This is a genomic window from Neobacillus cucumis (assembly GCF_002860255.1).
Lineage (GTDB): Bacteria > Bacillota > Bacilli > Bacillales > Cytobacillaceae > Neobacillus > Neobacillus cucumis_A.
Genome location: NZ_PGVE01000107.1, coordinates 57,672 through 115,342, shown reverse-complemented (window position 1 = coordinate 115,342; position 57,671 = coordinate 57,672). Strand labels below are relative to the sequence as shown.

General features: G+C 38.8%; 44 protein-coding genes (2 of these 44 cut by a window edge). 42 read left to right on the top strand and 2 right to left on the bottom strand.

Annotation, left to right across the window (positions count from 1 at the left end):
* The 10 genes from CVD27_RS27170 to CVD27_RS27125 form a co-directional block, all read left to right on the top strand.
* A protein-coding gene (locus CVD27_RS27170; RefSeq protein ID WP_101652446.1) for an alpha-glucuronidase family glycosyl hydrolase crosses the window boundary here: on the top strand, window positions 1–2,028 show its 3' portion. The gene continues 81 nt to the left of window position 1, outside the view; 2,028 of the gene's 2,109 nt are visible here — the last part of the coding sequence; its start codon lies beyond the left edge, outside the window; its stop codon occupies window positions 2,026–2,028.
* A gap of 47 nt (window positions 2,029–2,075) precedes the next feature.
* Window positions 2,076–3,449, top strand: coding sequence for an MATE family efflux transporter (locus CVD27_RS27165; RefSeq protein ID WP_101652335.1), 1,374 nt, complete (start codon window positions 2,076–2,078; stop codon window positions 3,447–3,449).
* Window positions 3,450–3,718: 269 nt separating this feature from the next.
* Window positions 3,719–5,020 (top strand): ABC transporter substrate-binding protein, encoded by a 1,302-nt coding sequence (locus CVD27_RS27160; RefSeq protein ID WP_101652333.1) that lies wholly within the window; start codon window positions 3,719–3,721, stop codon window positions 5,018–5,020.
* Between the two features lie 72 nt (window positions 5,021–5,092).
* Entirely contained in the window at window positions 5,093–6,043 is a 951-nt protein-coding gene (locus tag CVD27_RS27155) for a carbohydrate ABC transporter permease (RefSeq protein WP_101652331.1), read from the top strand.
* A 12-nt stretch (window positions 6,044–6,055) separates the two neighbouring features.
* A complete protein-coding gene (locus CVD27_RS27150; protein ID WP_101652329.1) occupies window positions 6,056–6,895 on the top strand; it encodes a carbohydrate ABC transporter permease in 840 nt (279 codons plus the stop codon).
* Window positions 6,896–6,931: 36 nt separating this feature from the next.
* A complete protein-coding gene (locus CVD27_RS27145) occupies window positions 6,932–7,690 on the top strand; it encodes a sugar phosphate isomerase/epimerase family protein (protein ID WP_101652327.1) in 759 nt (252 codons plus the stop codon).
* A 97-nt stretch (window positions 7,691–7,787) separates the two neighbouring features.
* Window positions 7,788–8,489 (top strand): ABC transporter ATP-binding protein, encoded by a 702-nt coding sequence (locus CVD27_RS27140; RefSeq protein WP_101652325.1) that lies wholly within the window; start codon window positions 7,788–7,790, stop codon window positions 8,487–8,489.
* Complete coding sequence (locus tag CVD27_RS27135; RefSeq protein ID WP_180960471.1) at window positions 8,458–9,480, top strand: efflux RND transporter periplasmic adaptor subunit; 1,023 nt, start codon at window positions 8,458–8,460, stop codon at window positions 9,478–9,480. Before CVD27_RS27140 ends, CVD27_RS27135 begins: the two co-directional genes overlap by 32 nt.
* Before the next feature lie 13 nt (window positions 9,481–9,493).
* The gene (locus CVD27_RS27130; protein WP_101652321.1) at window positions 9,494–12,337 is read left to right on the top strand and encodes an ABC transporter permease; all 2,844 of its coding nucleotides are present in this window, start codon (window positions 9,494–9,496) and stop codon (window positions 12,335–12,337) included.
* A 2-nt stretch (window positions 12,338–12,339) separates the two neighbouring features.
* Complete coding sequence (locus tag CVD27_RS27125; RefSeq protein WP_101652319.1) at window positions 12,340–13,242, top strand: ABC transporter ATP-binding protein; 903 nt, start codon at window positions 12,340–12,342, stop codon at window positions 13,240–13,242.
* Here CVD27_RS27125 and CVD27_RS27120 read toward each other — a convergent pair whose 3' ends face one another.
* The gene (locus CVD27_RS27120) at window positions 13,243–13,863 is read right to left on the bottom strand and encodes a YesL family protein (protein ID WP_101652317.1); all 621 of its coding nucleotides are present in this window, start codon (window positions 13,861–13,863) and stop codon (window positions 13,243–13,245) included.
* A 136-nt stretch (window positions 13,864–13,999) separates the two neighbouring features.
* Here CVD27_RS27120 and CVD27_RS27115 point away from each other — a divergent pair, with 136 nt between their 5' ends.
* The 32 genes from CVD27_RS27115 (at window position 14,000) to CVD27_RS26960 (ending at window position 56,739) form a co-directional block, all read left to right on the top strand.
* Window positions 14,000–15,244 (top strand): MFS transporter, encoded by a 1,245-nt coding sequence (locus tag CVD27_RS27115; protein ID WP_257984512.1) that lies wholly within the window; start codon window positions 14,000–14,002, stop codon window positions 15,242–15,244.
* A gap of 179 nt (window positions 15,245–15,423) precedes the next feature.
* The gene (locus CVD27_RS27110; RefSeq protein ID WP_257984511.1) at window positions 15,424–17,469 is read left to right on the top strand and encodes a beta-galactosidase; all 2,046 of its coding nucleotides are present in this window, start codon (window positions 15,424–15,426) and stop codon (window positions 17,467–17,469) included.
* Between the two features lie 37 nt (window positions 17,470–17,506).
* Window positions 17,507–18,487, top strand: coding sequence for an aldo/keto reductase (locus tag CVD27_RS27105; protein ID WP_101652315.1), 981 nt, complete (start codon window positions 17,507–17,509; stop codon window positions 18,485–18,487).
* A gap of 220 nt (window positions 18,488–18,707) precedes the next feature.
* Complete coding sequence (locus CVD27_RS27100; RefSeq protein ID WP_101652313.1) at window positions 18,708–20,312, top strand: glycoside hydrolase family 43 protein; 1,605 nt, start codon at window positions 18,708–18,710, stop codon at window positions 20,310–20,312.
* Between the two features lie 99 nt (window positions 20,313–20,411).
* Entirely contained in the window at window positions 20,412–20,888 is a 477-nt protein-coding gene (locus tag CVD27_RS27095) for a VOC family protein (RefSeq protein WP_257984510.1), read from the top strand.
* Between the two features lie 62 nt (window positions 20,889–20,950).
* Complete coding sequence (locus tag CVD27_RS27090) at window positions 20,951–21,646, top strand: SDR family NAD(P)-dependent oxidoreductase (RefSeq protein ID WP_101652311.1); 696 nt, start codon at window positions 20,951–20,953, stop codon at window positions 21,644–21,646.
* 22 nt (window positions 21,647–21,668) lie between these two features.
* Window positions 21,669–22,319, top strand: coding sequence for a ThuA domain-containing protein (locus CVD27_RS27085; RefSeq protein WP_101652310.1), 651 nt, complete (start codon window positions 21,669–21,671; stop codon window positions 22,317–22,319).
* Window positions 22,320–22,367: 48 nt separating this feature from the next.
* Window positions 22,368–23,024: an SGNH/GDSL hydrolase family protein gene (locus tag CVD27_RS27080; protein ID WP_101652308.1), complete on the top strand. Its 657-nt coding sequence runs from the start codon at window positions 22,368–22,370 to the stop codon at window positions 23,022–23,024.
* A gap of 37 nt (window positions 23,025–23,061) precedes the next feature.
* Entirely contained in the window at window positions 23,062–24,045 is a 984-nt protein-coding gene (locus CVD27_RS27075) for an aldo/keto reductase (protein WP_101652306.1), read from the top strand.
* Window positions 24,046–24,127: 82 nt separating this feature from the next.
* On the top strand, window positions 24,128–24,727 hold the full coding sequence (locus tag CVD27_RS27070; RefSeq protein ID WP_101652438.1) for a polysaccharide deacetylase family protein: 600 nt from the start codon (window positions 24,128–24,130) through the stop codon (window positions 24,725–24,727).
* A gap of 148 nt (window positions 24,728–24,875) precedes the next feature.
* Window positions 24,876–26,627: a sensor histidine kinase gene (locus CVD27_RS27065; protein WP_101652303.1), complete on the top strand. Its 1,752-nt coding sequence runs from the start codon at window positions 24,876–24,878 to the stop codon at window positions 26,625–26,627.
* The gene (locus CVD27_RS27060) at window positions 26,620–27,396 is read left to right on the top strand and encodes a response regulator transcription factor (RefSeq protein ID WP_101652301.1); all 777 of its coding nucleotides are present in this window, start codon (window positions 26,620–26,622) and stop codon (window positions 27,394–27,396) included. The genes CVD27_RS27065 and CVD27_RS27060 overlap by 8 nt, the downstream gene beginning before the upstream one ends.
* A gap of 110 nt (window positions 27,397–27,506) precedes the next feature.
* Window positions 27,507–28,838, top strand: coding sequence for an extracellular solute-binding protein (locus tag CVD27_RS27055; RefSeq protein WP_180960470.1), 1,332 nt, complete (start codon window positions 27,507–27,509; stop codon window positions 28,836–28,838).
* Between the two features lie 284 nt (window positions 28,839–29,122).
* Window positions 29,123–30,421 (top strand): extracellular solute-binding protein, encoded by a 1,299-nt coding sequence (locus CVD27_RS27050; protein ID WP_101652434.1) that lies wholly within the window; start codon window positions 29,123–29,125, stop codon window positions 30,419–30,421.
* A gap of 120 nt (window positions 30,422–30,541) precedes the next feature.
* The gene (locus CVD27_RS27045; RefSeq protein ID WP_101652299.1) at window positions 30,542–31,417 is read left to right on the top strand and encodes a carbohydrate ABC transporter permease; all 876 of its coding nucleotides are present in this window, start codon (window positions 30,542–30,544) and stop codon (window positions 31,415–31,417) included.
* Between the two features lie 18 nt (window positions 31,418–31,435).
* Window positions 31,436–32,332, top strand: coding sequence for a carbohydrate ABC transporter permease (locus CVD27_RS27040; protein ID WP_101652297.1), 897 nt, complete (start codon window positions 31,436–31,438; stop codon window positions 32,330–32,332).
* Between the two features lie 414 nt (window positions 32,333–32,746).
* Window positions 32,747–34,000: an endo-1,4-beta-xylanase gene (locus tag CVD27_RS27035; RefSeq protein WP_101652294.1), complete on the top strand. Its 1,254-nt coding sequence runs from the start codon at window positions 32,747–32,749 to the stop codon at window positions 33,998–34,000.
* 174 nt (window positions 34,001–34,174) lie between these two features.
* Window positions 34,175–35,014 carry an aldo/keto reductase gene (locus CVD27_RS27030; RefSeq protein WP_101652292.1) on the top strand — a complete coding sequence of 280 codons (840 nt, stop codon included), beginning with the start codon at window positions 34,175–34,177 and terminating at the stop codon, window positions 35,012–35,014.
* Between the two features lie 772 nt (window positions 35,015–35,786).
* Complete coding sequence (locus tag CVD27_RS27025; RefSeq protein ID WP_101652290.1) at window positions 35,787–36,743, top strand: NAD-dependent epimerase/dehydratase family protein; 957 nt, start codon at window positions 35,787–35,789, stop codon at window positions 36,741–36,743.
* 59 nt (window positions 36,744–36,802) lie between these two features.
* Entirely contained in the window at window positions 36,803–37,774 is a 972-nt protein-coding gene (locus CVD27_RS27020) for an aldo/keto reductase (RefSeq protein WP_101652288.1), read from the top strand.
* Window positions 37,775–37,917: 143 nt separating this feature from the next.
* A complete protein-coding gene (locus CVD27_RS27015; RefSeq protein WP_101652286.1) occupies window positions 37,918–39,666 on the top strand; it encodes a sensor histidine kinase in 1,749 nt (582 codons plus the stop codon).
* Window positions 39,666–40,766, top strand: coding sequence for a response regulator transcription factor (locus tag CVD27_RS27010; RefSeq protein WP_101652284.1), 1,101 nt, complete (start codon window positions 39,666–39,668; stop codon window positions 40,764–40,766). The genes CVD27_RS27015 and CVD27_RS27010 overlap by 1 nt, the downstream gene beginning before the upstream one ends.
* Before the next feature lie 160 nt (window positions 40,767–40,926).
* The gene (locus CVD27_RS27005) at window positions 40,927–42,282 is read left to right on the top strand and encodes an ABC transporter substrate-binding protein (protein ID WP_257984509.1); all 1,356 of its coding nucleotides are present in this window, start codon (window positions 40,927–40,929) and stop codon (window positions 42,280–42,282) included.
* Window positions 42,283–42,343: 61 nt separating this feature from the next.
* Complete coding sequence (locus CVD27_RS27000) at window positions 42,344–43,258, top strand: carbohydrate ABC transporter permease (RefSeq protein WP_101652282.1); 915 nt, start codon at window positions 42,344–42,346, stop codon at window positions 43,256–43,258.
* A 56-nt stretch (window positions 43,259–43,314) separates the two neighbouring features.
* On the top strand, window positions 43,315–44,148 hold the full coding sequence (locus tag CVD27_RS26995) for a carbohydrate ABC transporter permease (RefSeq protein WP_101652429.1): 834 nt from the start codon (window positions 43,315–43,317) through the stop codon (window positions 44,146–44,148).
* A gap of 38 nt (window positions 44,149–44,186) precedes the next feature.
* A complete protein-coding gene (locus tag CVD27_RS26990) occupies window positions 44,187–46,103 on the top strand; it encodes a glycoside hydrolase family 127 protein (RefSeq protein WP_101652280.1) in 1,917 nt (638 codons plus the stop codon).
* 15 nt (window positions 46,104–46,118) lie between these two features.
* Window positions 46,119–48,011, top strand: a complete 1,893-nt coding sequence (locus CVD27_RS26985) for a glycoside hydrolase family 127 protein (RefSeq protein ID WP_257984508.1) — start codon at window positions 46,119–46,121, stop codon at window positions 48,009–48,011.
* A 43-nt stretch (window positions 48,012–48,054) separates the two neighbouring features.
* The gene (locus CVD27_RS26980; RefSeq protein WP_101652278.1) at window positions 48,055–49,671 is read left to right on the top strand and encodes a DUF6259 domain-containing protein; all 1,617 of its coding nucleotides are present in this window, start codon (window positions 48,055–48,057) and stop codon (window positions 49,669–49,671) included.
* A gap of 32 nt (window positions 49,672–49,703) precedes the next feature.
* Window positions 49,704–51,380 (top strand): DUF6259 domain-containing protein, encoded by a 1,677-nt coding sequence (locus CVD27_RS26975; RefSeq protein ID WP_101652275.1) that lies wholly within the window; start codon window positions 49,704–49,706, stop codon window positions 51,378–51,380.
* A gap of 92 nt (window positions 51,381–51,472) precedes the next feature.
* Window positions 51,473–52,423 carry a U32 family peptidase gene (locus tag CVD27_RS26970; protein ID WP_101652273.1) on the top strand — a complete coding sequence of 317 codons (951 nt, stop codon included), beginning with the start codon at window positions 51,473–51,475 and terminating at the stop codon, window positions 52,421–52,423.
* A gap of 31 nt (window positions 52,424–52,454) precedes the next feature.
* The gene (locus CVD27_RS26965; RefSeq protein ID WP_257984507.1) at window positions 52,455–54,644 is read left to right on the top strand and encodes a dihydroxy-acid dehydratase domain-containing protein; all 2,190 of its coding nucleotides are present in this window, start codon (window positions 52,455–52,457) and stop codon (window positions 54,642–54,644) included.
* 121 nt (window positions 54,645–54,765) lie between these two features.
* The gene (locus tag CVD27_RS26960) at window positions 54,766–56,739 is read left to right on the top strand and encodes a glycoside hydrolase family 127 protein (protein ID WP_101652271.1); all 1,974 of its coding nucleotides are present in this window, start codon (window positions 54,766–54,768) and stop codon (window positions 56,737–56,739) included.
* Window positions 56,740–56,829: 90 nt separating this feature from the next.
* Here the strand turns inward: CVD27_RS26960 and CVD27_RS26955 are convergent, their stop codons facing one another.
* Window positions 56,830–57,671: the 3' portion of an ArsR/SmtB family transcription factor gene (locus CVD27_RS26955; RefSeq protein WP_101652269.1), read on the bottom strand. Its footprint extends 76 nt past the window's final position; 842 of the gene's 918 nt are visible here — the last part of the coding sequence; the start codon falls outside the window, past its right edge; its stop codon occupies window positions 56,830–56,832.

Sequence of the window (57,671 nt, the reverse complement as noted above, 5' to 3'; positions counted from 1 at the left end):
CAGTATAAAAAAATAGATGATGCCGCTTTGTTGAAAGAGTATCAGACATGGACCGAAAATATTGTAAGTCTTTCCGATTCAATTGTGATAGAATCAGCACAAAATGAGCTTAGTAAGGCTCTTTCTTCTATGCTGGATATCCATCCAGAAGTTTCTTCGGGGCTTAAACCTAAAAATCGTATTGTGTTAGCTACTATGAAAGAATTCAATTTGCTAGACAATGAGATAGACATTGATTTTAAACAAATCAATGAGGATGGCTATATGATCAAGTCGGTATCCACAAAGGGTAATAAAACTATTTATTTATTAGGAAAAAGGGATGCAGGGGTATTATATGCCACTTTTCATCTGTTAAGATTGATGCAAAATAGAGAAAGTTTAAAAGATGTAAACATTATTGAGAGCCCGAAAAATCAATTAAGAATGATTAATCAATGGGATAACATGGATGGCAGTATCGAGCGTGGCTATGCAGGGAAATCCATTTTCTACAAGGATCATTCCTTTTCAGAGGATTTTAACCGGATTCAAGATTATGCAAGATTACTGTCCTCTGTGGGGATCAATGCTATTGCCATTAATAATGTGAATGTCCACGAAGTAGAAACCCATTTAATTACTGCAAGCTTCCTTCCAAAAGCAGCGGAAGTTGCCAGTATATTTAGAGCTTACGGAATCAAAACATTTCTTAGTATCAATTATGCAAGTGCGATTCAACTGGGCGATTTGGAAACCGCAGATCCATTGGATTCTAAGGTGAAAGAATGGTGGAAAAATAAGGCGAAAGAAATTTACCGCTTTATTCCTGATTTTGGGGGATTCCTAGTCAAAGCAGACTCAGAGCACCGTCCTGGACCATTTACATACAACCGTAATCATGCAGACGGAGCAAATATGCTTGCCGAAGCATTGGAGCCGTTTAACGGGTTAGTGATTTGGAGATGTTTCGTCTATAACTGTTTGCAGGACTGGCGTGATCGCTCAACCGACCGGGCAAGGGCGGCCTATGACCACTTCAAGCCGCTAGATGGAAAGTTCCATGAGAATGTTATCTTGCAGATTAAAAATGGTCCAATGGATTTCCAAGTCCGGGAGGCGGTTTCTCCATTATTTGGCGCCATGCCGCAAACAAACCAAATGATGGAGTTTCAAATAACACAAGAATACACAGGGCAGCAAAAACATCTTTGTTATTTAGTTCCCCAATGGAAAGAAGTCCTTGATTTTGACACATTTGCAAATGGGGAAAGTTCACCGGTAAAACATGTGGTCGATGGTTCGATGTTTCCGTACCGCTATTCAGGGATTGCGGCTGTTTCAAATATTGGTAATGACTATAATTGGTCCGGACATACATTAGCGCAAGCGAACCTATACGGCTTTGGCCGGTTAACCTGGAATCCAGACCTTCAAGCAGAAACGATTACAAATGAATGGATTGGCCAAACGTTTGGTCAAGATGAATTGGTTAATGAACATGTCAGCCATATGCTCCTGAAATCATGGGAAATTTATGAGCAGTATACCTCCCCGCTTGGGGTTGGCTGGATGGTGAATCCGGGTCGTCACTATGGACCGAATGTGGATGGTTATGAATATTCGGTTTGGGGGACGTATCATTTTGCAGACCGCGATGGCATAGGAGTTGATCGAACAATCAAAACTGGGACAGGTTACACCGAACAGTATTTTAGAGAGAATACGAAAATGTATGATTCACTTGAAACCTGTCCAGATGAATTGTTGCTGTTCTTCCACCACGTACCATATAAACATAAATTAAAATCGGGTGTAACAGTCATTCAACATATTTATAATACCCATTTTGAGGGTGTTCAAGAAGCAGAGGAATTAAAGGAAAGATGGGCAGCATTAAAGGGTCGCATAAATTCTGAGCGATATGAAGATATATTAAATAGATTGGAAGAACAAGTAGAACATTCAAAAGAGTGGCGGGATACCATTAACACCTATTTTTATAGAAAATCAGGGATTGCGGATGAGCAAAAGAGAAAAATCTATTAAATCAATGTGTTCATGTTTTCTGCCTTCTTGCAAAAGGTGGATAGGTAATGGGTAATTTAAAAAGCCAAGGAACAGCACCACAAATGAGTTTGCTTAAATTAACCTGGCCAATTTTTATCGAATTATTTCTGCAAATCATAATGGGCAGTACTGATACCATCATGCTGTCCCATATTTCTGATGATGCAGTTGCCGCAGTGGGAGTATCGAATCAACTCGTTGTCTTTACCATTCTAATCTTTAATTGTGTTTCGATGGGGACAGTGGTCGTTCTCTCCCAATATTTAGGGGCGGGTTTACATGAACTGGTTAAAACAATAACCACCATTTCGATCAGCCTCAATTTCATCGTTGGTTTAGTGATAAGTTTGATTATGGTCGTTTTTAAAAGTGAATTTTTGGCATTCTTTCATCTCCCGGAACATCTTGCCGGCCTAGGAAACCAATATCTTTCTATAGTTGGAGGAACTCTTTTTATACAGGCATTATTGCAAACTGTTTCCTCTATACTTAGGGCTAATGGCTACACGAGAGATGCAATGTTTGTTTCCATGTTCATGAACGTCATTCATTTAGCTATAAATAGTATATTGATTTTTGGTTTATTAGGATTCCCTGAAATGGGTGTGAAGGGTACGGCAATCTCCACTGGAATAAGCCGGACCATAGCACTCTCAGTCATTATCATGATTATGTATAAACGGATACCTTTGAATATAAAATTAAAGGATTATCTAACGATTGATGTTACACAAATAAAGAAAATCTTAAAAGTTGGAATTCCAGCTGCTAGTGAGCAGATCTGCTACAACGCTAGTCAGTTGGTCATAACCTCGATTATTGCCATCCTTGGTGCAGCTTCTTTAACCACCCGTGTTTATACACAGAATGTCATGTCGTATATTCTTCTATTTGGCATGGCCATGGGGCAGGGAACACAGATTTTAATAGGATACAAGGCTGGGGCAGGGGATTTTGATGGTGCCTATCGCCAATTATTAAAAAGCTTAAAGTACAGCTTTACTATTACCATTGTGGTAGCGATAGTGATTACCTTCTTCCGCGAATCACTTTTAGGGGTTTTTACAGACGATAAAGAGATTATTTCCTTGGGGAGTAAACTATTAATGTTTTGTTTAATTCTTGAACCAGGCAGAACGTTTAACCTAGTTGTGATAAGTTCACTGAGGGCGACTGGTGATACAACCATTTCTGTTAAAATGGCGGTTATCTCGATGTGGGGAATTTGTGTTCCACTAGCATACTTTTTGGGTATCCATCTCGGAATCGGGCTGCCTGGTATTTGGATCGCCTTTATTGTAGATGAGTGGTTTAGAGGGATTACAATGTTCTTAAGATGGAAAAGCAGGGCATGGGAGAAAAAAGTTTTGGTCCAAAATCAAGTATCTACAACTGCCTAGAAAATGAAAAATGGTAGAATTTAACCTCGTCTTAAAAAGGCGGGGTTTTTATGTGAAATCTTGTAAAAAAGGTTAGAAGAATAGGTCAAAGTAATAGGGATTTTAGAAGTAGGTTAACGGGATCAATCGATAGATGAATAGTGTCGAAAATTAGTTGTAAACGCTTGCACAAAATGTATTGACAAGACTGAATTATCAGAATATACTCGAAACATAGTTTGATGGAAAAACTATGTTAGAAGAATTCTAAAAAAGGGGGAATCTATTAAATGGTTAAAGCGTTCCGTTTTAGAAAGTTTCTAGTTTTAGCCTTGAGTTTGCTGCTGCTAATAGCAATGGCAGGCTGTCAAGCAAAGGACACATCAGGGGGAGCAGAAAAAGACGGCGGCAGCGGAGGAAAGACAAAACTCACTATCTGGATATGGCCGGGTATGGGTATTGAAAAACAGATTAAACAGTATGCAAAAGAAAACAATATTGACGTAGATATCCAAACTTCAAGTTTCGATGATGTTCACAATAACCTAACAACAGCTTTGGCAGCTGGCAGTGGCGCACCTGATATCTCTGCTGTAGAGGTAAAAGGGATCGATAAAATGAAAGCGAATCCAGAACATTTCTATAATCTGTATGATTTAGGAGCAGAGGATATCAAAGGGGATTACTTTGATTGGAAATGGAAGCAGTCAGAAACCCAGAACGGGAAATATTTATTAGGTATCCCGACTGATATTGGGCCGCAGGCAATGGCTTATCGAACAGATGTGTTTCAGCAGGCGGGTTTACCGACAAACCGCGACGAAGTGGCAAAGTTAATGACAACTTGGGATGATTACATAAAAATCGGAGAACAAATCAAAGCAAAAACAGGCAAGGCCCTGATTGATACGCCTAATGGAATGTATTCCGTAATTGAAGGTCAAGGCGATCAAAAGTATTTTGATAAAGATGGCAAGGTAATTGTAAAAGACAATCCGCAAATCCAAAAGGCCTATAAATATGCAGCAGAGATCATTGATAAAGGATTGGCAACAAATGTCGATCAATTTTCGGCGGAGTGGGGCACAGCCATGACAAAGGGTGATTTCGCTACTTTATTGGCACCTGCTTGGATGATGACTTCCATGAAGCAAAATGCTCCTGATGCAGCAGGTAAATGGGACATGACGTTACTTCCTGAGGGATCCGGGAACTGGGGAGGATCATTCCTGACGATTCCAAAAGAATCCAAGCATCCGAAAGAAGCTTATAAATTAATCAAATGGCTGTTATCTCCTGAGCAGCAATTAGTTACATTTAAAGAAGCTGGTAACTTCCCTTCAACTCCAAAAGTTTACGAGTCTGAGGAGTTACAGAATTTCACAAGCGATTATTTTAGTGGTGCTCCTGTAGGAAAGATTTATGCAGAAGCGGCAAAGGCAGTAAAACCAATTGTTGAAGGACCGCAATCTATTCAAATCGAACAAATTATTGGGGATGCAATCAAACGCGTACGTGACAAAAAGGCCACTCCTGAGAAGAGCTGGAAAGAGGCAATGAACCAACTTGATCGTGAGTTAAGCCGAAACTAGGGCAGGATGGAAAATTAGAGACTGATAGATTTATCAGTCTCTAATTTTTAGATTGAGAGAGGAGGAGAACGAATGGCGGTAAATACAGGTGTGGATACAAAGCAATCGTCTGTGAAACTTCAAAAAGAAAAAAGGTACTTAAAACAAAATATCAGGGACAATATCTCCGGTTATTTATATATTTCTCCGTTTTTTATCCTATTTGCAATATTTGGGTTGTTTCCGATTATCTATACAGCTTATATCTCCTTTTTTAAATGGAACATATTGGGTACAAAAGAATTCATTGGCTTAAAAAACTATACATTACTTCTTACTGATCCAATGTTCTGGCAAGCTCTAGGTAATACTTTCAGTATATGGATTATTTCTACCATCCCTCAATTGTTTATGGCGCTTGTACTGGCATTTATTTTGAATCAGTCCTTCTTAAAAGGAAGAGAATTTTTCCGCCTGGCTGTATTTTTGCCAAATATCACATCCCTTGTAGCAGTTTCGATTATTTTTGGTGCTATATTTGGCGAGAATTACGGAATCCTCAACTATATACTTTCCTTTTTTGGTATTGATCCGATTAACTGGAAAGCATCTTATCTTGGAACACATGTTGCAATTTCTGCGATGGTTATGTGGAGATGGACAGGCTATAATGCAATTATTTATTTAGCTGCACTTCAAAGTATTCCAAAGGATTTATATGAGGCAGCAACGATTGATGGAGCAAGCAAAGCACAGCAATTCTTTAAAATTACAATTCCGATGATTCGTCCAATGATTATGTTTACGGTTATCCTCTCTACCATTGGTGGAATGCAGATTTTTACCGAACCATTAATGTTTTCGGGTGCTGGGGGAGGACCAATAAAGCAGGGCCTAACATTGACACTTTACTTATATGAAGAGGCGTTTGTCCGTAACTCATTTGGATATGCATCTGCCATTGCATGGGTGTTATTCATAATTATTGTTCTATTCTCAGTTGTTAACCAATTTCTTACAAATCGTATCAAATCTGCAGATTAAGGAAGTGAGAATATGAAAGAAGTAGGAGTAAAGTGGTATAGCCCAGGAAGAATTATTGTGTATGCTGTGGTAATTTTTATAACCTTTTTATCTATTTTCCCTTTTTATTGGATGCTTGTCATTGGCTCAAATAACACTGCAGCTATAAACAAATTCCCGCCAGCGATGCTGCCGGGTGCAAACTTTATGGTCAATGTTCACAAGGTGTTTAGTAATATTGATTTCTTTGCAGCGATCGGGAACTCTGTTATTTCCTCCACTGTTGTTATGATTACAGTTCTATTTTTTTGTTCCCTAGCAGGTTTTGCCTTTGCAAAGCTCCAATTTAAGGGTAAAAAATACTGGTTTCTTTTTGTCCTGGGGACAATGATGGTTCCTTCCCAATTAGGTTTAATTCCTTCTTATATGATTATGAGTAAGTTGGGCTGGATTAACAGCCTCAACGCTGTTATTGTTCCCGGAATGGTAAATGCGTTTGGAGTTTTCTGGATGAGGCAGTATATATCGGCGACGATCCCGGACGAATTAATGGACGCAGGAAGAATGGACGGATGTTCAAACTTCCGATTGTATTGGAATATAACACTCCCATCGATTCGCCCGGCATTGGCAACGTTAGGACTACTTACCTTTATGGGCGTTTGGAATGACTTCCTGTGGCCGCTTGTCGTCCTTAAAGACCGTAGTGTGCAAACGATCCAAATTGCCTTAAGAACACTTAACGGCGCCTATTATCAAGATTTCGCCATGATTTTAAATGGAACATTTTTGGCCACTTTGCCTATTCTCATTGTATTCTTACTGTTTAGTAAACAATTTATTGCAGGTTTAACAGAAGGTTCTATTAAATAAACTTGTTTTAAAAATTACGAAAAAAGGAGAGGGACAATGGGGAAAATCGGATTGCAACTCTACTCAGTTAGAGATGCGGCAGGAAAAGATTTTTTGGGAACAGTAAGACGGATCGCGGATATGGGATATGATGGGATTCAATTTGCCGGTTTTTTTAATACCCCTGCTGAAGAACTCAAAAAAGTGCTGGATGAAAAGGGAATCACTGCTGCAGGAAGTCATATGGGCCTTGACACACTACGTGGTGAAAATCTTAAACAAACACTTGAATATAACCAAAAAATTGGCAATGGATTAATTATTTGTCCTTATTTACCTGAAGAAATAAGAAAAACAAGTGATGATTATAAAAAAATTGCTGAAGTTCTAAATGAAGTTGGACGTACTTGCAGGGAAAATGGTTTTACTTTTGCCTATCATAATCATAACTTCGAGTTTGAAGCTTTTGACGGAGAAACCGGCTTTAATATTTTATTTGAAAATACCGATCCTCAGTTTGTAAAGGTGGAATTAGATTGTTATTGGGTTACATATGCAGGTCTAAGCCCAACAGACATAATTGAAAAATATGGTGATCGTGTGGTTTCCTTGCATATTAAGGATATGAAAATGGTTGACGGAGTAAAACGAAGCATTGAAATTGGCTCAGGAGAACTAGATATTAATGGTTTGCTAAATACAGGGGACCAGTTCGGTGTCAATTGGTATATCGTTGAGCAGGAACAGTTTGATGGTGATCCGATGGAAAGTTCCTTGATTAATATTGAAAACCTAAAATCTAAGGCGGGAAGATAACATATCTATTCTACAATCGACATGAAACATGGGCACGGGTGCCCATGTTTCATGCTTTCACGGAATTTAATAGTACAGTTAAATGTGGGGAGAGAGTATGGAGCCGATAGTCAAAGTTAGGAATGTTTATCACTCGTTTGGTAAGGGACAGCAGAAATTCGAAGTCTTAAAAGGGATCACCCTTTCAATTGAACCTAATAGTTTAGTAGCTTTAAAAGGGAGATCTGGTTCGGGAAAAACAACCCTTCTTAATTTAATGGGAGCATTGGATGAACCAGAGAGTGGAGAAATACATTTTGCCGGGAAGCTGCTGAATGACTTTTCGAAAAAGGAAAAGGAAAAGCTGCGGAGGACAAGTATAGGGTTCATTTTTCAATCCTTTGGATTAATTCCTCTTATGACGGTAGAGGAAAACATTGAGTTTGGCCTCCGTATATCGGAGATTCCCTCCTTAGAGTGGAAAAAAAGGATTAAGGATACGATTGAATTAGTTGGATTAACGAAAAGAGCGAATCATCTTCCTTTTCAGCTCTCCGGCGGGGAGCAGCAGAGATGCGCTATCGCAAGAGCGATTGCTCCCGGTCCCGCACTAATTTTGGCTGATGAACCAACTGCCGAGCTTGATAGCAGTATGGCCTTTCAAGTGATCGAGATTTTTCAGGAGCTAACCAGAAATAAACAAACAACTATTGTGATGACAACCCATGATAACAGCCTATTAGAGGTGATAGACGATGTTTACACATTGGAAAGTGGCGGGATTACATATGAGCAAAAAAAGATCTTTCTGGAAAAGTAGTTTACTCATCACTCCATTATTACTGTTAACCTCCTGTTCCATTCTGCCAAAGGAAGAATCCGTTCTTGCCCCTCCACTTATTGAACCAGCGAAGATTGAATATAAAACGGCAAAAGCAACAAAGGGAAAAATAGTCAAACGTGTTCAAGGTATGGGCAGCTTAGTTCCGTCAGGCAGCCATAATTTGTATTATCGGGAGTCTGGTGGACGGATTGAAAAGGTTTATGTGGCTGAAGGAGATTTGGTTAAAAAAGGCCAAACTTTAGTAGATTTGGAGACTGGGAACCTTGTTTTCGATATTCAACAAGCGCAACTTGAGTTAGAAAAGGCAAATGTGGAAATAAAGCAACTTGTGGCACAGGGGGCAGACACATATTCCATTGAAAAAGCGAAACTGGATGTAGAAATTACAAAAGTCCGTTTGCAAAAGCTACAAAATTTACAAGCAAATTCTAAAATCATTTCGCCCATAAATGGAGTAGTTTCCTATCTTAGCGATTTAAAGCCAGGGGACCAGGTAGAAGCTTACCAATCGATTGTGCAAGTAGCAGATACTACGAATTTACAGTTGAAGTACACAGCATCAAGTGCAAATGAATTAACCGATGTAAAAATTGGTATGCCTGTTCATGTTTCGTTAAATGGTCAAACATTAGATGGAAAAGTTGTTCAAACTCCTAATGAGGTGCCTGCTGATGCACTGAAACAAAATACGGAAGATAATCAGCGAAGTATTTTGGTCCGTATCGAACATTTGCCAAACCAAGTGAAAGTGGGAGATTCCCTCAGTTTTGAAATTATTACCTATCAAAAAGAAAATGCCCTGATTATTCCCAAAAGCGGTCTGAGAACCGGAATAGGAAGAAATTATGTCCAGGTACTCGACGGCAAAACAAAAAGAGAAATGGACATTGAGCTTGGCCTTATTTCTGCTACGGAGGTGGAAATAACCAAGGGACTGAACGTAGGAGACGAGGTAATTCTGAAGTAGGAGGAATGAGCGGATGGCTATATTAAAAATTATCATGAGAAAAATGCTGAATAATCGCTGGCTTACAGGAAGCTTATTCCTCGGACTTTTGTTAACCGTATCCCTTGTTTCAAGTATCCCTATATATACGTCTGGAGTATTACATAAAATGCTTACAAAGGAACTTGAGGAGCATCAGGCGAAAACCAATCAATACCCTGGAAGCTTCTCTCTTTCCATGGGGATTTCAGAGGAAACTGAGTCCAATCCGTACCAATCCTTAGTACGTGCCGAAAAAATAAATGAACAAATAATGAAAGAGACCAGCTTACCTATCGTTACAAAAGCCCATTCAATTAGTACAGTTCCGTTAAAAATAACTTTACAAGATGATGCTGCGAGTGAACAGGGCTTTGGGCGGATTGTTAGTTTATCCAATATAGAAAATCATATTGAGATCAGCGACGGAAAATGGCCATCCACAAATGAAAAAGATGGCATTTATGAGGTATTGGTTCCAGAGAAAAGTTTACAAAAAAGGAAGATTGTTTTAAACAAAATCTTAATAGCAGGAGAAGGAAAAGAGGAGATAATGGTTAAACCAGTGGGGACGTTTAAGGAAAAAGATGAACGGGATCCTTATTGGGAAGCTCCTCCTGAACGATACACGGATGACTTTATCTTACCAGAAAAGCTTTTCCGTAAACTATTTGTCACACAGAAAAAGAATTTATTGGGAAACACGAGGTTTTATACCGCTTTTGATTATAAGTCTATAAATACAAATCATATCCCGCGTTTGTTAGAGCTGACAGGAAGCATAAATGAGAAAGTCAGTAAAATCAATAAATCGATGATTCTAATCGATTTTCCAATTGAGGATATCCTATCCAGATACAAAGCAAAAGAACGTCAATTAACAACCATGCTATGGTCGTTAAATATCCCCATTCTAATCATGATGGCAATATATTTAATGATGGTGATTCGCCTGATTATTGATCGCCAGTTAAATGAAATGGCTGTTTTAGCAAGCAGAGGTGCTAAAAGACAGCAAATAGTATGGATTTACTTTTTAGAAATAAGCTTGCTCGGACTGGCATCTTTCGTAATGGGACCGCTCTTTGGTTTATGGTTATGCAAAATTCTTGGAGCCTCGAATGGATTTTTGGAGTTTATTCAGAGAGACAGTTTAAAACTAGAGCTTAGCAGCCAGGGATATCTTTATGCTTTTTGTGCCGTAGCTATCTCGATTATCATGGTGATGATTCCTGTTTACCAATCATCAAGAAAAAGTATTGTCCATCATAAACAAAATTTAGCCCATTTTGACTATAGTAAGCATAGATTCTTGATTTTGGCTGATATTTTGCTAGTAGCCATTTCATTTTATGGGCTATATACCTTTAAGCAGAGACAAAAAGAATGGTTGACACTATCAAATTCGAATGGTGAATTATTTGTCGATCCTCTGCTTTTCTTTATCCCTGTTCTGTTCATTATTGGTATGGGATTGCTGGTATTAAGATTGTATCCTTTTGTTTTAAAAGTGTTGGGAAAAGCAGGCGGCCGATTTTGGTCACTGCCCCTTTATAGTACTTTTATCCAAGTAAGCCGCTCATCAAAACAATATCAGTTTTTAATGCTGTTTTTGATCATGACAATTGGAGTAGGTGTGTTTAGCGCAAGCTCGGCAAGAACGATCAATACTAATCTTGAGCAGCAAATTCGCTATAAAAATGGAGCCGATATTTCCCTCAGATTAAAATGGGACAGTAACGAAACAATCGGTTCTTCCCCAGTAATGACAAATGGAAAAGAGAATGAGGAAAAAAAAGCCTCTCCCCAGGAAGTGGTGTACTCCGAACCGCCATTTGATCCCTTTTTAAAGTTGAAAAGTGTCGAACACGTGGCAAAGGTATTTCGAAAAGAAAATATGAAAGTAGAAGCAAACGGAAAAAAACTTTTTTCCGCCAGCTTAATGGGAATTGAACCGAAAGAATTTGGGCAGACAGCTTGGTTTGATCCGTCTTTATTGCCTCATCATTGGTATAACTATCTTAACCTATTATCCAGTGAGCCAAGCAGCGTATTAATCTCGAAATCAATTGCTGCTGATTTAGGCATCAAGGTAGGAGATTATTTAACCATAGAAGCAGAAAATTCTATTCCTGTTGAATTTGTTGTATTTGGAATAGTAGAGTACTGGCCTTCCTTTAATCCTATGGAAAAAGGGGAAAATACAGACGATCCATCATCCATCATTGTGGCTAATCTCACTTATATCCAAAATACGTTGGGTTTAGAACCATATGAAGTATGGATGAAAGTAAAGAAAAATGTCTCCAGGGCTTCCGTATATAAAGAAATCAGTAATCAAAAGCTGCCGGTTATTGGCATAAGCGATATCACCCCAAAGATTATTGAATTGAAAAACAGTGCGTTTTTATTAGGCTTAAATGGAACCTTGACATTGGGGTTTATGATCGCTCTTTTGGTAACATTAATTGGCTTTATTCTTTATTGGGTATTGACCATTCGATCGAGAACCTTGCAGTATGGTGTGTATCTTGCGATGGGAATGTCAAGTCGTAAATTATACAGTATTTTAATATGGGAACAGTTATTTACATCAGGTATTGCTTGTTTCTTTGGAATTATTCTCGGCAAGCTTACAAGTACTTTATTTGTTCCTCTTTTTCAGCTTTCGTTTGATCCAAAAGAAATGGTTCCACCATTCCGGGTTTTGTTTCAAGCAAGTGATGGAACGAAAATCTATTTCTTTGTTTTCTTTATGTTAGCGGCCGGTTTGACCATATTTGTCTTCTTTTTAAAACAAATTCGTATCCATCAAGCCATTAAGTTAGGTGAGGACTAAAGATGATAAAATGTCAGGATTTGGTGAAAATATACAAATTGAAAAATGAACAAGAAGTGATCGCTTTGCAAGGCCTTGAGTTAGAAGTAGAAAAAGGGGAAGTAATGGGGATTATCGGAAACAGCGGAAGCGGCAAATCAACTTTGTTAAACTTACTTGGCGGTTTAGACCGCCCTACAGCTGGGAAACTGATAGTGGATGGCAAAGATCTTCTGCGATTGTCCGATAAAGATATAGTTAAATATAAATTGGAAACGGTTGGTTTTGTCTGGCAAAATAACGCAAGAAATTTAATTCCCTATTTGTCAGTTATTGAAAACGTAGAACTTCCGATGCTGTTAAAAGGAGGAAGGCGGAAGCGGGAACGGGCAATAGAACTGTTAGAAGGAGTGGGAATGGGGCATCGTTTAAAGCATCGGCTTGACCAGCTGTCAGGCGGAGAGCAGCAAAGAGTGGCAATCGCCATTGCTCTTGCTAACAATCCAAGTTTGCTTCTGGCAGATGAACCCACAGGGAGTGTGGATTCAAAAACGGCAGACATCATTCTGGATGTTTTCCGGGAGATTAACCGATCGCTTGGAGTAACAATCGTGGTTGTAACACATGATACCGAGCTTATGAAAAAAATGGATCGGGTAGTAGCCATTCGTGATGGTCGTACTTCTAGTGAAATTATTAGACGCTCCTATTCAAAAAAATTTTCGGTGGCATCTGAAAACGATGAAAATCATGAAAGAGACACACATATTGAATTGGCAGTACTTGATAGGGCAGGAAGAGTCCAAATTCCCCGGGAGTATTTAGAGGCAATTGGCATAAAAGATATGAATAAAATAAAGATTCAATTGGAAGAAGAAAAAATAGTTCTTCTGCATCCAAATGAAAGAAAAACGGGATCCTCATAGTTAGATCCCGCTCTTTTTAATAGAAAAACGAATTTGTTCAGTTTTTATAAACAAATTATTGGAAATAAAGAAAATCAGATAGGCACCAACACTAAAAATTAATAAAAAGGTGATTGGCTGCCAGAAGAAAGCTGCTGCCATCGCCAATAAAACAGCAATGACCAAAAGTGTAAATGGTAAGTAACTGATTGCTAGAATTAATGAGTTTTTTAAAAGGTTAATCCAATTCAATCGATAATGAACCATGACCGGGAAAAGGAAAGCGGATACAAATATAAATAACAGGCCACCCAAAAACAGGAGTGGAGTAAAGAACATTTTTCCCATGGAGCCGAGCTGACTAATTACAGTGAAGTTCATATAAAACAGAGCCATTAAAACCATCCATAGCAACCCTAAGGGAAAGCTTTGTTTGAAATTTTCTTTATAGCATTTGAAAAAGGAGCGAAAGACACTGGAGTCCTGTTTCAGCACCCACTCGCGTACAACACCAAACAGTGCAGCCGTTGCTGGAAAAATAGTAACGATTGGCAGACACATTAGAACCCAAAGCAGGTTTAAAAGTAAAAAGTTTGAAAAGATTTCAAGTGCTGCGTAGAAGTTACTCTTAACTAGTTTCATAACAAAACACCACCATTCTTTTTAGAAGATTCCTATAATTCTAAAATTACCATATAATATAAACAAATGGAAGATAAGATCATAGAATTATTGAGGAAATCATTTTTTTAACATAGTTAAAAAGGGGGCATTGACCTTGTTTAAACAAATTAGAGGCAATCCAAGAGCATGCATGGTTGTGGAACCAATGTTTATAATTCCGTATAGCTTATTTGTTACCTATGCATCGCTTTATATGCTTGAGCTGGGTGTTAATGAGCAGCAAATTGGTATTATTACAAGTTTGGGACTTGCAGTCCAAATTTTTTCTTCCTTTATTAGCGGTTTTCTAACGGACAGGATGGGGAGGAAAAGGGCTCTATTAATATTTGATATGTTGAGTTGGTCGGTAGCCACACTGATTTGGGCAGTATCACAAAATTTTTGGTTTTTTGTTGCTGCAGCCATTGTAAACGCCTTCCAAAAAGTGCCACATATTGCCTGGACATGCTTACTTGTTGAGGATACAGAGCCAAAGCAACGATCTATGGTTTACACAGTCCTACAATTTATTACGGTTGTTGGCGGACTGTTTGCACCTGTAGGAGGTCTGATGGTAAATAAAATGGGGCTTATATCAGGGGTTCGTCTAATGTACCTTATTTCCTTTTTTAGTATGACTTCTATGTTTATCATTCGCCATCTCATGACCCATGAAACAACGGTCGGGATAAAGAAGCGCCGGGAATCGTCGAACATGAACCTTAAACATACGTTATTTGACTATGTTAAAACGGGAAGAAATCTCTTAAACAATTATCCGCTTTTATTGATTTTTTCTATCTATGTTTTATTTCAATTCCAATTAACGATACAAAATACGTATTTATCCATCTATCTAACTGAGAAACTTACGCTCAGTAAATCCATTTTAGGTGTATTCCCGGCCATTTCATCCGTGTGCATGCTTTTTTTGCTTATTTTTGTAATCCCGCGGTTTCGGGAAGAATTTAATTTCCATTACATTGCCATCGGTTTTTCTTTTATGATGGTTTCCTGCATTTTGGTGCTTACAGCGAAGTCAGGAAACATGACTCAGATTATTTTCAGCACCATTCTTTCATCGGCAGGTCTATTGTTGTCAACTCCATATTTAGAAGCTACCGTTGCTAACGTAATGGAAGATGATAGCCGAGCGAATGTATCCTCCATTTTGCAGGTTATATTGCTGCTATTTATCTCACCTGCTGGAATTATAGGCGGGGTGACCTATAAGATTGATCCGCGAATTCCATTTTTATTGATGCTTGGTACAATGATTGTAAGCATGGTTCTTTTGAGTTTCACAACGAAATTAATAAATAGAAACGAGGATGTGAAGAAAAAATTGATTAACTTATAGATTCTAAGGAGGAGAAAATGAAGGAAAAAGAATAATAATAGAAGGAACATGTCTATTAATAAACGAATATATAAGCTGTGTTCTTTTTTTCTTCAAAAGGCTGTTATCTATATACTTTATTTAGCCACCCAACAAACATAGTGGGAATGAGCAAAGAAATGTTGATGAGGGGGAAAGTCATGAAAGCACTACAGGTACCAAATATTCAGTTAGGAGCATGTTATTATCCAGAGCATTGGCCTGAGGGACTTTGGGAAGATGATTATAAAAGAATGCGGGAACTGGGTTTTTCCATTGTAAGGATGGCGGAATTCGCCTGGTCGATTTTCGAACCGGAGGAAGGGAATTTTTCCTTTGACTTTTTTGACAGAGCATTAAACTTGGCTGACAAACATGGGCTAAAGGTTGTTCTGGGGACCCCAACTGCAACGCCGCCGGCTTGGCTGACACACAAATATCCGGAAGTTTTGAATGTATCACAGGATGGGGTTCCATATCAGCATGGACAAAGGAGGCATTATAATTATAATGCTCCGATTTATCGTGAGCTTTCAGCAAGAATTGTTCAGAAGATGGCGAAGCACTACAAGGATCATCCGGCTGTTATCGGCTGGCAGATTGATAATGAACTAAATTGTGAGATCAATGTATTTTACTCAGAGGCTGACCATAAGGCATTTCGCACTTGGCTGCAAACGAAATATGGGACCTTGGAACAGCTCAATAAAGCATGGGGAGCTGTCTTTTGGAATCAGACATACACAGACTGGGAGCAAGTTTTCTTAACCAGACCCACTGTCAGTGATTCACCGAATCCTCACCAGGCATTAGATGAAAAACGTTTTATCTCAGATAGCGCCATCTCCTTTGCCTCTTTACAAGCGGAAATATTAAGAGGAGAGGCACCGAATCAGTGGGTCACAACTAATGGACTTTTTGGACATTTAGATAATCATAAAATGACAGAGGAGCTTCTTGATTTTATCGCATATGATTCTTATCCAAACTTCAGTACTATTTATCCTGATAATGGGGAGAAGCCGCTGCTTGATCGAAAGTGGAGCTGGAATTTAAGTACGGTACGAAGCATTTCCCCAACCTTTGCTGTGTTTGAACAGCAATCAGGCCCAGGAGGCTGGGTGAACAGAATGGAACAGCCTTCCCCAAAACCAGGCCAAATGAGATTATGGACCTATCAATCGATTGCCCATGGAGCAGATATGGTGCTTTATTTTCGGTGGAGAACAGCCGCCTTTGGAACCGAAATTTATTGGCATGGCATCAATGACTATCATAATCGTCCAAACCGTCGGGTAGAAGAAGCCAGAGTAGTAGGGAAGGAGATTAATAAAATCAGTGGAAAAATAGCTGGGGCACATTATAAGGCTGAAGTCGCCATTCTTAAAGATTATGATAATGAATGGGACGGAGAATTGGATCATTGGCATGGACCATTTGAACAGGAAAGTGTTTCTGCATGGTTGAAAGCGCTTCAGTATAACCATGTTCCTGTGGATGCTTTATATATCAAACCAACTATGGGTCTCGAAGAGCTTCTTCGTTATAAATTGTTGATTTACCCTCATCCAACTATTTTAACGGATGAAATCGCCAATCTATTGAAAGAATACGTTCTTCAAGGTGGAAAGCTGATTTTCGGAGCTAGAACGGGTTATAAAAATGAGCATGGCCATTGTTATATGCTGCCATTCCCAGGTACTGTAAGCGAACTTTGCGGGATATCCGTTGAGGACTTTACCTTAGTAGGGCCCCATCAAAAGGCACCCGAAGTGGTTATGACTGGTGGAGAAGACAGAGAGTTTTCATCCACTCGCTTTAATGAAGTTTTAAAGGTGGAAAGTTCTCAGGCAGAAGTTTTAGCTGTTTACAAAAACGGTTATATGGCTGAAAAACCAGCTCTTGTTAAACATTCTTTCGGTAATGGCTTCGCCTACTATTACGGCGGTGTATTTAGCCTGCAAATGGCTGAAGAGCTGTTAAAAGAAGTGGGTCTTAAACAACCGATTGATTGGGCAGAACTGCCTGAAAAAGTGGAGTTAGCAGTCCGCGAGCATCAAAACGGGGAAAAGTATATGTTTCTTCTTAATTATGCGGACACACCCCAGGAAATATATTTGGAAAAGGAGGCCACAGAGCTTCTGACAGGAGAAAAATTAAAAGGCAGGATCACAATGAAACCTTTTGATGTGTTCATATTTTCGTAATAAACCATTCATTTTTTATAATTAGGAGGAATTACCATTGGAATATACAGTATTAGGAAGGACTGGCTTGAAAGTTAGCCGGCTATGTCTGGGAACTATGAATTTTGGCGTAGATACGGAAGAAAAGGAAGCATTTAGAATCATGGATATGGCACTGGACGCTGGGATTAACTTTTTTGATACGGCCAATGTTTATGGCTGGGGAGAAAATGCCGGAAGAACAGAGGAGATTATAGGCCGATGGTTTGCACAGGGTGGCGGCCGAAGGGAGAGAGTCGTCCTGGCAACAAAAGTTTATGGAGAGATGCACAATCCGATTGAGGGACCGAACAATACCCCTGGATTGTCAGCCTTTAAGATTCGACGACACTTAGAGGATTCTCTGCGCCGTCTTCAAACAGATCATATTGAACTCTATCAAATGCATCATGTGGATTGGAATGTTAGCTGGGCCGAAATTTGGGGAGCATTTGAGGTAGCTGTTCAGCAAGGAAAAGCGGGCTACATTGGGGCAAGTAATTTTCCGGGTTGGAAATTAATGGAGGCGCAAAAAGAAGCTGAATCACGGCATTTCCTGGGGCTTGTTTCTGAGCAGCATAAATATAACTTAAATTGCAGGCTTCCGGAATTGGAGGTGTTACCTGCCGCAAAGCATTTGGGTATTGGAGTGATTCCTTGGAGTCCGCTTGACGGTGGACTGCTGGGAGGCAATGCTTTAAGGATGCAGCCTGGAACAAGAAGCGGCAGAGAAGCAGGAAGAATCGAAAAGTACCGAAATCAATTAATCAAATTTTCTGAGCTTTGTCAGGAGTTGGGAGAAAGAGAAGATACGGTGGCGTTAGCATGGATTCTGGTAAATCCTGCTGTAACTGCGCCTATTATTGGCTGCCGAACTGCGGAACAGTTTGAGCAATCTCTCCGCTCTGTTGAAGTAATATTGGATGAGGGAACGTTGAAGCGTTTAGATGAAATATTCCCTGGACCGGGTGGCAGGGCACCAGAGGCATATGCTTGGTAATCTTAATCTAGACAATATTAAGTAAGAGAAAGACTGTTTTACTATCAATGGGCCGTTTTAAAGGCGGAGCTTCATCTAGCTTTTCATCACGGTCCATTGAAGATACTATTTTTTAAGCAACTTAGTTTGTTGATTATGCAAACTAAGTAAATAGGTGATATAATAAAATTAGTATTTTTTATGTATGTGTAGAAATCTATCAAATTAGGAGGAGAATCTAGTGTCTCTCATTAGGAATCCGATCTTGCCAGGGTTTAACCCGGATCCGTCTATTATAAGAGTGAGAAATGATTATTACATAGCCACATCCACCTTTGAATGGTTTCCTGGTATTCAAATCCATCATTCAAGAGATTTAAAGAATTGGAAGTTGATCACACATCCATTAACACGTAAGAGCCAACTGGATATGGTAGGAAATCCTGATTCCGGCGGCGTATGGGCACCATGCTTAAGTTATCATGAAGGAACCTATTATTTAGTATTTACAGATGTAAAAAGTCATATCGGCCCATTTAAGGATACCCACAATTATCTAATAACAGCTCCCGATATTATGGGGCCATGGTCAGATCCCATTTACCTAAATAGCAGCGGGTTTGATCCATCCCTATTTCATGATGATGACGGAAAAAAATGGGTTGTAAATTTAGTTTGGGACCATCGTAAAAATAGGAACTCTTTTGGAGGCATCCTCCTTCAAGAATATTCTTCAGAAGACAAAAAACTAATTGGCCCCATTTATAATATCTTTAAAGGGACGAAGCTTGGACTGACAGAAGGTCCCCATATCTATAAGCAAAACGGATACTATTATTTAATGACGGCTGAAGGTGGAACAAGGTATGAGCATGCCGTAACGGTAGCACGATCTATTTCGCTTTTCGGACCATACGAAGTAGATCCAATCGGCCCTATTCTTACATCGGCAGGAAGGCCGGAACTGAAACTTCAAAAGGCTGGTCACGCTAGTATTGTTCATACTCAAGACAACGAACTTTATATGGTTCATTTAACGGGCCGTCCTCTAAAGCCTTCTATGAATTGTAATTTGGGAAGGGAGACTGCTATTCAAAAAGCAATGTGGACCGAAGACGGATGGCTAAGGCTGGCAGATGGCGGAATTAGCCCTCAGACAATGGTAGAGGCCCCGCTACTTCCTGAATATCCATTTGAAGTAGAACCGGATACGGATCATTTTGATGGAGAAGACATTAACATTCATTTTAATTCACTCCGTGAGCCCTTGAGTGAAGAGTGGATTACAACAAAGGAAAGAAAGGGCTTTCTTAGATTGAGAGGAAGGGAATCCTTTAGTTCCTCACATAGGCAAAGCTTGCTAGCACGCAGGCAGCAAGCATTTTCAATCACAGCTGAGACTTTACTCGAGTTTGAACCAAAAACACATCAGCAGATGGCAGGCTTAGTTTACTATTACAATTCCAAAAATTATTATTATCTTTTCATTAGTCATGATGAAGAACATGGTAAATGCCTGGGAATAATGTCCAGCGATCATGGGAAATATGATGAGCTCCTAGAGAAAACGATTTCAGTTGATGGATGGGAGCAGGTATTTCTAAAAGCGGAAATTCATTATGAAGAGCTGCAATTTTATTTTTCAAAAGATGGAATTAGTTGGTCCGCCATTGGTCCTGGTTTGGATGCAAGTAAAATATCGGATGATCATGTTGAATTAAAAATAGGCGGCATTTTACTAGACCAAGGGTTTACAGGTGCGTTCATCGGAGTATGTGCACAAGATTTAAGCGGACAAAGAATACATGCCGATTTTGATTATTTTACGTATCGTGAACGTGAGTAGAAGGAAAAAATAAAATTACGATTTATCCTGAAAAGGAAAGTATTATTCTTGGTAATAGTTTAAAGGATTAATAGATGAAACTATAAAGGAGCGCTTATTATGAATGAGCAAAACCGAATGAGTGAAAATAATATTCTTGGAACAAATGTTATTGCCCAAATCGGAATCCTAGTCCACGATATTGAGAAAACCAGCCAAGCTTATGCCGATTTCTTTGGGGTTGAAAATCCTGGATGGAGTCTTACAGATACAGTAGATAAAGCAGAGACCGAATATAAAGGAGAACCTACGGAGGCTCGTGCAAAACTAGCATTCTTTGATATGGGTTCACTTCAATTGGAATTAATCGAACCAGACGAGCACCCTAGTACATGGAGAGAATATCTCGACGAGCATGGGGAAGGACCGCATCATATTGCTTTTCACATAAAAGGGATGAAAGAAAAAATAACCATAATGGAACAAAACCAAATGCCATTGATGCAAAAAGGTGAGTACACAGGCGGAAGATATGCCTACATGGATACCTTTAAAGATTTAAAAATTATTTTAGAGCTTTTAGAAAATGACAATTAAAAAAAGTGAATCCAATTTTCTATTCAATAATTTAATATTCAATTCAGGCAGGTGATTGAAAGATGAGGATTTTAATTACAGGTGCGAATAGAGGTTTAGGATTAGCGCTTTCCCAAGTTGGAGCAGAAAGAGGACATCATATTTTGGCAGGAGTTAGGGATGCTGAACAAGGAAGAGGAAAATTATCCGAGCTTGAATTCTCAAAGTCTATTTCTATTGTTTCATTAGATGTGACTAAAGAGGATTCTGTCTTACAGGCTGCCAATTTTGTAAAGGAGCATTTTGGTTCCATTGACGCCATTATTAATAATGCAGGAATCCTGCTGGAACGCGATAAGACGATTGAGGATTTGAACCTTGAGGAGGTCCAGTTATCCTTTGATGTAAATTTGTTTGGTCCAATGCGGGTGGTGAAACACTTTCTTCCTTTACTTCTAATGGGGGATAGTTCGTCAATCATCAATATCTCTTCTGAAGCAGGAAGTTTTGAAAACGCTTATGGCGGCGATTATGCCTATGCTTCATCTAAGACGGCCCTCAATATGTTCTCGGAGCAATTGAGTAATTATGTCAAAGAGAAAAATATCCAGGTTTATGCTGTCCATCCTGGCTGGATCCAGACGGATATGGGCGGAGTGAATGCCCCGGGAAATCCTATTGAAACCGCAAAAGGAATATTTGATTTAATTGAGAAAAGAAAGATAGTAGAAAGTAAATATTGTTTCATCAATCATGACGGAAGTCCAATGCCAATCTAATAAAGTTTGTGAGGTAAGCTAGATGAAGGTTAAAGTATTAGCTGTTTTAGGAGATTTTTATCACCCTGCAGACGGAGCAAAAGCATCGCTTGAAAAGGCAATCCGCTCCATTTCTGACCTTGAAGAAATTGAACTCACTTATTGTTCCATTGAAGCATTAAAAGATGCCCTTTTGGACGAACCAGCTGTAGTCATCCTTTTTAAAGAAAATCGTTTAAATCCAACTGAAGAGGTTGTCAATCAATGGATGACAGAGGACCTTGCGTTAGAGATTACTACATATGTATCGAATGGAGGGAGCTTGATGGCTTGGCATTCTGGTCTGGCCTCTTATCCCGACGAGGGTGTTTATACAAAGATGCTAAGAGGATCTTTTGTTTATCACCCGGACAAACATCAACTCGTCCAGTATACTGCCGGCGATCAAAGTTTCATTTCTAGTCCTCTCTCATTTGCATTTTTGGATGAGCATTATTTTGTTCGGTGTGATCAGTCCAACACGAATGTCTTCCTTCACTCCGAATCAATCGATGGACAATCAATTGCGGGATGGTCACATTCCTATGGGGATGGCAAGGTATGCTGTTTAACACCTGCTCATACCAACAGTGGCCTTCAGAACCAAGAATTTCTAACCGTTTTAGGAAGCTGTATAAAATGGCTGGTCAGTTAGAAATTGGAGGTTTAAATCCCTTATAAAGGTTGATAGGAGGAAAAATAAATGCTGCTAAAATCAGCTCAAAAACTATTATTTATTGGTGACTCTGTAACAGATTGCGAACGGGCCCAGCCGGAAGGTGAGGGGTTATTTGCTGCCTTAGGGAAAGGCTATGTATCCTATGTGGATGCATTGCTTCAGGCGGTTTATCCAGAATTGGGTATCCGAGTCGTGAATAAAGGAATCAGCGGGAATACGGTTCGAGATTTAAAGAATAGATGGCAGGAGGATGTGGTTAATCATGAACCAGACTGGCTATCGATTATGATTGGCATCAACGATGTTTGGCGGCAGTATGATACTCCGTTCATTAAAGAATGGCATGTGTATCCGGAAGAATATGAGGAAACACTCCGGAAACTCGTGACAGAAACCAAGTCTTTGACAAAGGGTATTGTCCTCATGACTCCATTTTATATAGAAAGCAATGAACAGGATCGGATGAGGCAAACGATGGACCATTATGGACAAATCGTTCGAAAAATTGCCGAAGAGACGGGTTGTTTATTTGTTGATACGCAAGCGGTGTTTAATGAAGTATTAAAGGAACTCTATCCTGCGACCATCGCATGGGATCGCGTTCACCCTTCCGCAGCAGGACATATGGTATTGGCCAGGGCCTTCTTGAAGGAAATTGGATTTAAGTGGGACCGCTCATAAAAATTCAATTCAATCACTATTTAGGGGAGATGTTGAAATGAAGTATCGTGAATTAGGAAATACAGGGATAAAGATCAGTGAAGTCAGCTTTGGAACATGGGCGATTGGTGGAGCATGGGGCAAAACAAGTGATGAGGAAGCCTTGAAATCGCTAGATTATGCGATGGCACAAGGAGTTAACTTTTTTGATACAGCTGATGTGTACGGGGACGGTCATAGTGAAGAGTTATTGGCCAAAGCAACAAAAGGCCAGGAAGATCAAATCCATATAGCAACCAAGTTCTGCCGACAAGGAGATATTTTTGACCCACATACCTACAGTTATGAAAAAGTAAGTGCCTATTGTGAAGATAGCCTCCGACGCTTGAATCGGGAAGCAATTGATTTGTATCAAATCCATTGCCCTGCCACAGAAATATTACGGGATGGCAGTGTATTTGAGGTACTTGATCGATTGAAGCAAGAAGGAAAAATCAAGCAATATGGGGTTAGTGTTGAAACAGTTGAGGAAGGGCTTATTTGTTTGGAATACCCGAATGTAAAAAGCCTTCAGATTATATTTAATATCTTCCGGCAGAAGCCATTAGAAGAATTACTCCCTGAAGCCTATAAAAAAGGAGTGGGACTTCTTGTCAGATTACCGCTTGCAAGCGGACTCCTTACAGGGAAATTTACAACGAATCATGTGTTTGAAACGGATGATCACCGCCGTTTTAATGAAAATGGAGAGGCCTTTAACGTTGGAGAAACATTTGCAGGACTTGGCTTCCAAAAGGGTGTGGAATTAGCTAACCAACTTAAATGGATCGCGGATGGCAGAAACTCTATGGCAAGCGCTGCCCTACGCTGGATTTTAGACCAAAAAGAGATTACCTGCATCATCCCAGGATTTAAAAACGTAAAACAAGTCGAGGATAATTTATCAGCTTTGGATACAAAATCATTCTCTGAAGAAGAAATGCAAAAGCTTCAAAGCTTTTACCAGAAAAAAGTAAAGAATTCTATTAGAGGCCCTTATTAATAGTTCAGTCTCTAACGGGGTAGTCAATGAAACCTCACAAAATATATTCTATTAGGAGTGAATCCAATTGTCTGAGCTAACAATGATAACCGAAGTGTCCACCTCTCAAAAAGCAGTAGCCATTACCTTTGATGATGGGCCTAACCCAATCTATACACCTCAAGTGTTAGAGATTTTTGCAAAGGCAGAAGGAAAAGCTACGTTTTTTATGATTGGTGAACAAATGGAAAAAAATCCGGAAATAGTCAAAGTAGCGGCAGAGCAAGGACATGAAATCGGCAATCATACGTATTCCCATCCTAAATTATCTGATTTAACTCCTGCTGATTGTTTAGCAGAAATTGAAAGAACGGAGCAAATGATAAAGGATTTAACAGGAAAAAAACCAGTGACCTTTCGTCCTCCATACTTTGATTACAATCATGAGACTATTTCAGTTGTTGAGAGCAAGGGATATTCTATGATTGGTGCACTTAATTTAGAGGCTCAAGATTGGGAGCAACCTGGAGTTGATCATATTCTATCAGCTTCAAGAAGGTGTGTGAAAAATGGAAGTATTCTAATCTTCCATGACGGTTATGGAGATCGTTCTCAAACCATACAAGCTGTAGAGGCGCTTGTTTCTGAACTTAAATCTGAAGGATATCAGCTTTTAACCGTAAGTGAACTATTAAACTTATAATAAAAGGAATAATGTAGAAAAAAGAACTGCAAAATTTACTAAAAATTTTCAGTTCTTTTTTTGCTTTTTTTACTCAACAAAGTTAAATTTTTATACTACAATAGTTATGATTATGTTTAAAAAATGATCCTAGATAGAAGGTGGCCAAATGCTTGTAAAATTTCAAAAATGGAATACGATGAGAAACCAAATGTTAATTGTCTTTTTAATTGTTATGGCCATTGTTTTATTAATCGTTGGTAGTTTAACTTTCAATCAAGTGTCCAAAATGCTGAAAAATAATGGAGAAAAACAAATCCAGCAGACAGCGATTGAAGCAAATGGAAGACTTGAATCCCTATATGAACAAGTGAATACTGCTTCAAAACTGGTAATGACCAATAATACGATTCAAGAAATTTTATCAAACACCTACTTGGGGAAAAAGGTTGCTTACACTGAATTGCAACAGGCCAGAACAAACGTGAACACCCTTCAAGCAAATACCGAAGGGATCTTTTCTTTTGAGTTGTATTCTTCAAAACTAGGGCGCTTGTTACCGAATGATGACACTAGTTTAAGAAATAGAATTGGTACAAGGTGGATTCAACAAGCAAGTGATGCTAAGGGGCGTTTGGTTTGGATTGGTGAAGATCCACAAAATTCAGACTATATTCTGGCTGTAAGACGCGTAAATCTTATGGACAATGATTACGCCAATGGTGGTTATCTTCTCGTTAGGATCTATAATAACTATTTTCAATTGGCCAACCAAGACAATAAAGATATCAATCAATATTCGATACTACTTGATAAAGATTTAAAGCCAATTCTCTCAAACTATGATGGCTTGCTTAAATCTATTATTCACACGAATGATGCAAGTATTTCCTTAGATCATAAGGATTATATGATAACAAAACAGTCTTCAAAAGATACCGGATGGACTCTTATTATCTTAACTCCAGTTAAAGCGCTTACTCAAGGGATCAGTGTGTTAAGGACTGGGATTATTATTTCAGGAATTATCGGATTTTTTATCTTTTTTATCAGCTCATTGTTCCTATCAACCATGATTACAAGACCAATTATAGAGCTTACAAAAACGATGCAAAAAGCTAGTTCAGGCTCCTTGCCGCTCAATCCTTACGTTCCAACCGTTAATGAAATTAATGAATTAAACATTACCTACAACCAACTTGTGAAAGAAACCAATCATCTGATTAAAATGGTTTACCAAAAAGAGATTGTTCGCAGTCAAAGTGAACTAAAAGCACTTCAAGCGCAAATTAATCCGCATTTTCTTTTTAATACCTTGGATGCTCTCAGATGGTCACTTGATGATAAAGAGGAAGAGGAACTGGCAGAACTTGTCATTGCCATGTCCAATTTATTTCGGTATACCATTTCTAAACAAACCGATAGTGATTGGGTATCAATTAAAGAAGAAATCAAACATATCGAGGATTATCTGGAAATTATGAAAATGCGTTTTGGAGACCATTTATACTGGAAATTAAATATGGCTTCCGAGTGGGCGGATGTAAAAATACCAAAATTATTAATTCAGCCTTTGGTAGAGAATGCCGTTCTTCATGGGGCAGGGAATACGGTGAACCCATGTACGGTTACTGTATCGATTCACCCTTCATCCGACCAACAGTATCTTGAAATACTAGTACATGATGATGGTCCTGGTATGAATCAAGAAAAGTTAAATTTTGTAAGACAATCGATGACAGAAGGCGGTACCGCTTCCATCAAAGGAAATGGAATGGCGATCTCTAATGTTTATAAGCGTCTGCAATTATATTATCATCGTCATTTAAAAAGAGGATTGACGATTACTAGTGAAGTAAACCATGGTACAACCATTTCTTTTGAAATACCTTTGAATATGGAGGAGAACCAAGTTGTATAAACGAACGATCTTGATTGTTGACGATGAACCGAGAACTAGGCAAGGACTTAAGAAGACATTGGATACTTGGGCAAACGGAGAATATCAGATTATCACGGCTGCTAATGGGGAAGAAACCATCGAAATCATGGACAAGCAAAAGATTGATATCCTATTAACAGACATTCGTATGCCAGAAATGACCGGTTTAGAGCTTCTAAAAGTAATCAAAGATCGAAACATGTCACCTATTATCATAGTTATATCGGCTTATTCTGAGTTCGAGTATGCCCATGAAGCTCTTCGGTTGGGGGTTATTAACTATTTATTAAAGCCGATTAGCAAAAAAAATCTAATTGAAGCGGTTGAGGATGCGTTAAAGGCTGTGGAAAAACAAGAGCGGGCAGGTATGATTGAAAAAGTCGTCGATACCAAACTTGTTGATGTGAGTGCCCACAATCCGTCTAATCGGATACCAATCCGTGAAGCGCTTGATTATATAAATAATAATCTTAAAAATGATTTAACCCAAAAGGAAGTTGCAGACCATGTTCACTTAAATCCAAGTTACTTAAGTGTCTTATTTAAAGAACATGTCAAACTGACATTCAGTGAATATGTGACTAGACGGAGGATTCAACGGGCAAAGGAATTATTGATGTCTACCAATCTTCCAATTGTCGATATTGCGGAGGAGTCAGGCTACAAAACGGCTAAATATTTCATTAAAATTTTCAAGGAAATTGAAGGAGAAACTCCTAGCGCCTATCGTAAAAATAATAATGAATAGCACTCTAAAATATATTAATTTTTTCCTAGCTAGGGTGACCTATTTTACAACTATCCAAAAACTAGCCTAATGTAAACAGTCAAAATAGAAGGTCATAGGGGGATAAACATTTGTTTAAAAGGAAAACAACTTCAGCCTTGATTTTCTTGGTCTTACTTGCTGCATTGTCGCTGGCTGGATGCTCTTCAGTCAGTTCGTCTAGCGTAGGAGCTGATTCAAGCGGCGGCAAGAAAGTGATTAAGTTTATGCATATATGGCCGGAAGGCAGTTCAAAGGCCCAGTTTTCAATCGTAAAAAATATCATTATGGAATACGAAAAACAACATCCAAATGTTGAAATTGAAACAGAAATTTTAAATTCTGATCAATATAGAGACAAACTTAAAGTTTTAGCGACAGCGAATGAATTACCTGACATTGGGATGACATGGTCAGATGGGTTTATTAAGCCATACGTAAAAGGAGGCATGTTAGAACCATTAGATGATGTCGTTACTAACGATCCAGCGCTTAAAGATGCCTTCATACCCGGTGTAAAGGAATCGTACGCTGTTGATGGAAAAACGTTTGGCTTGCCATTAGAATTGAATACTTCATACATTTTTTACAATAAGGAAATTTTCAAGAAATATAACCTTGAAGTTCCAAAAACTTTTAATGAGTATAAAAACGTCGTAAAAACACTAGCGAAAAATGGAGTGATCCCTGCTACTGTAGGAGCAAAGGATGGTTGGCCAGCATCATTCTGGTTTATGTATCTAGCAGACCGTATTGGCGGACCAACTATTTTAACCGATGTTATTCATGGAAAAGCAAAAATGGATGATCCTGCACTTTTAAAGGCAGCACAAGAAGTTCAAAATTTAGTTGATATAGGCGGTTTCGTAAAAGAGGCAAGCACATTACCGTATGAAGATTCCGTAGATTATTTCATGTATGAAAAAGCGGCCATGTTCCTAACGGGACTTTGGCAATTACCGGCCTTTACCACAAGCCCTGATGTACCTCATGAGTTTAAAGAAAAGGTCGGCTACTTCAAATTCCCGCTATATGAAGGCGGTAAAGGGACAGATATCAACAGCTATGTAGGGGGACCTGGTGTAGGGTTATTTGTAGCGAAAGATTCCAAGGTGAAGAAGGAAGCAAAGGATTTTGTTGGCTTCTTTTTAAAAGAATGGGGCAAAAAATCAGTTACAGACGCAGGTGTCATTCCAGCAACAAAAGTGGACACATCCAAACTCAAACTTTCCCCAATGTACATGGATATCTTAAAGGATTTAAACGAAGCATCCAATGTTACTACCTATTTCGATACTCAAGCAAGCCCTGTCGTATCGGATTTACACCATGAATTAATTACGGCTTTATTCGGAAAACAAGTAACGCCGTATGAGTTTGTTAAACGACAAGCAGATGCTCTTGTTGAGAAACAAAAGGAATAAGTATGCGTTTCAAGGGCTTCCAGTTATTTTTAGCTGGGAGCATTTTTTAAGAGATAGGTAAGATTAAATTTAAACTTCGAGAATTGTCCAGCTCCAGGCGGCATCGGCGCCTTCCGCTTTTCTGGATGAAAGGGCTTTCTAAAAATAGTGGTATTTTTCCTAATCATAGTGACCTATTTTCTAAATTATTAGAATGCTAAACTAACAATGTAAACAAAAACAACACCAAATTAAGGTCATAGGGGGAATAACCATTGTTTAAAAAGAAAACGATTTCAGTCTTGATGTCCATCGTACTGCTTGCTGCCTTAGCACTTGCTGGCTGTTCTTCATCAAGTTCGTCCAGTGAAGAAAGCGCTTCAAAGGACGGCAAAAAGGTAATTAAATTTATGCATTTATGGCCAGAAGGAAGTTCAAATGCACAGTTTTCTATCGTGAAAAACATCATTAGTGATTATGAAAAACAACATCCAGATGTAAAAATTGAAACAGAAATTTTAAACCCTGATCAATACCGGGACAAGCTAAAAGTTTTAGCTTCATCGAATGAATTACCTGATATCGGTATGACTTGGTCAGATGGTTTTATCAAGCCTTACGTAGATGGTGGCATGTTAGAGCCGTTAGATGATGTAGTTAATAAAGATCCGGACCTAAAAGATGCTTTTATCCCAGGTGTAAAAGAATCCTATGCAGTAGATGGCAAAACGTATGGCCTTCCACTAGAATTGAATATTTCATACGTGTTCTACAACAAAGAAATTTTCAAGAAATATAACCTTGAAGTTCCAAAAACATTTGAAGAATATAAAAATGTCGTGAAAACATTAGCGAAAAATGGTGTGACCCCTGCTACTGTAGGTGCAAAGGATGGATGGCCAGCATCCTTCTGGTTTATGTATCTTGCAGACCGTATCGGCGGACCAACGATTCTAACAGATGTTGTTCACGGAAAAGCAAAAATGACAGACCCTGCTATTGTGAAAGCAGCGCAAGAAGTTCAAAACTTAGTAGATATGGGTGGATTTGTAAAAGGTTCAAGTGCTTTATCCAATGACGATGCAAAAGGTTATTTCATGAATGAAAAAGCAGCAATGTTCTTAACAGCTACTTGGGAGCTTCCAAACTATACAACAAGCCCTGATGTAAAACAAGAATTCAAAGATAAGATTGGCTATTTTAAATTCCCAACATATGAAGGCGGTAAAGGTACAGATATCAACAGCTATGTTGGAGGACCTGGTGTAGGTTTATTCGTAGCGAAAGATTCTAAAGTGAAGAAAGAAGCAAAAGATTTTGTTGGTTTCTTAGTGAAAGAATGGGGTAAAAAATCAGTTACTGATGCTGGTGTTATACCTGCAACGAAAGTAGACACATCTAATTTGAAACTTTCTCCAATGTACATTGATATCTTGAAGGATTTGAGTGAAGCATCCAACGTTACTACTTATTTTGATACTCAAGCAAGCCCAGCTGTATCTGAATTACACCATGATTTAATGACAGCTCTATTTGGAAAACAAATTACGCCGAAAGACTTTGCTAAACAACATGCAGATGCTCTTGCTGATGAAAAAAAATAATTAAGCGTGATATTGTCTCTAAAAGTTAGAGGGCATACAATTATATGCCCTCTATAAATTTAGATTATCCAACTTCAGCGCCAAGACGCTGCAGCTTTTGATTAGAAGGGAGTATAGAAAATGAAAAATGTAATGTCAAATAAGTTAGCCATAAGCCTCTACGTACTTCCTGCCCTACTACTAATTCTATTTTTAATTTATATCCCAATCGTTCAAACAGGTTATTATGGTTTAATGGACTGGAATGGCATCGGGAAGATGAAGTTTATCGGTTTAGAGAACTACAAAAATCTAATCCATGATAAAATGTTTTGGCAGAGTACATGGCATTCCTTATTACTTGGTATTTTCTCAACAATAAGCTTGTTTGGTTATTTAATTTTATCGTTAATCTTAGCGAGTAAGATAAAAGGTGCCAACTTTTTAAGAAAGATCTATCTCATCCCAATGTTATTATCGTCTGTTGCCATCGCACAATTATGGGCGAAAATTTTTGACCCATCTAACGGAATGATCAATAGATTGTTAGTGTCGTTTGGTGTGCATAATCCACCGCTTTGGCTAGCAGATTCAAACATCGTATTATATGCCCTCTTTATCCCAATTGTTTGGCAATATGCTGGATTTTATATCATTATTTTCTATGCGGCATTAAAGAATGTTCCAGAAGAACTGATTGAAGCTGCAAAAATTGATGGAGCGACATCTTTACAAATTGCTTATAAGATTAAAGTTCCTCTAATTGCAGGAGTCATCAAAGTAATGATTATATTAGCCATCGTTGGTTCATTAAAGTACTTTGATTTAATTTTCGTCTTGACTGGCGGCGGCCCTAATCATGCAAGTGAGGTTATGGCATCCTATATGTATACAGAAGCATTCACAAAATATAATTTTGGATACGGAAGTGCCATCGGGTTCGGTTTACTTGTTATTTGTATGCTGATGACCTGGATCATTCAAAAACTATTATCTACAAAAGATGTGGATTATTAATAAAGGGGAGTGAATAAGATGAGCAAAGTAGCATATGAAGAACAAACACATTCGACCCTATCAGCTTCACTTAAAACAAGTAATACGTTTGGTAGAAAAATAGGCTATAGTATTCTCTATTTCATTCTGGGAATTATTGCGATAGTCCAGATTTACCCATTGATTTGGTTATTCCTGTTTTCCTTGAAGACCAATCAAGAAGTGTTTGGCATGTCCCCATTCTCCTTACCTCAAAACCCACAATGGGGTAACTATTTAAAGGCATGGACAGCAGGACATATTAGTGACTACTTTTTAAATAGTGTGATTTACACGGTAGTAGCGGTTGTACTTACAGTGATGCTGGCTAGTTTTGTGACATTCGCGATTACAAGAATGCAATGGAAGCTTAGCGGGTTAGTTCTAGGGTTGTTTATGGCGGGATATATGATTCCACTTCACTCAACATTAATCCCATTATTTAATACTTTTAAATCCGTACATTTAATCGATAATCCTGTTTCTGTTATATTATCTTATGTAGCGTTCAATTTACCGATAACGATTATGATTCTAAGCGGATTTTACAAATCTCTCCCACGGGAGGTAGAAGAAGCAGCAGTAATAGACGGCTGTTCGATTCATCGAATCTTTTTCCAAATTACACTCCCAATGACCGTACCTGTACTTTCAACAACGGTTATTATTAATATGATTTACAACTGGAACGAATTCGTCTTTGTAAATACCTTCTTGAGTTCTGATAAATGGAAGACGATCACGGTTGGGGTTAATAACTTTGTAGGTCAATATTTAACTGATTGGGGCGCGATTGGTGCCACCTTGATGATCAGTATTATTCCAGTTCTAATTGCTTTCTTTGTTCTTAGTGATCGAATTGTTGAAGGTATTGCGGCTGGATCTGTTAAAGGATAATGAAAACATCTAACTTTAATTAGTAAAATGGTTAGCAAGTTGTATAGAAGAACATAACCATACAAAAGTATAAACTAGAAGATAATAGTCACTTACTTTTCTAAGAATAGAAAAATGAGTGACTATTATTATTTTAAAGTTTGGGGATATTCCTATACTTATTTAAGTAAAATGTAAAGTTTGTTGGGTGCGTAAACAAAGTGATATTAATTATAATGTTTTCAGTTAAGAATTTTTCAATGTAAATAGATAGAAGCCCTTACTTTATTATTCTATTTGCTTGATTAAAAAGGAGGATGAGTGAGAGGATTAGATTTATTAATTAAAGTGGATATTTTTTACAAATATTTCATAGGAATCAAATCCGGTTATTAAACGCCTAAAAAAATATTGTGTTAAAAAGGGGATTAAAACATGCTAAAAGTATTACGTAAACCAGTAATTTCAGGATTAGCTTTAGCATTATTGTTACCTGCAGGAATGACCAGTGTATCCGCATCTAATGTAGAATCTTATGCCAAAAAGCCAACGATTAGTGCATTAGAGGCACCACAACTAGACCAAAGATATAAAGATTCTTTCACCATTGGGGCAGCTGTTGAGCCTTCACAATTACAAGGCAAGGACGCGGCAATGTTAAAGCGCCATTTCAATAGTATCGTTGCAGAAAATGTCATGAAGCCTGCTAGTTTGCAGCCAGTAGAAGGTCAATTCAACTGGGGACCTGCTGATCAAATCATTAAATTTGCTAAAGAAAATGGCATGGACGTCCGTGGTCACAACCTTGTATGGCATAGCCAGGTACCTGATTGGTTCTTCCAAGATGCAAGTGGCAAGCCAATGGTCGTTTGGCAAAATGGCAAGCAAGTAGTTGCAGATCCTGCAAATCTTGAGGCAAACAAAAAGCTTTTATTACAGCGCTTACAGGACCATATTAAAGCAGTCGTATCACGTTATAAAGATGATGTAAAATCATGGGATGTAGTGAATGAGGTAATTGATGAATGGGGTGGAAACCCTAATGGTTATCGTCAATCTCCATGGTATCTTATCACTGGTTTAGACTATATTAAAGTCGCTTTTGCAACAGCTCGAGAATATGCCGCACCGGACGCTAAGCTCTATATCAATGATTACAATACAGAAGTAGAACCAAAGAGAACATATCTTTACAACTTAGTTAAAAGTCTAAAAGAGCAAGGGGTTCCTATTGATGGGGTTGGACATCAGTCTCACATCCAAATCGGCTGGCCTTCTGAAGCAGATATAGAAAAGACCATAAACATGTATGCGGATTTGGGATTAGATAACCAAATTACGGAGCTTGACGTCAGCATGTATGGTTGGCCAGTAAGAGCATTCCCTACTTATGGCGCTATTCCACAACAGAAATTCGAAGATCAAGCAGATCGTTATGATCGTTTGTTCAAGTTATATGAGAAATTGGGCGATAAGATTAGCAACGTAACATTCTGGGGCGTTACTGATAACCATACTTGGCTCAACGACCGTGCGGATGTTTACTATGATCAAAATGGAAACGTTGTAACAGATACAAATGCACCATATGCCACAGTAGTGAGAAACTCAGGAAAAGATGCACCATTTGTATTTGATCCAGACTACAATGTAAAACCAGCCTATTGGGCAATTATTGACCATAAATAATAACAATAGTAAATCAGCTCCGGAATGGGAGCTGATTTTTAAACTTCTCATAATAGCATTGTTAGTCTTTTGGTTCATGATATATCTGGGCTAGTCCGGTGACTGGCCTTTGTAAAACAGAGTTTCAATTTCTATTTTAGATAATTTAAATAGTTGGAAGAGGAGAGAATATCAATGGTATCTAGTTTAAAAAGTACGACCACATTAAATAATGGCGTTGAAATGCCTTGGCTTGGCTTAGGTGTTTTTCAGGTAAAAGATGGTGAGGATGTTTTTAATTCAGTAAAAACTGCACTTGAAGTTGGCTATAGAAGTATTGATACAGCGGCCATATATAAAAATGAGGAAGGTGTAGGAAAAGCCATTGCTGAATCTAACGTACCACGCGATGAGCTATTTATTACAACTAAGCTCTGGAACGCTGATCAGGGATATGACTCCGCCTTAGCAGCTTTTGAAAAAAGTTTAGAAAAATTAGGTTTGGATTATTTAGACCTTTATTTAATTCACTGGCCTTTGCCTTCTCAAGGAAAATATGTAGAGACCTGGAGAGCGCTAGAGAAGCTTTATAAAGATGGACGCGTTCGTGCCATTGGGGTAAGCAACTTTAAAATTCATCACCTTGAGGATATTATTGGCAATTGTGAAATTAAACCAATGGTGAACCAAGTAGAATATCACCCTCGATTTAATCAATGGCAATTACATAATTTTTGCAAAAAGAACGGAATACAACTTGAAGCATGGTCTCCATTAATGCAAGGCGGTCTTCTTGATGATCCTACGCTAGGTGAGATTGCAAAGAAATACAATAAATCGACCGCGCAAATCATTATCCGTTGGGATATCCAAACAGGAGTAGTGACGATTCCAAAGTCGGTAAAGCCTCACCGTATAGCTGAAAATGCAGATATCTTTGATTTTGAACTTTCTAAAGAGGATATGGAAAAAATAAACACTCTTAATCAGGATAAACGAATGTTTGCAGATCCTGATGATTTTAATAGAATCTAAGCTTTGCATCTCTCTGCAGCCAAACCCAAGCTATATTTGATTAACGAAGAAGGATAACAAAAAACCTCCAACGGTATGGTAACGGGTTTACTTTAGCGGTGCAAACATTGTAAAACACATATGAAAACGCACTTGAATTCACAAGATAATTCACAGTGCGTTTTTTATTGATTTATTAACATTTTGGCAAATTTAAATTGCTTATTTTGTCTTAATTCACATAGTAAATCACAAGGAATGAGGGTGTGTGAAATATTTGTGATTTAGTAAGAAGTCTTATTCTTAATTGAGTAACCAGTCATATTTAAAATAAGCGGAGACTTTTCGGTTAGACTGCAGAATAGACCTCGATTCGGGGGATATAAGCGGAGGTTTTCCGATTAAGCAAAGCAAAATTAACCATTTTCACGTTTTTCGAGTAAATAGTCGGAATCTTTCCGTCTATTTAAGCTCTTTTCAGTGCTATTTCCTAATTAAGAGAAAATTCTCCGCTTATAATACTGTGGATTTAATGTGATTTGCTATTTGATTCGCTCTGCGATTTACCGTTTGGTACCTCACAAGTAAACCCGTTAACGGCATGGTTGGAGGTTCTTGGTGCGCTTGTCCATACAAGTCGATTTTATATGGCAAAATCTGAATGAACAAATTAATCTTTTTCTTCTTTTCTATTATTTAATTTTAAATGAAAACGTGTTATTGTGAAAGTAGGCCGTACAACTTCAGTAAATATTACATAGTACTAAAAGTTAGATGATGGGAGGAAAAGATTTTGCGAATTGTCGTTATTGGTGGAAGCGGTCACATTGGAACGTATCTTATTCCAAGGCTTGTAAGCGCAGGACACGAGGTAATAAACATTAGCAGGGGAAAGAGTACTCCCTATCAATCCAGCCAAGCATGGAATGGTGTAAAACATGTAGTTTTAAATCGAAGTGAGGAAGAAAGGAACGGCCAGTTTGGCAAAAAAATCCTTGAGCTTCATCCCGATGCAGTCATTGATTTAATTTGTTTCTCGCTTGAAAGTGCGAAACAATTAGTTGAAGCACTTGAAGGGAAAATTCAGCACTTTATCAGTTGTGGCACCATATGGGTTCATGGTCATAGCAAGGAAGTACCTGTAACCGAAGATCAATCACGTAGTCCATTTGGTGACTATGGAATACAGAAAGCTGAAATTGAATCCTATTTGCTTGAAAAAGCAAGACGGGATGGTTTTCCAGCAACGGTCCTTCATCCAGGTCATATTGTTGGCCCTGGCTGGGTACCGTTAAATCCTGCAGGACACTTTAATCCACAAGTGTTTGTCCAATTAGCGAAGGGGGAAGAAGTTACTTTGCCTAACTTCGGCTTGGAAACTGTCCACCATGTGCATGCCGACGATGTAGCTCAGGCCTTTGTAAGAGCGATTGAAAATTGGAATTCCTCTATTGGAGAAAACTTTCATGTAGTATCGCCAGCTGCCATCACCTTGCGTGGATATGCAGAAGAAGTAGCATCTTGGTTTGGGCAATTATCAAACCTAAAGTATTTACCTTGGAATGAATGGCATCTTACAGTAGAGGAGAATGAGGCAAACGCGACATGGGATCATATTGCCCATAGTCCAAGCTGCAGTATTGAAAAGGCAAAACGGCTTTTAAATTATCAGCCTCGTTACAGTTCCTTGGAAGCTGTTCGTGAATCAGTCGCGTGGCTCATTAATCAGGGTGTTATTAAGATCAATTAATATAAAATTTCATCAATCTTTTATTCTATTTATTACTCACAATGTTGGAGGGATAAGAAATGAATTATCGATTACTAGGAAAAACAGGCTTAAAAGTTTCTGAAATAGGATATGGTGCTTGGGGGATTGGGAACACGGGATGGCTTGGTGCAAAAGATGATGAATCATTAAAGGCACTTCACAAATCCATTGACCTGGGTCTGAATTTTATTGATACCGCATTAGGATATGGAAACGGCCACAGTGAGCGTTTAGTGGGACAAGTAATGAGAGAACGTCAAGAAACCATCTATGTATCTACTAAAATTCCTCCTAAAAATAAAATTTGGCCGGCTCAGCCTGGTGTTCCTTCCAGCGAAACATTTACTAAGGAACATATTATTTCGTGTACAGAGCAAAGTTTACAAAATCTTGGTGTTGAAACGATAGATGTTCAACAATTCCATGTTTGGTCAGATGAATGGGTGAATCAAGGAGATTGGCAAGAAGCAATCGAACAGTTAAAGACACAAGGGAAAATCAAATATTTCGGTGTTTCTATTAATGATCATCAACCTGAAAATGCAATCAAGCTGATTGAGACAGGTCTTGTTGATACTGTTCAAGTCATCTATAACATATTTGATCAAAGTCCAGAAGATGCTCTTCTGCCAGCTTGTGAGAAACATAATGTTGGAGTGATTGTTCGTGTTCCTCTAGATGAAGGCGGTCTTACAGGCAGAATTACTCCAGAAAGTCAATTCGAAGAAGGAGACTTTCGAAACAATTATTTTAAGAATGAAAGAAAATTAGAGGTCTATAACCGAGTCCAAAGTATTGCCTCAGATCTAAATATTTCAGTCGATGAGATGGCTGAAACAGCATTAAGATATATTTTAAGTCATCCTGCTGTATCAACAGTTATACCTGGAATGCGTTCCATTAGAAATGTGGAAAGAAACTGTGCAATTGGTGACGGTAAGGGACTTTCTTTAGAAGCGGTTGAGAAATTAAAAGCTCATAGATGGATTCGTAATTTTTATAAAGCGTAAGTATAAAAAGAGTTATTGAGAGATCCATCATTCATTTGAATGATGATCTTTTTTGAATAGGGAATTTAGTAATAGCTAAAAGGTATGCTTGCATTTGAATCATGTTTTATTAATTCATTTACTAAACACTTCAGGAGTTTAATATGATAAAACATTTTAAGCAATTACTAAATATAAGAACCATTCGGGGCAAGTTTTTTATTCTAACTCTTACTTTAACTGGAATTCCCATTCTAGTCGTTAGTTTAGTATTTTCACCCATTGTTTTGGGGATTTTGCGTACGAATGCCGAAAACCAAGCGCAGGCATCCGTTATGGTAGGTAATGATTTTCTAGATAAACAGATCAATGATCTCGTTGATTTATCCAATGTTATTCTGGGGAACGCGGAAATACAGTCCATACTATCTACAGGTTCCTTTGATGATTATACTTATTTACAAAACAACCGGAAAATAACGAAACTAATGATCGATATAACCAACACAAAATCCTATATTGTTTCCTACTTTATTTATGACGGAATAGGGAACCAAAACATGAGAATGTTTAATTATGGGTTCCCTATTGGTCTTGGAGGGACGGAACGTGCGCAATCTTATTTCCGTTATATGGTTAATCATGGACCAATGGTATGGTTAGAGGATAATCCACTAGAAGAGAAGACTTCAAATGAATCATCTCCCTATCTATACGTCCTAAAGCTTTTAAGAAGCACATCTGGGGATGACCGAAACTTAGGTTATGTAGTTTTACAAATTGATAAGTCTCTATTTTTTAGCGACCTAAAGTTTTTAAAACCAGACCAATCCTCCCCCTATTACATTGCTAATTCGGAAGGGAATGTCCTTTTTTCCCTTCCAGAAAAATTACCGTCTTATTTAGCTCAACCACTACATAAACAGCAAATCAAAAATAAAGGAGTTTCATACATCAGTAAGGTTGGTCCAAGGAATCAACTAGGCTGGAAATTGATCCATCTTATTGAAACACCGAAACTTTACCAAGATGCTCAGAAAATACGTAACCTTTTTATTTTGTTGTATGTCATCTTGGCGTTCACTGGATGGTTCATGTCCTATTCGTTAGGGAATTCCATTCGAAAACCTCTTAATAAAATACAAAAATACATGAAACTTCCTTTATATCAACAAAGATTACCGGTTGCGTTTGATCCCAGGGATGAAGTGGAGATGATTGGCGAAAAATTTGTCCACCTCCTATCTGAAAATAAACACTTAAACCATCGGGTGGTAGATTCGGAAATAAAGGCATTGCAAGCACAAATTAATCCGCACTTTTTATATAACACCTTAGAATCCTTAAACTGGCTCGCTATCTCTAGGAAGCAATTTGAAATTAGTGACGTAATCGGTTCACTAGGAAAGTTTTTTAGAATTACCATAAGTAAAGGAAAAGATATCATTCCGGTATCAGAAGAGATTGAACATATTCATGCCTACATGAAAGTGCAACACTTCCGCTATAAAGATAAATTTGATTATGTTGTAGAAATCGATCCAGAAATAGAATCTTTTTTAGTTCCCAAGTTTTTATTACAGCCTTTGGTAGAAAATGCTCTTTATCATGGATTAAAGCCCAAAGGGGGAAAAGGGACGATATTTGTTTCTGGGGAGGTAAAGGATGATATATTAATCTTTCGAGTAACTGATGATGGTGTAGGAATGTCACAGCAATGTCTCACAGAAATTGAACAATGTATCCAATCATCTATTCCTTCTAGGGTTTATGGTCTTAAAAATGTACATGACCGAGTTCGTTTGCGTTTCGGTGAACCATTTGGTATGCAAATCACGAGTGTGGAAGGACTATACACAACTTCAGAAATCATTTTGCCAGTCATTCTGCCAAAAGAAGGGGTGAACGTGTAGTGAAAACGATAATTGTTGAAGATGAATACCATATTAGACAAGGGATAAAAGAGTCGATTGAGTGGGAAGCTCTATCAGCAGAACTCGTTGGAGAGGCAGATAACGGAGAAGACGCATGGGAGCTATATCAAGCTTGCCAGGCTGACTTGATCCTTTTGGATATTAACATGCCAAAGATGAACGGCTTAGAACTTGCTAAAAGAATTCGTTCTATTAATGATAAAGCACAAATTGTCTTTTTAACCGGATTTGATGAATTTAACTATGTCAAACAAGCTATTACTCTTAATGCCTCTGATTATTTATTAAAACCTATTTCCTACCAAGAACTGAAGGAAGCTTTAATACGGGCCCGAAACAGAGTGAAAAAATTAAAAGAACATGAATCGATGGTAGAAGAATTAAAACAAACGAATAGAAACCAATCCGGTCAAATGATTCCATATAAGATTACCGCTCCATTGAATGAGACCAGCCGCCCTATTTTTACAAAGGAATTGGAGCTTTTAAATAAAGTGAAAACTGGGGTGGATTTTGAGGAATCTTTTAAAGGCTGGATGGAAGGACTTACCTTGAAAAATTTCGAAGAAGCAAAGATGATTGCTTCTCAATTTTGCTTTTCATTGTTTCGAATTGTTCAGGAAGAAAAGATTCATTTTGATCATGATGTGCCTCCGTTTATTGCAATATCCCAATGTAACACGCTAAAAGAACTAACCGCTTTTTTGTCAAATATAGTACAAAAAGTGGCCCAGTTGATCAGTGAGAAAAAAGAATTGCAAGGAAATAAAATCATTGAAGATGCCAAACGATGGATTCGTGAGCATTTATCAGAAGATGTTAGCTTAGTCAGAATTTCTGACCATTTACATTTAAGTCCCAACTATTTTAGTCAATTGTTCAAGCAGGAAACAGGCGAGACATTTATATCCTATACTACTAATCAAAGATTTGAGCGATCCAAGGAATTATTAAGGGATAATAGATTAAAAATTGCTGAGATAGCCACTCAAGTAGGATATACGGATACTAATTATTTTAGTATCGCCTTTCGCAAGTTTTATGGGGTTACACCTAGCGAATACCGAAAACGATTATAACAATATAAGCCAACGGGAATCGTTGGTTTTTATTTTTTTATATATTCTGAAATAAACAAAGAAAACCATAAGTTTACCCATAACACAGCAAAAAATAGATGAAGTAGAATAAGTGTAGAAGGCGTGGTAAACGCTTTCAAAGTAAAGAGGGGGAAGAGATGTGAAAAAGTACAAATGGTTATCTGTAGTATTAATTCTAGTTTTACTCCTATCTCTAGCAGCATGTAACAGTAGTACAAGCTCAAGTGGCAAGGATGAGAAAGGAAAAGTAACGCTGCGCTTTATGTATTGGGGCTCTGCCTTTGAAAAGAAAGCTGTTGCAGATATGCTGGCATCATTTGAAAAGTCTCATCCAAACATTCATGTCATTCCTGAGTATGTACCAAACGATGGCTATGCTCAAAAAATCAACACCTTGATGGCATCTAATAATCTCCCTGATGTAGGATACCTTGCGGAAGACACAGCACTGAAGTGGGGATCTGAGGGAAAGGTTATGGATATGACGCAGTACTTGGAAAAATATCCCGATATTAAAAATCGACTACCGCAATCATTCTATAACTATGAACCTGGTAAAACACTAGGATCAAGTACAGCAATTGAAGTGTTTGATTTATTCTATAACAAGGATTTATTCAAAGCTGCTGGTGTTGATGCCCCTCCTTCTAAGGCCGATCAAGCATGGACTTGGGATGAGTTCGTCCAAACTGCCCAAAAGCTTACATTAGATCAAAACGGAAAGCATCCAACAGATCCAGGATTTGATTCTAAACATATTGCTCAATATGGTATTACGATTCCAGTATCTTGGTATGGAGGATGGTTATGGGCCCTTACTACAGCTGGAGGAAGCATTTCAGATGAAACGGGTAAAAAGTATACACTGAACAGCCCAGAAGCGGTCGATGCCTTCCAGAAACTGCAGGATCTCATTTATAAATATCATGTTATGCCTACCCCGACAGCCCAGAAGAATCTTCCTTCTACGCCGGTTCAGCTTCAAACGAAAAAAGTGGCAATGGCAGTCGATGGACAATGGAACATTCTTGATTTAGCAAACAGCAATTTTAACTTTGGAATTGGAGTACTTCCGAAAATTCAAAAGCCTGTAACCGTTATGCTTGGAGCACCAACCGTTGTTTTCGCTAGTACGAAGCATCCAAAAGAAGCACTCGAGTTGTATCGTTACCATAATGATCCAAAACAAGTACCGTTATTCAGCCAAGGGCTTTGGATGCCTTTGCAGCAGGAATATTATACAGATTCAGCCAAAATCGATTCTTGGACCAAAAATGATGCCCATCCGGCAGAATTCAAGGATGCTGTAATTGATTATGCGAAGAACAATGCCGTACCATCTCCTGCGTACTATACTAAGAACTTTATTGAAATTGATGCAAAAATCGAGGCAGGTTTGGATTTGCTTTGGACCAATAAGAAGAACGCAAAAGAGGTATTAGACGACCTTGAAAAACAAGTCCAGCCAGTTCTTCAAGGCAGATACGATAAATAAAAAAGCGTGAGAAAGCCGCGTTAGTGGCTTTCTCTCCTTTCAATAATAAAGGAGGATGGTTATGGCGCAAGTGGTCAAACGGCAATCATCAGGAATTTACCGTATGGAACGAAATTGGGGTATTTTATTTGCGTTACCCGCGATTCTTGGCTTTCTCATATTTACCGTAGGGCCGATGATTGCTTCTCTTTTTTATAGTCTAACGGACTGGACTATTGGGGGAGATATGCATTTTATCGGTTTAGAAAACTATATCACGTTATTTCGTACAGACGACTTATTTAGAAAATCACTGTTTTCAACAACCTATTATTCATTAGGAAGCGTTCCTATTATTATTATCGTTGGATTTTTTATAGCGATGTTATTAAACCAAAAAGTAAAGGGTTTGCCCATCTTCCGAACGATTTTTTATTTGCCTGTCATCGTCCCTAGTATTGCTAATTCCATGCTTTGGTTATGGTTATTTAATCCTGACTTTGGCCTATTTAATACGATTTTAAAAGAATTGCATCTCCCAACATCACAATGGATCTATGATGAAAAGACAGCTATTCCCTCGTTAATCTTAATGAGCTCATGGGGAGTGGGGAACATTGTTGTTATCTTCTTAGCAGGTTTGCAGGGTGTACCGACACACTTGTATGAGGCTGTAGAGATAGATGGCGGCAATAGCTGGCATAAATTATTGCATGTGACGATCCCGATGATGACTCCAACCATCTTTTTTAACCTAATTATGTCACTCATTGGTATGTTCCAGGAATTTAATATGGCCTACATTATGACACAAGGGGGCCCAAATAACTCAACGCTCATGTATGTCTTCTATCTGTATCGTAAAGCATTTATGGAAACGAAGATTGGATATGCCTGTGCCCTCGCTTGGATATTATTCCTATTTATTATGATTTTGACTTTTATTGTATTTAAATCCTCAAAAGGATGGGTCTATTATGAAGGAGGAGACCGCTAGTGAATACACAGGTCAGTGCAGAACATGCCGTCGTTACTAGAAAAAAACAACACTCGATGCGAAAAACTAGATTGCTAGGGAAAACTCTTGTTTATTTGATTTTAATCCTGGGCAGTTGCGTGATGATTTTCCCGTTTCTATGGCTGGTCCGTAGTTCGTTAATGTCAAATAATCAAATTTTTACCTTTCCTCCAGAATGGATACCTAAGCCTTTTATGTGGAGTAATTTTAGTGAAGCCCTCAGCATGGTGCCCTTCGCCAAATATTTCATGAATACGATGACGATTGAATTACTTGTGGTTCCCGGAGTCTTGCTTTCAAGTTCTCTTGCTGCCTATAGCTTTGCCAAATTAAGGTGGCCTGGACGAAATATTTGGTTTGTCGTTCTTCTCAGTACCTTAATGCTTCCATACGCCGTTACTTTAATTCCTACCTTCATGTTTTGGCGGTCACTCAATGCCTTGAATACCATTATTCCTTTAACCGTACCTGCCTGGTTTGGGGGCGGAGCATTTAATATTTTTCTGATGAGGCAGTTCTTTTTATCCATACCAAGAGAATTAGAAGAAGCAGCCTATATGGATGGAGCAAAGCCATTCACCGTCTTTTGGCGGATTATCCTTCCATTATCAAAGCCTGTCCTTATTGTTGTAGGGATTTTTACATTTATTAATGTGTGGAATGATTTCCTTGGTCCACTAATTTATCTATCAGATGACAGCAAATTTACGCTGGCCATCGGTTTGGCATCCTTTAAAGGAATGCTGACTGCTCAGTGGGGATATTTAATGGCTGCCTCTGCTGCTGTGGTAGCTCCGATCATCGTTTTATTCTTTATCTGCCAACGTTATTTCATTGAGGGAATTACATTGACTGGTTTAAAAGGTTAATAAAAAAGTTATTTTTTCTTAAGAGAAGGAGATAATTCATGGAAAAATTAAATTTAAAAAAATTTTCACCTGTACCATTTACTAACGTCTCCATTAAAGATTCTTTCTGGAGTCCAAAACTGGAAGTAAATAGAAAAACAACTATTCCGACTGAGTATCAACAATGTAAAGAAACTGGCCGAATTGATGCATTTAAATTAGATTGGAAGCCTGGACAAGGAGAACAACCTCATATTTTCTGGGACTCGGATGTTGCAAAATGGATTGAGGCTGCCAGCTACAGCTTAATGACCCATCCAGATTCGGACTTAGAAGGATTATTGGACCATGTCATTGAGTTAATCTCGTCTGCTCAGCAGCCCGACGGCTACTTGAATGTTTATTTTACAAGTATAAAACCAGAGAAACGATGGACGGATCTTCGGGATGCCCATGAATTATACTGTGCGGGTCACTTAATGGAAGCCGCGGTTGCCCATTTTCAAGCAACAGGGAAACGAAGCTTTCTAGATACGATGTGTCGTTATGCAGATTACATTGATTCTGTTTTTGGAACCGAACCAGGAAAAAAACGCGGTTATTGTGGTCATGAAGAAATTGAATTGGCATTAGTGAAATTATATCGTATTACCGGCAATGAAAGATATCTTAAGCTAAGCGAATATTTCGTTGAGGAACGCGGCCAGCAGCCACATTATTTTGAAATGGAAGCGGCAGCCCGCCCCGAGGGAGAATCTAGCTTTTTTGGCAGTTTCATGTCACATATTAAAGATATGCATGAATATAATCAATCGCACAAGCCGGTTCGCGAACAAGATAGGGTTACGGGTCATGCGGTAAGGGCCATGTATCTCTATTGTGCCATGGCTGACTTAGCCGGGGAACTTGGAGATGAATCGTTAGTACGTGCTTGTGAAAGATTATGGGAGCATTTAGTGCTTAAAAACATGTACATCACAGGTGGAATTGGCCAAACAAGAAGTAATGAAGGATTTACGTTTGATTATGACTTTCCAAATGAAACAGCCTATAACGAAACCTGTGCTGCGGTTGGTCTAGTGTTTTGGAATCACCGGCTGCTTCAGCTTAATTGTGACAGTAAGTATGCTGATGTGATGGAACGAGCTCTATATAACGGGGTCATTAGTGGAATTTCCTTAGATGGAAAGAAATTTTTCTATGATAATCCCCTTGCTAGTTTAGGAGATTTTCATCGCCAAGAGTGGTTTGGATGTGCATGCTGCCCGCCAAATATTGCTAGACTGCTTGCATCTTTAGGGGAATATATTTATTCGCAAAATGATTCTGAAGCAGCAGTGCATCTTTATGTTAGTGGAAGCAGCACACTTCAAATCAAAGGAAAAAATATAACTATTCATCAACAAACAAATTATCCTTGGGACGGAAACGTTAAATTTTCCTTTGATTTTGAGGGGGCTGTAAATTTTGGATTAAAGCTCCGGTTACCAGGATGGTGCAAATATGCAACGTTAAAAGTGAATGATCAGGTGGTATCGATCGAGGATAAACTTGATAAAGGTTATATCCAACTAGAACGGGAGTGGAAATCCAGCGATGTGGTCGAACTTGAGCTGGCAATGCCAGTAGAACGTGTCCACTCACACCCTGCTGTCCGTCAGAACATCGGCTGTACCGCCTTGCAGCGTGGGCCCATTGTTTATTGTTTAGAAGAAATGGATAACCAATCATCTCCTTTTAAAATTTTCTTGCCTAGAACCTCCCAGCTTCATTCAACATTTGATGAAACCTTGCTGAAAGGTGTGATGAAAATTAATGGTGAGGCTTTGACGATTGAAGAAGAGGACTGGGTTAATACGTTATATCGTTCAGATGATTATCAGTATAAAAAAATAACCATTCAAGCGGTCCCATACTATGCATGGGATAACAGAGAACCAGGAAAAATGGCGGTTTGGATAAACGAGTTACGCTAAAAGGGGGAAAGAGCTTTGACAAATTATGTGCCAAATAAGGCCCCATTAAAGGAGACTCCCTTTCTTGCCCTTCCGTTGGGTTCTATTGAACCTGATGGTTGGTTAAGAGATCAACTACTACTACAAGCAGAAGGCTTAACAGGAAAATTAGATGAATTTTGGGAGGATGTTGGTCCAGGCAGCGGCTGGTTAGGCGGCAGTGGTGAATCGTGGGAGAGGGGGCCGTATTATTTAGACGGTCTTCTTCCATTAGCCTACCTGTTAAAAAATGATCAATTAATTCAAAAAGTAAAACCATGGGTGGAATGGACACTTGGCAGCCAGCGTGGGGATGGGAATTTTGGTCCTGAAAACGTCCCGGACTGGTGGTGCCGGATGATCATGCTAAAGGTACTGATTATGCACCAGGAAGTAACGAACGATGAGAGAGTGATTCCATTCTTAAGCAGGTATTTTCAATACCAGTTAGAAGAATTAAAAAAACGTCCTTTAACCGATTGGGGGCAGGCGCGTGGCGGGGAAAATATTCTATGTGCCCAGTGGCTGTATAATCGGACGGAAGATTCCTATTTGTTAGAGTTAATTCATTTGCTCCATGAACAAACGTTAGACTGGACTGAGATTTTTAACGATTTTCCATTCTGGCGCTATCAAACCGAGTTTGACCATCGTATCCACGTGGTTAATGTAGCAATGGGGATTAAGGAACCTGCCCTTTATTTTCTAATATCCGGGGAGGCAAAACATCAGTTTGCTGCAAGAAATGGGATCGAAAGCTTAATGACCCACCATGGTCAGATGCATGGAATGTGGTCTGGAGATGAATGGCTGGCAGGAAGCCATCCTAGTCAAGGGACGGAGCTTTGTTCGGTGGTGGAGTACATGTTCTCATTGGAGCAGCTGGTTCGCATTTTAGGGGAGGGAATGTACGCTGACCTATTAGAAAGGGTCACGTTTAATGCTCTTCCTGCTGCCATCTCACCGGATTGGCATGGTCATCAATATGATCAGCAGGTCAATCAGGTTGCCTGCACGCTGGCCAAACGAAACTGGACATTAAATGGCGATGATTCCAATTTATTTGGCCTTGAACCGAACTTCGGCTGTTGTACCGCTAACATGCACCAAGGGTGGCCAAAGTATGCAATGAATCTTTGGATGGCTACGGTTGATAACGGATTAGCAGCTATTTCATATGCGCCTTGTACCATTCAGGCAAAAGTGGCGAACGGTGTGGATGCCAAAGTCAAAGTCCTTTCGCAGTATCCATTTAGAGACACTATTTCTATCGATCTTCAAGTATCGAAAAATGCCTATTTCTCAGTAAAGCTTCGGATTCCAACCTGGTGCAAGGAGCCGCGTCTTTTGATTAATGGACAAGAGATGACCATTCCTTGTGAGTCAGGCTTTATTACGATTGAACGTCATTGGGAGACTAACCAAACAATAGAATTAACCCTTCCGATGGAAGTGAAAATGGAAAAGCGTGCAAATTATGCCGTTGGTGTAACGAGGGGACCACTTGTTTATGTTCTTCCAATAAGTGAGAGGTGGGAAAAACTCCGGGGAGTGGAACCTTTTGCCGATTTTGAAATCTATCCAGAGACGGTTTGGAATTATGGCCTGGTAGTCGATTCATCCAATCCCGAAGCCTCTTTTCAGGTTCAAGAATCGAAGGTTTCAAAACAACCATTTTTAGCAAAGGATGCACCGGTGAAATTAGTAGGAACAGGAAAACGTGTACCTCACTGGAAAATGGAGAAAAATTCGGCAGGAACAATACCGATAGGACCGGTGTTTTCGGATCAGTTAGAGGAAACAATTACTCTTGTACCATACGGAAGTGCACGGCTTCGTATTGGAGAGTTCCCGCTAATTCAATCGGAAATGGCTGGAGAAAGGAAATAAAAAGTATTTAGCATTTTTACTCTAAACTGAAGGGGATTTTGTCATGTATACAATCGGTTATGATTTTGGCGATACGCTCATTCAACTTGGTGATTTACAGTTTGCCATTCGTTTGTTTACGGAGGTTAATGCTTATGCTCCTGACCCTGGTAAACTTGTTTTAGTAGAAGATCAGGACATTGCTTATCTGAAAGCTGATGGATTGATTTGGGCTGGGGGACAGCAAACGGCAAAGGGAAGCATTGAGGCTAAAATATCACGAGGAGCAGATGGCCGATATATCGTGGAAGCACGTGGTGTCCATGAAAGTGAACGCTGCAAATCGGTTTTGCTTCAAGTATTTGGAATTAACGTTTTAAAACTTAATACAGATGAGGGGAAAGTGGAGGAACTAAATCCTGTTCGTTGTATAAAGGCTAAGCACTATCCTTCAAACATTAAAATGCCACTAGCTTTTATAGAAGATCAGTTAGGCCAAGGCTGGTTCGCCCTATCAAAAGATCACAAGCTGCGTGATAAGGGATTCGCTAGCCATTATGATCCATATCTCCAGTGCCAAGTATTGGATTTATCACATGAAGAGGATAAGCGGTTCCAGACAAATGAGATTATCATGCCAGCTTGGCATATTGGCAGTTATAGTGAGAAAAACGCTGTGATAAAGGAACGCTGTTTGGATTTGGAACAAAATTTTGGATTAGTCCCTTTTGAACAAAGGAAGGATACACCGGAATGGCTAAAGGATATTAAATTGGTAACGATCTTCCATGCAGAGCATTGGACAGGTCATGTCTTTAATACTTTTGCAGAGATGGAAGAGAAGCTGAAATGGGTAACCGGCCGTATAGATGGAAAAGAGGTTCTGGCATTTATCCCAGGCTGGGATGGGCGGTACTATTATAACTACCCAGAATATGAACCAAGTCCGTTTCTTGGAGGGAAAGAAGGTTTTAAAAGTTTTGTAGAAACTGCTCACCGTCTCGGTGTAAAGGTTGTCCCGATGTTAGGGGCTAACAATGCAAATATTGAAGTTATGAAAAAATTGGGCCTCGAGGATGCTGCAGCAAAAGATCAATGGGGTCTCGAGAAGCGTTGTGATTGGGTCGACTGGGATTATGATTTATCAACAGAAAATAATTGTATGTTAGCTAACATGGGACACCCTGGTTACTTAGAACATATGATTGAACGATCAAAATATTTAGTGAATGAATACGGTGTGGATGGAATTTTCTTGGATATATCAATCTTTTGGACAAACGATCCAAATTACTCTCCGTATGAAGGAACGGTTGCTTGGGCAAAAGCGATGAAAGAGGCATTTCCTCATTTACTACTGTTTGGAGAAAATAGTTATGACGCACTATGGGGCGTATTCTCCATCTTCCATGAGATGGGCCGTCCTGCTGGCCATGGACATGCTTTGTACCGTTATGCCCGTCAAACCTATTATCTGGCTGCAGCAGCACCTGGACTTGGATCAGGCGGGATTCATGAATATGCTTGGAACTCTAATGGTCTGCCGTGGGAGCGTGATTTTCCCGAGTTGGTTCCTACTTTATCGGTCGTTGGCGATACAATGACCACCTATGAAAAAGCAACTGAACTTATTGTAAAAAAAGCTAAGGGGTGGAAGCCGATACATCCTGGAATCTCATAATCTTCATATATACCCAAGAGGAGACGAGAGGTTTGCAAAATTATAGTTTTGATATGAAAGATCCCGTATATGAGATATTTGGATTGAAGGTGAGTATCCACATTCATACGATGGAAAATACCTACAGTCTATCACCAGAAAAAACAATTGTAGAGTTAAATAATCAAACGATTACTATAGCTTGCTCACAATTAAGCTGGGCAGGACAGCAGCAAAGAGCAAATGGAAAGTTTTCATTATCAGCCTTTAGAAATGATAGGGACCAAATAGAGTTCCAAATGTCGGCAGAAGCAGAGCAAAAAATTATATCTATCAAACTAATGATAAGAGATTTACCACCCGTCTCCATTTACGATGCTGACACTGGCAGTGATATCCCAATCAATGTTAGCGAGTCACTAGTTCAAGCATCAGGGCAAATATTCTATTATCCCTACAATGCTTTTAAGTACAATAACAATTTAAAACTGCCTGTCTTTTTTTTAAAGAATAGAGAATCGGGAAATTTGCTAGGGGTCTACTCACAAGATCATAAGGTAAGAGCAAAGAGATTTGTTGTTTCAGAAGAGGTACAAGGAGAATACAAAGGGAAATGTTGTCTTGAACTCATTCATGAAGAACTAGCCGTTAATTTAGATACCAAAATAAGCATCCCAAAATGGATTATTGGAGAACAAGTAAACTCTGAATCATTCCGTGACGAATACTTGGCCTTTTCGGAATCGGAAAAAGGAATTGGGTTAACCCGTTGGGAGGAAAGAAACGACTTTCCGGATTGGTTAAGAGAAATAAGTTTAGTATTAAACATTCATGGAATGCACTGGAGCGGTTACATATTTAACACCTATGAAAACATGCTTGAGATTATCCGGTATGTTTCAGAAAGGCTGGAAGGGAGACACATTTTAGCCTACTTACCAGGGTGGGAGGGACGGTATTATTGGCAATATGGTCAATACCGGCCTGAACCGCTGCTCGGAGGAAAGGAAGGATTCCAAAAACTATGTTCCGAAGCTAAAAGATTAGGCGTTCACCTGATGCCAATGTTCGGTTCTAACATAGCTAATTTGCGAATGGAGAATTTTCAAGAATTCGGCCCTAATTCTTTTATGAAAACAGCAGCAAGAACACGATACCATGTAAATGAGCCTGACTGGGATTTAAGCAGAGGTCATGATAATGGGTGGCAGGCATTCATGAACGCGGGTTCTCCCGCATGGAGAAAGGAACTAGTTCGGCAAATTACCAATCTTAAAGATACTTACCAATTCGATGGAGTATTTTTAGATTTAGTCCACCATTGGGTCAACGACCCTGACCATGAAGTATTCGAAGGTATGAGATCATTAAAAAATGATTTAACCAAAAATAACCCTGACTTACTGGTAGTTGGGGAGAACTGGTACGAAGGCTTGCTAAGCATTTTTCCGTTATTCCAAGTAAGACCATACATCAACCAGCCTGCATGGGTGGGGAGATATGCCAGAACAATGGCCCATCTATTAGAAGCTGAACCAAGCAGAGGAAGTACTGGAGTGCATGAAAAGGGTTATACCAATTATGAAAGAAAACCATTATCAAAAGAGTATATTCCGACCATCGCCTTTGTCGATGGGACACTGGAAAAAGCAAAGAAAGAAATTGATGAGGTTCTTAAGGTATCACATCAATATATAGATAAATATTTTCCAAGTAAGCAAAGTGTATAACATCCTTTTATAACCATTCAAAAGATAGAGTGCTGTATGGAGGTCTAGCTTAAACCTTAAGGGTTTATTAATCGAGATAAGGGGTGTATTGGTTGCTAAACACAAGACGTGCTATTGAAAAACTGGGATTTCCGAGCCAAGACAGTCATGATCTTCCTACATCAACAAAAACATTTTCCGATGGCGCACAATATCGCATTGAAATTCCAAGTGTTGAAGGAGTCAGATCCTTTGAAGCTGTGTTAGAGATGTCAGAGAGCTTAAATGTCCCTATTCATAGGGTCTCACAGGGAAGCGGTATTATGCTTTTTACGGATAAGGAACTCGGAGATATGGTTGACTTAGGCAGGAAGGAAAATAGAGAAGTTAGTCTTTTTGTTGGACCGCGTGGGAATTGGGATATAAATGCAATGCCATGGTCAGGTAGCGGAAAAATATTGGGGCAGCGAATCGAGGGGATGGACCAGCTCGTATATTCGATTGAGGATATTAAACGAGGTTGCCATGCTGGTTTACGCAGTATTCTTGTAGCGGATGAGGGGCTCTTATATCTTGTGAATGAATTTAAGAAAATGGGTGAACTCCCGAAAGATTTAGTAGTTAAGATATCAGTGCAAATGGGACAATCTAATCCAGTCTCCATACGTTTAATGGAACAAATTGGTGCAAATACATTTAATGTTCCAACAGATTTAACATTGGCTAGATTATCAGTGATCCGCCAAGCCATTGATATTCCAATAGATATTTATGTGGAGGTCCCCGACGATATTGGCGGGTTTATCCGCCATTATGAGATTCCTGAAATTATTCGAGTGGCTGCGCCAGTCTATATTAAATTTGGTTTAAGAAATGCTCCAAATATTTATCCTTCTGGTACACACCTTGAAGAGACATCCATTGCACTATCGAAGGAACGGGTTCGCCGTGCTCGGATTGGTTATGAAATGATTCAACGCTATGCCTCGCATCTTAAAACAACAGATATAAGTATAAAACGTGAGGGTGTACCAGTAGAAAGCAATATTCCTTACCTAATTTAGATACTCTTCTAAACTATTGGAGGTAGAATAAGTGTCCGCTATAAATAAAAAACCAATAATCGAAAATCCAATCAATCCCTATCGTGATAATGTTCAGGGAAAGGCAAATGAGCCGATTACAGTTGCTGGTTTACTAGACCGCGCAAAGCTAGTCTTAGGAGATAAAGCCCCAAAAGGTGATTGGACACTCGAAGAAATTTACAATCGTTTAGAAGCGAACGCCCCAAGGATTGCGATTATCGGCGGTTCAGCAGATCATCCAGCACATATATTGGATATTCAAACCGTTGCTCGTGCTGCGATTAAGATTTGGGGGGAAGGGGGTGTTCCTTTTTATTTTAGTACTCCTGTTCTATGTGATGGGACAGCTCAGAATAATATGGGAATGTCCTATTCATTACAAAGTAGAAATGCTATCGCAGAAATGGTTATTAATCAGATGGAGGCACATTCTTATCATGGTGCTTTTGTTATTCAGGGGTGTGATAAGCAGCCATTAGCTGTTTTAAGTGGATTGGCCTTATTAGATAGAGTTCGACGTCATAGAGGAGAAGCACCGGTATTTGCTACATTTGCGCCGTCACATGTTTTAAAGGGCGGTGAAATTCCAAAAGATTTGCAATTGGAACTTCACTTAGTGGCAAATAAAGCCATCGAGATGGGACATAAAAACATAGCCGATGATTTATTTGATGCCTTAAGCTATATCCTTCAATGCAGCTCCAATACTCAATTTCAAGGAGTCCTAGAAAGGGCTGTTTATGCAGGTGTCATTTCGCATGAACAGCATAAGAACTTTGAAAAATTACTGGCTATTAATACATGTGATGCTGCAGGAGGAATCTGTGCTTTCCATGGTACTGGCAATAGTTCAAGAGATGTAATGACAGGATTGGGTCTCGTTCATCCTAACTTAGAATTATTGACAGAGCCCCCGACACAAGAACAATTAAATCCAGCCATAGAATCTCTATTTTCAATCATCAATCGGGAGGACTGCAGTGTAGCGGAGCTGGTTGGTGCAAATATTGCAAATGCTGTCCGAATACACAGTGCTTCGGGAGGTTCATCCAACCTTATGATGCATATTGTAGGGGCCATGATCTATGCAGGCTATGAATTTAATCTATTTGATATTGAAAAAATTCAAAAAGAATATCCAATACCAGATTTATTTAATTATAGTCTTACAGAGGGAAGAGATATTTTTGTTTTGGCACAGCAATGCTGTTCAGGCTTAATTCGAGGAACTGAAACCTTGTTCTATGAATTAATGAGAAACGGTGTCCCCATGGATGTAGAGGCATTAACTGTTACAGGAGAAACCTGGAGAGAACGACTGAGTAATAGCGAGAATTTGAGTGCTGACGGAGTTAAGGATAATCAGATTATTCTCAGTAAACCACAAAGGAAATTTAGCGGTGTAGATGTATTAAGAAGTAATTTTTTTGAAAGCGCTGTAGTAAAAATCAGTGGAATGTCAACAAGACAATTAGATCAGTTTGATGAAAAAGTGTCCTTTGTTTTATATTTTGAAAATGAACAAACAGCTAATGAACAATTGTTAAATGAAAGCTTGTTGGATGAATTAAGAGAACGCAAAGGATTTAAAGAACAACATCTATTAAACATGTGGAAATTTAATCAGCCGGAAACTTTCCATGAAAGCAAACAATTAAATTATGATGGATTATTTAAGAGAATGGTTGAACGAAAAATATTAAAACTATCGATTATTATTGCTGGGCAGGGACCTGAAGCCTTCGGTATGCCTGAAATGTTTACACCCATGCAGCATATTAATGCAAATCGCGAAATCCAACAATTAGCAACATTAATAAGTGATGGGCGATATTCAGGTGTTTCCTATGGAGCGGCTATCGGACATGTGACACCTGAAGCCTACCATAAAGGCGGTATTCTTTATTTACAAGAAGGTGACCTGCTGCATTTGCGTTTCCGTGCAAAACGGATTGAACTGCTTGATCCAAATGAATTTGATAGAGGGAATATTGAACTATATAAGGGAGATTTAAGAATTGAGAGAAATCACCTTGAAGCACAAAGAATAAATTTAATGAGAGCCAGACAACGAATGATTGCTCCATCCAATCGTCTTATAGGGTGTGCTGATGCGGCTTGGGGAGTGGTTCCGCTAGCTGTAAAAGGAGATGCTGAAATTCCTTATATTCGGTCAAACAAGATATTTGTAAACCTGTAATTAGAGGGCCAATCATGCAACTATGATAAATATGGACTGTCATTAACCTATTATTTTCAAAATATATGAAAAAGGAAAAAATATCAATCAAAGTAAAACTTTTGATACTAGGAGGTACAAAATGGAAAAAACAGTATTACAAACTAAAACTCTGCCACTAAACAAGGTTAAAATTAATGATCCCTTCTGGTCATATTACATTAACTTAGTTCGGGATGTTGTTGTTCCTTATCAATGGGACGCGCTTAATGACCGAATTGCGGATGCGGAACCAAGCAGTGCGATTAAAAACTTTAAAATCGCGGCTGGAGAAGAAAAGGGAGAATTTCATGGGATGGTCTTCCAAGATAGTGATGTAGCTAAATGGCTTGAAGCTGTTGGGTACTTGCTTTCGATAGAAAGAGATGAAGAACTTGAAAAAATTGCAGATGGAATCATTGATATTATTGCAAAAGCCCAACGCGAGGATGGATATTTAAACACCTATTATACATTAAAAGAGCCTGGGAAACGTTGGACAAACCTTTGTGAATGTCATGAGTTATATTGTGCTGGCCATATGATAGAAGCTGCAGTAGCTTATTATCAAGCAACAGGAAAAAGAAAAATACTAGATGTGGTCATTAAATTTGCTGACCATATCGATGATGTCTTTGGAACAGAACCTGGAAAGCTTCGTGGTTATGATGGACACCAAGAAATTGAATTGGCACTAATCAAACTATACGAAGTGACGTCAAACGAAAAATATTTACGATTAAGCCAGTACTTCTTAGAGGAAAGAGGCAGAAAGCCGCATTTTTATGAGGAGGAGTTCCAAAATAGAGGTGGTACCCATCATTGGCCCGATTCATGGATGATCCGAAATAAGGAGTACAGCCAAGCCCATAAACCTGTTAGTGAACAAGATAAGGCGGTTGGCCACGCAGTTCGGTTCGTTTATATGTGTACTGGAATGGCACATTTGGCTGCTGAAACCGGTAATCGTGAAATGTATGAGGCTAGTAAAAGGCTTTGGAACAATATGGTTTCGAAGAATATGTATATAACCGGTGGGATTGGTTCGCAAAGGCATGGAGAAGCCTTTTCAACTGATTATGACCTTCCAAATGATACGGTTTATGCGGAGACTTGTGCTTCTATTGGGGTAATTTTCTTTGCACAGCGAATGCTGCAGGTAGAACCAAATAGTCAATATGCTGATGTAATGGAAAGAGCTTTATATAATACAGTACTAGCAGGTATGGGGCATGATGGAAAAAGCTTTTTCTATGTGAATCCGCTTGAAGTATATCCACCTGCCTGCGGGGCGAATCAAAATTATGACCATGTGAAACCTACTCGTCAAAGATGGTTTGGCTGTGCCTGCTGCCCGCCGAACGTAGCTAGGCTGCTGGCTTCCTTAGGGCAATATATATATACCGTTCGTGACAATACTGTCTATACTCATTTATATATAAGTGGTCAGGCAGAATTTGAGCTAGACGGTAACCGTCGTCTAATCCTGGAACAAGAAACAAATTATCCATGGAGCGGCAACATCCAATTTACTATTAAGGTTGACCAAGAATCTGAACTTACCCTTGCCCTTCGTATCCCGGATTGGTGTGAGAATGCAGAAATCTCCATAAATGGTGAACTGCAGTCAGTATCTGAACAAATAATCGACGGGTATGCAATGATAAAAGGTAACTGGAAAACAGGTGACCAAATCAATTTGGTTCTTTCTATGCCGGTTGTTCGAATGAAAGGACATCCACTTGTACGCCATACTGCGGGAAAAGTAGCTCTTCAAAGAGGTCCGCTGGTTTATTGCCTAGAAGAAGCAGACAATGGTCCAAATCTGCATCAACTTTTATTACCTTCAAATAGCAGACTTGAAGTGGTCGAGGATGAAAATCTGTTTGGCGGAATGAAAGTGATTACAGGAGAGGCAAATAAACGGAAAACAGAAACCTGGGGCGAAGCTTTATATAAACCGAACGTAAAAGTAGAATCGGAATCTGTATCCGTAAAGTTTATTCCTTATTTTGCATGGGCCAATCGCGGATTAGGTGAGATGCAAGTGTGGGTTAACGAAAAAGAAACACTTTAGGATATAAACCTTGAAGGTTCCTTACCTTCGAGGTTTTTTATTTTATACTATTTTCATTTAGAGGAAAAGTCCACTGGAACGTGGACTTTTTTACTCTGCTTTTACATCATAAATGATTCTTGCGATAATATCCTGATTATAATTTCCAAAATTCTTACCGTAAATGGTTAAACCACCAATATCGCTATTTTTACCCAAGGCTAGCTTTAGTTTAATTTCAGATTTTCTGTTCAGACCAATATCGTCAAGGGTGACATCTGAAATCCGAAAGCCATCGATAAAGGTCCCACTTTTATTAATACGAAGAAGCTTAAGCAAGCCATATTGATTTAATTCTGTCGGCCACCAGTCGGGATTATAAATACCTTTTACTCCTCCAAAGTCACCTGGTGATGTCCAAAAACCTAATTCAAGTTCATTAATATAAAAGTAAATGTCAGATGGCCAGTCGTTATTGTAGCTTGGGGCCTCGGAACTTAATTCAAAACTAAACTGCAATTCCTTAAATTCCTGATTCGCTTTAAGATAATTAGGTATTCGATATTCAAGAAAACCCTTGTTTAGCCATATAATACCTGCATTTATGTGCTGGGGATCCGCAAAGTAACGCGGGTCATCAAATTCTCCAATGAAAGTATCTTTTGTTGCCAGACCACAAGTAGGTTCCGCATGAAAATCACAATAATGTCCCACTTCTATATGGTATTCATAAAAATTCTCTATAGCTGCTTTATTTTGCAATTCAATGGTCAATAAATCCTCATTTAAATAACAAATTTTTTGATTTCCATGTTTACCTACAGCAGTAGTTATGGCAATTAATCCGCTTTCCTCTAACTTTTTAATATGCATGGTGATGGCACCGTTCGATAGATTTAATTTTTGGGCAATATCATTTAAATTAAGACTTCCATGGTTAGATAGTAGAGTTA

Coding starts and splice junctions, on each gene's coding strand:
- CVD27_RS27015 (WP_101652286.1), top strand. CDS start 37,918: ATGATAAAACATTTTAAGCAATTACTAAATATAAGAACCATTCGGGGC.
- CVD27_RS27000 (WP_101652282.1), top strand. CDS start 42,344: ATGGCGCAAGTGGTCAAACGGCAATCATCAGGAATTTACCGTATGGAA.
- CVD27_RS27085 (WP_101652310.1), top strand. CDS start 21,669: ATGAAGGTTAAAGTATTAGCTGTTTTAGGAGATTTTTATCACCCTGCA.
- CVD27_RS27040 (WP_101652297.1), top strand. CDS start 31,436: ATGAGCAAAGTAGCATATGAAGAACAAACACATTCGACCCTATCAGCT.
- CVD27_RS27090 (WP_101652311.1), top strand. CDS start 20,951: ATGAGGATTTTAATTACAGGTGCGAATAGAGGTTTAGGATTAGCGCTT.
- CVD27_RS27125 (WP_101652319.1), top strand. CDS start 12,340: ATGATAAAATGTCAGGATTTGGTGAAAATATACAAATTGAAAAATGAA.
- CVD27_RS27165 (WP_101652335.1), top strand. CDS start 2,076: ATGGGTAATTTAAAAAGCCAAGGAACAGCACCACAAATGAGTTTGCTT.
- CVD27_RS27155 (WP_101652331.1), top strand. CDS start 5,093: ATGGCGGTAAATACAGGTGTGGATACAAAGCAATCGTCTGTGAAACTT.
- CVD27_RS26960 (WP_101652271.1), top strand. CDS start 54,766: ATGGAAAAAACAGTATTACAAACTAAAACTCTGCCACTAAACAAGGTT.
- CVD27_RS27080 (WP_101652308.1), top strand. CDS start 22,368: ATGCTGCTAAAATCAGCTCAAAAACTATTATTTATTGGTGACTCTGTA.
- CVD27_RS27065 (WP_101652303.1), top strand. CDS start 24,876: ATGCTTGTAAAATTTCAAAAATGGAATACGATGAGAAACCAAATGTTA.
- CVD27_RS27050 (WP_101652434.1), top strand. CDS start 29,123: ATGTCCATCGTACTGCTTGCTGCCTTAGCACTTGCTGGCTGTTCTTCA.
- CVD27_RS26995 (WP_101652429.1), top strand. CDS start 43,315: ATGCGAAAAACTAGATTGCTAGGGAAAACTCTTGTTTATTTGATTTTA.
- CVD27_RS27095 (WP_257984510.1), top strand. CDS start 20,412: ATGAATGAGCAAAACCGAATGAGTGAAAATAATATTCTTGGAACAAAT.
- CVD27_RS26980 (WP_101652278.1), top strand. CDS start 48,055: ATGTATACAATCGGTTATGATTTTGGCGATACGCTCATTCAACTTGGT.
- CVD27_RS27035 (WP_101652294.1), top strand. CDS start 32,747: ATGCTAAAAGTATTACGTAAACCAGTAATTTCAGGATTAGCTTTAGCA.
- CVD27_RS27120 (WP_101652317.1), bottom strand. CDS start 13,863: ATGAAACTAGTTAAGAGTAACTTCTACGCAGCACTTGAAATCTTTTCA.
- CVD27_RS27140 (WP_101652325.1), top strand. CDS start 7,788: ATGGAGCCGATAGTCAAAGTTAGGAATGTTTATCACTCGTTTGGTAAG.
- CVD27_RS27150 (WP_101652329.1), top strand. CDS start 6,056: ATGAAAGAAGTAGGAGTAAAGTGGTATAGCCCAGGAAGAATTATTGTG.
- CVD27_RS27145 (WP_101652327.1), top strand. CDS start 6,932: ATGGGGAAAATCGGATTGCAACTCTACTCAGTTAGAGATGCGGCAGGA.
- CVD27_RS27075 (WP_101652306.1), top strand. CDS start 23,062: ATGAAGTATCGTGAATTAGGAAATACAGGGATAAAGATCAGTGAAGTC.
- CVD27_RS27135 (WP_180960471.1), top strand. CDS start 8,458: ATGAGCAAAAAAAGATCTTTCTGGAAAAGTAGTTTACTCATCACTCCA.
- CVD27_RS27070 (WP_101652438.1), top strand. CDS start 24,128: ATGATAACCGAAGTGTCCACCTCTCAAAAAGCAGTAGCCATTACCTTT.
- CVD27_RS27020 (WP_101652288.1), top strand. CDS start 36,803: ATGAATTATCGATTACTAGGAAAAACAGGCTTAAAAGTTTCTGAAATA.
- CVD27_RS27030 (WP_101652292.1), top strand. CDS start 34,175: ATGGTATCTAGTTTAAAAAGTACGACCACATTAAATAATGGCGTTGAA.
- CVD27_RS27160 (WP_101652333.1), top strand. CDS start 3,719: ATGGTTAAAGCGTTCCGTTTTAGAAAGTTTCTAGTTTTAGCCTTGAGT.
- CVD27_RS27110 (WP_257984511.1), top strand. CDS start 15,424: ATGAAAGCACTACAGGTACCAAATATTCAGTTAGGAGCATGTTATTAT.
- CVD27_RS27130 (WP_101652321.1), top strand. CDS start 9,494: ATGGCTATATTAAAAATTATCATGAGAAAAATGCTGAATAATCGCTGG.
- CVD27_RS26990 (WP_101652280.1), top strand. CDS start 44,187: ATGGAAAAATTAAATTTAAAAAAATTTTCACCTGTACCATTTACTAAC.
- CVD27_RS27045 (WP_101652299.1), top strand. CDS start 30,542: ATGAAAAATGTAATGTCAAATAAGTTAGCCATAAGCCTCTACGTACTT.